This window comes from Rhodospirillales bacterium, assembly GCA_023898765.1.
GTDB lineage: Bacteria > Pseudomonadota > Alphaproteobacteria > Micavibrionales > Micavibrionaceae.
Genome location: CP060238.1, coordinates 1,769,804 through 1,824,708, shown reverse-complemented (window position 1 = coordinate 1,824,708; position 54,905 = coordinate 1,769,804). Strand labels below are relative to the sequence as shown.

The window sequence follows — 54,905 nt, the reverse complement described above, 5'->3', positions numbered from 1 at the left end:
TGCGGCCGGTGGTTTCAAATGTGCCTCTGCGGCTTTGGAAAAATGTTCCATTATTTTGGGCATTCGGGAGGCATCATACCAAGGGGCTTCCTTTACTTCAGGGCTTTCTCCCACTTCTATGACGAGTTTCGCCATGGCGTAAGGATATCCTTTCGCGGCGTCTGCCATGTCATCCCTTATTTCAAGAGGTGTTTTTTTGTCTATTTCTTCTGCATATTTTCGAGAGATGTCCTCTCCAAGAAATTTTTTATAAACGGCTTTGTCGAAATTTTCCTTAAGCGTGAGCGTTTCTTCCGCATGTTCCGGGTGTGCGTGCGGGGTCATTGTGTCCAGACCGGTGGCATGGTCCAAATGTGACGTGGGAAGGACTGTGGCCAAAAGATTCATATCTTTGAAAGCGTCAATGGTCGTTTCGCTGACCCCGGCCTCACGTGCCTGTTCTATCCCTTCCAGATCGGCATTTGATTCGCGTAAATTTTGAACTTTATAGGTGTCGCTATCGCTTGTTTTTTCCGTATCACGATTTTTACAATGTCCGGCAATTTCATGGGCATTGAAAATCGTATTCCATTCCTGGCTTGTCCCGGGAACATTATATAGCGGTTGTCCGTTAATATGTGTTTTTTCCGCAGCTATTTCTTCTGCGGAGAGGTCCAGCCATGGATTGTAAACAATGCAGACCTCCCTGCTTAAAGGCGCATTTCTTTCTATAGGGATATTGTCTTCTTTTTCCAGAACGTCAATCAATCCGGGCGTAATAGCAACGGAATGAGGACCGCCTGTATTGATATGCTGGGTTTGTATCTCGAAGAGGCTTTTGCCATTTACTCCCACATCACCGTAGCTCGGGTGCTGTTTCATCACATTGTTTACAAAAGATTCTTCAGGGGCATTCCTGCCTTCATCGACATCGTCAGGTCCGATGAAAATGACATCCATGCCGGCCCATTTTGAAAGTAAGGTGGCCGTGTGTCCCAATTTGGCGCGCGTCGCCTCGCTCATATAACTCTGATAAGAGGATTGAGCGGCTGTGTCTTGTGCGATATCTGCGGTTATTCCACCTGCCATCCGGCCATTATACGCTTTGTTTGTTAAGAATATCTTAGGAAAGAGGAAAAGAGGGAGAGGGCTTGGTTTTTGTTATGACGGCGGCGTTAAATCAATCCCATCGTCTTGAAGCTTGTGATGCCGGACTTGGCAACGACCAAGTGATCGTGAACGGTGATGTCAAAGGGCGCGGCGGCGGCGAGGATATCGTTCGTCATATCCACATCGGCCTGAGAGGGGGTCGAGTCTCCGCTGGGGTGGTTATGGACGAGGATGAGGGCGGTCGCGCCGAGTTCCAGCGCGCGCTTCATGATTTCCCGCGGATAGGCCTGCGTATGGTCGACCGTGCCGGTCTGCTGGATTTCATCCGCAATGAGTTCGTTTTTCTTGTTCAAAAACAGAAGGCGGAAATGTTCCTTCTTTTCATGCGCCATGGTCGCATGAAGGTAATCCATCAAACGCTGCCATGAATTGAGAACCGGCTGTCCGGTGATGTCCTGCCTGAGCATGCGCCGGCCCGCGGCCTGAACAATGCGCAGGGCGACGGCCGATGTTTCCGACAGGCCCTCCATTTTTTGCAAATCTTCTATCGGGGCGTTTAAAACGCCGTTGAGCGTTTTAAACCGCGCAACAAGGGCTTTGGCGAGCGGCTTGACGTCCCGCCGCGGCACGGCCATGAACAAAATCAGCTCCAGCAATTCATAATCGGGCAAGGCGTCGGGCGATTTCAGAAACCTTTCCCGCAGCCGGTCCCGGTGGCCGGCATAATGGGGCTTTTGCGGCTCTTTTTTCAGCGGCTCAGCCATAGGGCGGCCTTGTGTAGCCTTTGGGGGAGAGGGTGAAGATTTCATAGCCGTCTTCCGTCACGGCCAGAGAATGTTCGAACTGGGCAGAGAGGGAGCGGTCCCGCGTCACGGCGGTCCAGCCGTCTTCCAGCACCTTGGTGGCGTAATTTCCTGCGTTAATCATGGGTTCAATCGTGAAAAACATTCCCGGCTCCAGCGTCATGCCGGTTCCCGGCTCCCCGAAATGCATGACGGAGGGCTGGCAGTGAAAGATTTTTCCCAGCCCGTGGCCGCAAAAATCCGTGACAACGGAAAAACGGTTGCTTTCCGCCACCGTCTGGATCGCATGGCCCACATCGCCCAGCGTCGCGCCGGGTTTGACGGCCTCGATCCCGGCCATCATGCAATCATAAGTGGTTTCCACGAGTTTTCGGGCTTTGACCGGAATTTTATCGCCGACAAAAAACATGCGGCTTGTATCCCCGTGCCAGCCATCCACAATGACCGTGACGTCGATATTGATGATATCGCCTTCCTGCAGCGCCTTTTCGCAGGGAATGCCATGGCATACCACATGGTTGACCGAGGTGCAGATGGATTTCGGAAAGCCCTTGTAATTCAGCGGCGCGGAAATCGCGCCGGCTTTTTCAACAAAATCGGCGCAAAGACGGTCCAGCTCGTTCGTCGTGACGCCTGCAGCGATATGATCCGTAATCATGTCCAGCGTTTGCGCCGCCAGCAACCCGGCCTTGCGCATGCCCTCAAAGTCTTCCGCGCCGTGGAGTTCAACGCCCTGCGCGGTCAGTTTCGGCTGCGCTTCGTTCATGGTAAAATCTTTCATCCCGAGGTCTTATTTTTTGGTGACATATATGGTCTAATGACATATATCCTATAAAACAAAAATTTTGAAGAACGTTTTATGACACCTGATTCTAAAGACATATACAAAGCCGCTCTGGTCGTTATCGGGAATGAAATTTTGTCCGGCCGGACGCAGGACACCAACACGGCATGGATTGCGGAGCAACTCGTCCCGCAAGGTGTGGTCCTGACCGAAGTCCGCATCGTGCAGGATATCGAATCCGACATCGTCGAGGCGGTCAACGCCCTGCGCGCCAAATCGGATTACGTTTTTACAACCGGCGGGATCGGCCCGACGCACGACGATATTACGGCCCAAAGCCTTGCCAAAGCTTTTGGAGTGGATCTGGCGCTGCATGAAAAAGCCTATCAGATCCTGGCGGAATATTATGAAGGCGAAGACAATGTAACCGCTGCGCGCAGGAAGATGGCGATGCTGCCCAAAGGCGCGAAACTGATTCCCAATCCCGTCAGCGGCGCCCCGGGGTTCTGTTTCGAAAACGTCTATGCGATGGCGGGCGTGCCGCGTGTGATGCGCGCCATGTTCGACGATGTCAAAGCCATGATTTCCTGCGGCAAACCAGTCTTGTCACGGACGGTCACCTGTTCGCTGCAGGAAAGCCTCGTGGCAGATGCGCTTTCGCGCCTGCAGGAAAAATATCCGCAAGTTTCCATCGGCAGCTATCCGCATTATCGCGGCGGCGTGCTCGGCCTGAGCGTGGTTTTGCGCTCGACGGAGGTCGAAAGCCTCGACCTGGCGATGGAAGAGGCCGTCGATATCATCAAGGGGCATGGCGGGAAAACCAATGCCATGAGCATTATGTCCGATGAGGACAGGGAAAGCACCGCCACCGAAGAGTAGGCGAAGAGCAGGCTTTGTCATCCTGAGCGCGCAGGCAGAAGGATTTAAGGGCCGGGGATTTCCGGTTGTGTCTGGACCGCCGGCGGAAAATAAACCATATCCCCGTCAGGCCCTTGCCAGATAACGGGGGTTCCCGTTTTTTCCGCTTTCTGTATCGCCTGTAACACATTTTCCGTGAGGCCGTACTGCGTTTCAAGCTCTTCGAGGATAACGTTCTTTAACGCTGAGTTTGTTATGCTCCCCAATTCGTCGATAACCGGCAGATAATTGCCCGCCCCGACATAGTGGTGATATTTGGCCAGGATTAACGCCGCCGTTTCCAGCTTGAACTGTTGTTCCTGCGCTTTTGCACAATCATCACTGAAACCGTTAAACTGCCTGTCCAAAGGTCTTTCCTTTCGGCCGTCCCCGAAGCCGGTGATTTCATACATCGTTGTATAGACGCCGCAATCTCCCGCCAGTTCCTGCCGCGGAACTGTTGTGCAACCTGCGACCGAAAGAAAGACGGGGAGAAGAAAGACCCCTGTTCTTGTTGTGGAGGACATTGCAAAAAATCTCCCGTTTTTGTTTACGCCTGTGTTTAGAAACCGCAGGGACTATGGATGAAAAAATTAATTATGTCAAGTTTTTGTTGTGAGGGGCGTTTTTGGGAGATAAAAAAACAGCCGCTTTTAAGGCGGCTGTTTTATAAAAAAGTTGAAAGATAGAATTTATTTTCCAAAAATCAGATCATGACCGGATTTGGCAGGTTTATTGCAGAATTCTTTATGTTCATCCGTCTTTGCTTCTCCCCATGTTTTTGGATCGCAGTAAGCCTCCATCCCTTTGAACATAACGTCACGAGCGGCACTGAGTTTGAACATTCTCTCTTCGTGGCTTTGGAGATTTTCAAGACAGCTCCAGGCCGCGAATTCCTCTTTGGTGATTTTGCCCTCATCAAGAAAGCCCTGAACTGTTTTCGGAGTCAGAGCGTCGAACTTCTGACCCAGAAGGGCCACCGGGGTACCGACAGGTTTGCCTTCATTGTGCCCGCCGGAAATGCCACCGGCAACAATCGTGAATGCCGCGCTCCAGCCTTCGGTCGGTTTGCACATATGCGCGTTTCCTCCGCCTATAATGCTTGGCGCTGTCGGGGAAGACGCCGCGACTTCATTCGTGTTACGGTAACTCCATTTAGAGCCGACATCACCGATGCCTTGAGTCTGGCCCTGCTGGTTTTTTTGCTTTTGGCTCTGCGTCTGGTCCTGTTTAAAGTTCGGATCGTTTACAAAGCTGGCGTCGTTTGAAAAACTTGCATCATTTTCGAAGCTCGGCTTGTTGATGTTCGTCGGGCTCATGGTCACGTTGCCGTTAATGCCGGTGCCGTTGGCGCTGGCGCGTGCGTCAAGATCCGCATTCAGGCTTGCGCTTGATTTTGAGCCGGAGATTGCTCCTGCATTTGAGCTTGAGCTTGAGCCTGAAATCGCTCCTGCGTTTGCGGCGACAGGTTGGGGTTGTTGAACCGGCTGCGGAGGGTTGTAGTAACCACCTGCTACGGCTCCTTTGGAAACCAGGGTTGCGGCAATAAAGTGTTTGGTAAAATTAGTGAAACGCATCGTTTTAATCCTTTTCTTATCGGTATGATTGATTTTCCCTTTCAAGGGCGCGTCCTATACCATGGTGTGTGTACGGTTGACGGGCACAGCTATTCCATAACCCAAAATTTATGTCAAGCTTTTTGTAATGAGCTGCTTACCACCCGTCAATTTTGTCATCGCGAGCGACCATCGGGAGCGAGGCGATCCAGAAAGCCCGGATTTTCTGGATTGCTTCGTCGCCTGCGGCTCCTCGCAATGACGAAAAACTGACGGGTGGTGAGAATGAGCGGAAACCCCCATTTTTTATTTGCATAACGACAAATTATAATATATGTCCTTTTCCGGATCATAGAAAGCCGATGCCGATAACGGGCTGTGCCCGAAATTTTGCGTACATGTGTACGAAAGAGAGTAAACGCCGATGAGTGCGGCCATAATAACATCTGATGAGCGGCCTGCCGCGCGTTCTTTGTTAAGAACGGCCTGGGACAAGGCCGGACCGGCGACGACGGCTGTCGGTACCGGTATGGCCGTGCGTTGGGGACTGCGAACCTTTTTAAGCATTTTCGGTTTATCAAATGTTTTTCTCTCGGCCGCCGTTGGCGGATTGGCGGGGACGGGGCTGGCAATCCATAAGGATTACAAAAAAGCGCGGGCGGACGGTAAAACGCAGGGGCTTGGCTCTTTCCTTCGGGATCATCGATGGAAATACGCAAAAAAATTCGCCTTTAACTCAACACTGGCCGGACTCGCCGTTTTCGGTGTCGAGGAAGGCTGGTTCGAAACCGCGGCAGAGAAACTGCAAAATTCGGAATCTTTCCAGTATGTCCAGGACGCTGTGCGGTCGGGCGTGGGGAGCCTGACGCAAACCTTTATGGCTTCGGCCCGTGCTGCCGGGGAAGCACTGTTCGGGGCGCATACGCCTCTGGCCGCTTCGGCGCACGCGGCGGTAATGCCGCGTGGTTTTCATCCTCATGACTCTTCATTTGAATCTTCATCGGGCGTTGTGCGTTCATTGCCTGAGCCGCAGGCTCCTTTGACATTGGAAGACGACATGCCGGATTCCGGCGTTTTGCCGCCCGGCGAACGGGCCGCCATGGTACTGGAAGGAATTGACACAAGCCGGTGGGATGCGGACACGCGTTTCCATCTGCGCCGTGCGCTGGGAGAGGATTCCGCACTTGCCGCAAGGGGCGCAAAAGAAATCGCCCACAGGATATTGAACGGCGATCTTTCCGGCATAAAGCCGGAAGACAAAGCTCTTCTGGCCTGGAAGATGGCGGATGTCGGCGCAAGTCAAAACTACACGCCTGCAAAAATATTTAAAACCGATATGCAAAGAATAGGATTTATCCCACCGGACGAAAAGCCGGAGATTCCGCGTGCCGTAGCAGCAGAGCAGAAACCTGCCATATTATCGGAAGAGACGCCGCCGCGCGCCGGGGCAAAAGATGTTCCGCCCGGGGAGGGTGCTTCCCTTAAAGACCTGAACGGGATGTTGGAGGGAGTCGATACGAGCAACTGGAGTCATCGGGCCCGTGATGATTTAAAATTCGCGCAAAAGGGCGCTGAATGGGCACGCCAGAACATCGCTCACTATATGGCGAACGGTCAGGAAGGGATCGAGCGTGATTACGATCGAGCCTATGCCATATCAAGGGATCATGGCTTTAGAGAAGACCTGATAAAATACGGGCTGGTGTCTGAAAGCGTTTTGGAAACCGACAAAGTGGCGTTCCTGGTAAAACAGGGGCTTAACCCGGATAATTACGATTTCGTCAAAGGCGCAGACGGCAGCGTTGTCGCCCGTCCGGTCCCTGCCGATCACACGCAGGCCCTGCGGAGCATAGGCTATAATCCTGATGAGTGTACGCGCGTCAGCAGAGGAAGCCGGGGCAGCGCCATATATAATTGTAAAACACCCGCCTTACTACGGATTGCTGCCGATTCTCCTGCCCTGAATTACTAGGCTCAAGCGTTGGTGCGGGTAGGGGGACTTGAACCCCCACTCCTATACAGGAAACAGATTTTAAGTCTGCAGCGTCTACCGATTCCGCCATACCCGCCCGGCGGCCATCTTTTGCTTTTGAAGGTGTTGCTTCGCCGCTTGCGTATTTGATATACGCGGCGCGCCTTGCGCCTGTTCAAAAGCAAAATCTGTTTGCCGATCATGTGCAGTAATGTGTAATTGGGGATCTGTTTGGATTCAAGGCGTAATTTGCCTTATATAAGGACGGATGACACAGATATCTTTACAGCGCGGGGCGAAACTTATTCGCGGGCAGGCCGGGACGCTGCCCGACAGCCCCGGCGTGTACCGGATGCTGGGCGCAGAAGGCGAGGCGCTCTATGTCGGGAAGGCCAATTCCCTGAAGAAACGGGTTGTCACTTATGCCAATGTGGCCAAACTCCCCCTCCGGCTCCAGCGGATGGTCGCGGAAACGGCCTCGATGGAATTCGTGCGCACCCACACGGAAGTCGAGGCGCTGCTTCTTGAATCCAATCTCATTAAAAAACTCAAACCCCGCTATAACGTCTTGCTGCGGGACGATAAATCTTTCCCCTATATCCTGATTACCGGGGACCACGATTTTCCGCAGGTCAAAAAACATCGGGGAGCCCGCAAACCAAAAGGGGAGTATTTCGGTCCCTTCGCCGGGGCGGGCGCTGTGAACCGGACGATTAACGTGTTGCAGCGGGCCTTTTTGCTCCGCAATTGCAGCGACAGCGTTTTCAAAAACAGGACGCGGCCCTGCCTGCAATATCATATCAGGCGTTGCAGCGCCCCTTGCGTGGGAAAGGCGTCAAAGGAAGCGTATGCGGGGCAGGTGGCACAGGCGCACGATTTTCTCAGCGGTAAAAGCCGCGCCATACAGGCCCGCTTCGCCAAGGAGATGCAAAAAGCGAGCGCCGGGCAGAATTACGAACTGGCGGCCTCCTACCGCGACCGGATCAGGGCGCTGGCATCCATTCACGCGCAGCAGGACATTAATGTCGAAGGAATCGGCAACGCCGACATAATTGCGCTGGCGACGCACCAGGGGAAGGCGTGCATACAGATTTTCTTTTTTCGCGGCGGGCAGAATTTCGGCAATCATGCTTACTTTCCGAAGGCTTCCGCAGAGGACGCGCCTGCGCGCATTTTATCTTCCTTTATGGCACAGTTTTATGACGCCAGGCCCGTGCCGCCGCATATTTATGTGGGAGAGATGCCGGATGACAGGGCCTTGCTGGAAGAGGCTTTCCAAACCCGTATCCATTGTCCTTCGCGGGGAAAGCGTAAGCGGCTGGTCGATTTTGTGCACGGGAACGCTGCAGACGTCCTGAAACGAAGCTTCTTGCAGCAGGCGGGAGAGGAGCGTCTCCTGAAAGAGGTGGCGAAGCTGTTTGGACTGGAGGCTCCGCCAGAGCGGATTGAAATTTACGACAATTCCCACATCTCCGGCACCAACATGGTCGGCGGAATGGTGGTGGCAGGGCCGGAGGGCTTTCGGAAGAAAGCCTACAGGAAATTCAATATCCGAAAGGCGGCCGGGTCCGACGATTACGGCATGATGCGCGAGGTCATGATCCGCCGCTTTACAAGGGCTTTGAAAGAAACGCCGGAGAAAGGCGGGGAAGAATGGCCGGATCTTTTGCTGATTGACGGCGGGAAGGGGCAGCTCGGCGCGGTGAAAGAGGCGCTGGAAGAGGTCGGAGTCTGGGACGATTTGAAGGTGGTGGCCATTGCCAAGGGACCGGACCGGAACGCGGGGCGGGAGCAGTTCTTTATGGAAGGAAAGAGGCCGTTTCAACTGCCCGTCAATGATGCGGCGCTTCACTATTTGCAAAGGCTGCGCGACGAGGCGCATCGTTTTGCCATTGGCGCGCACCGCACCCACCGGAAGGGCGATTTGTCCAAATCACCGCTGGATGATATTCCGGGGGTGGGGGCGGCCCGGAAAAAGGCGCTGCTGCATCATTTCGGATCCGCCAAGGCCGTGTCGCGGGCAGGACTCGAAGATCTCCGGAAAGTGGAAGGGGTCTCGAAAGCGCTCGCAGAGAAAATCTATTCTTTCTTTAACGAGGTGTAGGGAAACCGATCGCGGCTTGTTCCTTTTGCGTTAGCCGGCGGGTTTGCACGGTGAAGTCTTCCAGCGGGCCAAAATTGAGATGATCGCCGGGAACAGGCAGGAGGGCAATGAAATGGCTTTGTCCCGGCAGCTTCGCGGCGGCTGCTTCGGAAAAGGAAACGACAACGTATTCTGTAAGGGGTTTGCCGTTATGACAGACGTATCCTTTCCGGTCGCCGCCGTTTTGTTTACAGAATTTTTCTAAGGCATTAAGGGAAGCCCTGTGACCATTCCCTATTGAAAGTTCAATGACGTAATCTGTTTTCGTATTGCGCATGGGGGACCTCTCTCCTTTGAAAAACACACCCTAATAGGCTAAAAAATTATGTCAACAAAAAAGCGATTCCTGTTATTTTCGATACCAAAAGTTTCGAATTAAAAAACGGCCAAGACGCCCGGTATCGAAAATAGATAACCACACAAAAAACCATTTTATTTCAGCATGTTATAATTTTTTCAGAAAAAACCGGATTAAGCTATTGCGCGTCCAAAGAGGGCATGGTAGCGTCTTTTCCATTCTAGATAACGTTGTTTTTGTAAAGCTGTTGCCCTTGACGGGGACGCACGCTTTGAGGAAATAAAAGACCATGTTTCACAGAGAAAAAATCAAGCCGCAGGCCCCTTCGCCACAAGAGGAAACTGCCCCCGGACAGACTGCAGAAGGCGGGCGGGACTTCCGGCGTTCGAAAGTTCTTGAACAAGGCTCGGCCAGAAATTATACCCATGTCGACCCCAAAGAGAATGCGCCTCTGGCAAATGAAAACATAACAGGACCTGTGTCTTATGACCCGGCGCCGCAACAAAATCATAAACAAGTTCAACCCGTAGAAAAAAAGGAACCTCAAGAAATGAATACTTCCCCTAACCAGCCTCAGGACAACAAACAAAACGACCCGGCGCAGGCCGGACGGACCGATATTCCGGGCGGAAACTTCCAGCCCCATGGGCAGAATCAGTCAGGCGGCGCACGTGGCGGATATCCGGGGGCCTATCCGGGTATGGCTTCGGCGCAATCCGGTCCGCAAGGGGCAAACGATTCCTCCAGCGGCAACCGTCTGGTGATTGGAAAAGGTATCACGATGTCCGGTGAGATCGAGGCTTGCGAGCATCTCGTTGTGGAAGGCACTGTGGAAGCGGCGCTGAAAGGGGCGAGTATTCTGGAGATTGCCGATACCGGCGCTTTTTACGGCACAGTCGAAATCGACGAGGCGACCGTGGCCGGCCGTTTCGAAGGCGACCTGACGGTGAAGGGGCTTTTGACCATTCGCTCCGGCGGCTCCATCACGGGTGCAATTGCCTATAAGGAGCTTGCCGTTGAGGCCGGCGCAACGCTTGATGGACGGGTCAGCCCGCTGGAGTCCAAATCCGACGCTTCCGCGCCCAGAAAAGTGATTTCCAAGGGCAATAAAAAGCAGGAAAGCGGCAATGAGCTTCCTTTTGCCGACAAAGTGGTGGCGGCTGCCGAGTAGAAACAGGAAAAGGATAAGGGAAGCCCGCTTCATGGAAGCGGGTTTCTTACGTTTAAATGGTTGTTATCATCTCCCGGATTAAAGATTTTTTGGCGCAGGCTTTTGCGCGCGGCGCCTGCCGTGAGTGGCTTTTGCGCCGAAAAGGTCAAAATTTCGGGCTTGGAACCGCTCTGGCGCTATCTCTGTTTCTGGTGGGAAGCTGCAATAACGCCAATATCGGGTTGTTCTCTTTTTCCGGGAAGACCGCGGATTTGTCCGCGATGAATAAAGGGCAGATGATGCGCTATGCCCAGGACGTTCAGGCGGCGATTGCCCGGACGCCGGAAAACCTGATGAAGCTGCATGGCGAAGAGGTCCGCCTTATTCTTGCCGGCCCCGATCTGGAACGCAAAGACCTGCCGAGCATTGTCTGGCAGTACAGGAATGCGGAGTGCGTTCTGGATGTTTATTTTACGGCGGCGGGAGACAGTGCCGACGCTGAAAACGTGTCGCATTATGAATTCCGGTACCGGGACACGGCCCGCGCAGGCGAGGCGCCTGTCGCCGGAAGCTGTATGCGGGGCCTGTACGAAGACCGCCGGAACCGGATCGCCGAAAGTTTCAGGCAGATTTTCGCGCTCTATATCCAAAAGGACCCGCAGGCGGGTTAGAGCTGCCATCGTTTCTTTTGGACTGCGTTGCTTCGTCGCTCACGTAGGTTTCTACGCTTCGCTCCTCGCGCCTGATCCAAATTAAACGCTGTTTGCTCTCGGCGTTTTTTCCTTATATTCACAAACGGTTCGAACGGGGCACGCGGCGCAGTCCGGCTTGCGGGCCTTGCAGATATAGCGCCCCAGCAGGATCAGCCAGTGATGGGCATGCAGCCTGAAGTCCGGCGGGATCACTTTTTCAAGTTTTTGTTCAACCTTTTCCGGCGTTTTTCCGGGGGCAAGGCCGGTGCGGTTTCCCACGCGGAAAATATGCGTGTCAACCGCAATGGTTGGTTGCCCGAAAGCAATATTCAAAACGACATTGGCCGTCTTGCGTCCGACGCCGGGAAGCTTCACAAGCTCTTCCCGTGTCTGCGGAACGGCCCCGCCGTATTCTTCCACCAGAATTTGGGACAGCCTGTAAATATTTTTGGCCTTGGTGTTGAACAGGCCGATGGTTTTGACGTGCTCCCGGATTTTTTCTTCCCCCAGCGCCGTCATTTTTTCGGGCGTGTCGGCAGCGGCAAAGAGGGCGGGGGTGGCTTTGTTAACCCCTTTATCTGTGGCCTGGGCGGACAAAACGACCGCCACCAGCAGGGTAAAAGGGTTGGTGTAGTTCAACTCCCCCTTGGGCGCGGGATCTTTTTCCTGTAAAAGCCGGAAGAATTTCTGGATATTTTCCTGTTTCATTTTATTGACATAACCATAAAACTGTTGTAAAAATCTGATCTTAAAGAAGAGGGAGTGTAACTATGGGTGTTAATGAAGAGTTTGGCAAGGAAGCCGGTTCAGGACGAAATTTTAGGGCGAATTGTCCGAAGGAAACACAATGGCCGCGGCCTAGACCGAAAGGCGGGTTGATAACGGAGGCTTCCCCTGACAATTTAGGGAACCTGTATGAAGTGGGAGAGGATCCTGTTACCCGTCGGCGCATTTACAGCCCTCATCCTGCTGCGCCCGAGAACAAATAGCTCTCAGCAATATTTTCTTTTTATCTCATGGGGCGTATACTCAGCCCCATGAAGAAAATTACCTATGGCATTCATGAGAGCCCTTTGGGCAAAATGGTGCTGGGCATGAGCGAAAAGGGCGTGTGCTGGCTCGGTTTCATGGTTTCCAGGAAAGCGGGGGCGTATAAAGGCGATGGCCTGACCCGTATGAAGGCATTCTTTCCCGAAGCCGCTTTTATTGAAGATGAGACCGCGACAAAAGACATGGCGGCGCGCGTTTTGAAGGCGTGGCGGGAGGACCGCCTTGCCGATATCCCGCTTGATTTGCGCGGCACGGATTTTCAAATTTCCGTTTGGCAGGCGCTTCTTAAAATCCCCAAAGGGCAGGTCGTAAGTTACGGCGATGTGGCCAACGATATTGGAAGCCCCAACGCCTCGCGCGCCGTGGGAACGGCGGTTGGTGAAAATCCTGTCTCGCTGGTCGTGCCGTGTCACCGGGTCGTGCAAGCTTCCGGCAAGCTGGGCAATTACGGATGGGGCGTAGGGCTGAAAGAGAAAATTCTAAAGGCCGAAGGTCTATAGATCCAGCACATCCCGCATGGTGTAGAGACCGTTGGGCCGGTCTTTGGTCCATAGCGCGGCGCGCAAGGCCCCCTTTGCAAAGATGCTTCTGTCCGTTGCCTTATGACCGATTTCCACGCGTTCGCCCGCGCCGAAAAAGGTGAGCGTGTGTTCGCCTACAACATCGCTGCCGCGCTGGACGGCAAAGCCGATATCGCCGGCGTTTCTTTTGCCGCTGCGGTCCGTTACAAAATTCCCGCTGCCGCGACCGGCCTGCGCCGCTTTCCCAAGTGCTAGCGCCGTACCGGACGGGGCGTCGATTTTGTGTTTGTGATGGGTCTCCGAAATTTCAATATCCCATTCCGGGCCGAGGCGGGCGGCGGCCTGCTCCACAAGCGCCAGAATCATATTCACGCCGACGCTCATATTTGCCGCATGCACGATAACCGTTTCCTTCGCGGCATCCGCCATTTCTTTTTCGTCTTTTTCGGTGAGGCCCGTGGTGCCGATAATGAGAGGGGTATGGTTTTTCGCCGCCAGCCAGATATGCTTGCGCGTGGCGTCCGGCACGGTGAAGTCAATCACGCAGTCGGCCTCTTCAAAAAGGGCGGCGGGATCGTCGCCTTCTTCCGTGCCGCCGAAATAGGAGAGCCCGTCCTGCGCTTCTATTTCCTGCACCAGCATTTGCCCCATGCGGCCCTTGTAACCTGTAATGCCTGTTTTCATTTTTCGTCCCTTTTTAGCCGTAAATTATTTTAACACGAAGGAAACAGAGTTAAAGAAGACCACGAAGTTTTTATTTCTTTTCTTCGTGTTAAAAAATCTCCCGTGTTGAAAGCAGATTAAATATCCTTAATCGCCAGAGTCAAACGGGAAGTGCAGTTCATTTTTCCTGCATCATTGAAAATATCAATCTGCCAGACATGTATGCTGCGGCCGGTCTGGACAGGTTTGCAAATGCCTGTAACCAGCCCCTCGCTTACGGGACGTAAATGGTTGGCGTTGATCTCGATGCCGACGCCGCGCTGCTTGTCCGGGTCCACGCACATCCAGGCCGCGACGCTGCCGAGCGTTTCCGCCAGCACGCAGGACGCCCCGCCATGCAAAATGCCAAAAGGCTGCACGGTGCGACCGTCAACGGGCATGGTCGCCTTCAGATAATCCTCCCCGATTTCCGTGAAGCGGATGTCCAGATGCCTGTTGATATGATCTTTCCGCAGGCCGCGGGCTTCGTTCAAATCCTCAAGCGTGTATTCTTTAAACCAGATGGACATTTTTACTCCGTTAAATCATCCCAGAGGGCTTTCATTTTTTTGATGAAAGAGCCGGATTCCGGAGAGTGTTTGTCAGGATTGCCGCGCCCTAAATCTTCCGCCAGCTTGCGGAAGAGGTCTTTTTGGCTTTTGTCCAGATTTACCGGCGTTTCCACAAAAATTTCGATATACATGTCGCCGCGCGACGCGCTGCGCATGACGCTCATCCCTTTGCCTTTGAGGCGCAGCCGTGTCCCGGTTTGCGTGCCTGCAGGAATCTTCACCTTGGTACGGCCGCCTTCAATGGTGGGGACTTCGATTTCATCGCCCAGCGTGGCCGTGGTCATCGGGATCGGAACGCGGCAATGCAGGTTGGTCACATCCCGGCGGAAAAATTTATGCGGCTTGATGGCAACAAGAACATAAAGATCGCCGGACGGCCCGCCGCGCATGCCCGCTTCGCCTTCGCCGGTGAGACGGATCCGCCGCCCGCTATCAATCCCTGCCGGGACATTGACTTTAAGGGTTTTTTCACGGCGCACGCGGCCCGTACCGGAACATTTTTTACAAGGATTTCGGATAATCTGGCCGGCCCCGCCGCAAGTGGAGCAGGCACGCTCAATGGTAAAAAATCCCTGCTGCGCGCGCATGCGCCCCGCGCCGTCACAGGTGGGGCAGGTTTCCGCAGAGCTGCCCTTTTCCACGCCGGAGCCGCTGCATTCCCCGCAGGTATCGTTGATAGGAACCTTGATGGTGATTTCTTTGCCCTTAAAGGCATCTTCAAGGGAGATTTCCATCGTATATTGCATGTCCGCGCCGCGCATCGCGCCGCTGCGTCCGCCGCCCATACCGCCGCGCGCGCCCATATTCCCGAACATGTCTTCAAAAATATCGGAAAAGGCGCCGCCAAATCCCTGAAAGTCGGACGGGTTGAATCCGCCCGCGCCGCCGCCGCCCATGGAACCGTCAAAGGCCGCCGCGCCGTATTGATCGTAGGCGGCGCGTTTTTGTTCGTCTTTTAAAACGTCGTAGGCTTCGTTGAGTTCCTTGAATTTGGCTTCGGCTTTTTCATCATCCTTGTTCTGGTCCGGATGATATTTCAGCGCGAGATTGCGGTAGGCTTTTTTAATTTCCGCCGCGTCCGCGTCTTTGGAGACGCCCAATGTTTTGTAAAAATCTTTAGACATTATGGTTCTCTATTTTATATTTTAATAAAACAGAGCCATTCCCTATCTTTTCAAAACTTTCCAAGGACAAGTCGGTTTCACATTTATCCTCTTTTAGAAAGGGAATCCCGCCCCCTAGAAGATAGGGAGAGATGCAAATATTAATTTTGTTTACGCATTTTTCTTTTAAAAACAGAGCGTTAATTTGTGCTCCACCACAAACAAGAATGTTTTTAAGCCCTTCTTTGTTTAGGGCGTAAATAATATTTTCAGGAGACTCCGATGAGAAAAATACGTTTTCTGAGGGGGATGTTAATTGGTCATTCTGCGTAACAACAATGGTGCGGGGCGTTCCTATCTCGTTAAAGTCTCCAGCCTTTATCATTTCATCATAAGTATGGCGCCCTACAATCAAGGCATCGGATTTTTGAGCAGTCCCCACATAAACCTTCCATTCTTCATCAGAGATGAAAGGAACCGAATTATCTTCTTTGGCAATAAAGCCGTCAGCAGACATGTTCATGAAAATAGTAACTGTCATTTTTTCAGGTTCTATATGAAAACGTCATTGCGAGGAGGGCTGAAAGGCTGACGCGGCAATCTATTGTTTTGGATTGCTTCGTCATATTCATTCCTCGCAATGACAGTTGTTAAGTTTAAGCCGATTTTTTGTCGTCTTCGGCGTTTTCATCCACTTCGGTGAAATCCGCATCGACGACATCATCATCGCCGGCGGAAGCGCTTTCACCTTTATTCTCCGGCGCGGCGTTATCGGCCTCTCCGGCGGCATCTTCCTGTGCCTTGCGGTAGGCCATTTCGCCCAGCTTCATGGAGGCCTGCATCAGCGCATCCGTTTTTTCTTTCAAGACATCGACAGAGCTTCCTTCATCTTTCAGCGCAGATTTAAGGTCTTCCATCGCCGCATCGATGGCGGTTTTTTCTTCCGCCGGGACATCGCCGCCCAGATCCTTGATCGTGCTTTCGGTCTGATGGATCAGGCTTTCGGCACCGTTGCGGGCTTCAACGGCGGCGCGGCGCTCTTTGTCTTCATCGGCATGGCTTTCGGCATCTTTGACCATTTGCTCAATATCGGCATCGGATAATCCGCCGCTGGCCTGAATACGGATTTGCTGTTCCTTGCCGGTCGCTTTGTCCTTGGCGGAAACCTGCACAATCCCGTTCGCATCAATGTCGAACGTCACTTCGATTTGCGGCACGCCGCGCGGCGCGCTTGGAATCCCCACAAGATCAAACTGTCCCAGAACCTTGTTGTCGGCGGCCATTTCCCGCTCTCCCTGAAAGACGCGGATGGTCACGGCAGACTGATTGTCTTCCGCCGTCGAAAAGACCTGGGATTTTTTGGTCGGGATGGTCGTGTTCCGGTCGATCAGACGGGTAAATACCCCGCCCAATGTTTCGATTCCCAAAGACAGAGGTGTCACATCCAGAAGCAGGACGTCTTTCACGTCGCCTTGCAGCACGCCGCCCTGAATGGCGGCGCCGTCGGCCACGACCTCATCCGGGTTCACACCCTTATGCGGTTCCTTGCCGAAGAAATCCTTGACGGATTCAATGATTTTGGGCATGCGGGTCATCCCGCCGACCAGCACCACATCGTCGATATCGGACGGTTTCAGCCCCGCATCTTTCAGGGCGGCCTTCACGGGATCTTTGGTGCGTTTGATAAGATCATCGACAAGGCTTTCCAGCTTGGCGCGGGAGAGCTTGATGTTCAGGTGTTTGGGGCCGGAAGCGTCCGCCGTGATAAAGGGCAGGTTGACGTCCGTGCTTTGCGCGGAAGACAGTTCGATCTTCGCTTTTTCCGCCGCTTCTTTCAGGCGCTGCAACGCCAGCTTGTCTTTGCGCAGGTCGATGCCTTGTTCTTTTTTAAATTCATCCGCGAGGTAATCGATAATGCGCAGGTCAAAATCCTCCCCGCCGAGGAAGGTGTCCCCGTTCGTGGACTTGACTTCGAATACGCCATCGCCGATCTCCAGAACGGAGACGTCGAAGGTTCCGCCGCCAAGGTCATAAACGACAATGGTGCCGGAAGCTTTTTTATCCAGCCCGTAAGCCAGCGCCGCGGCAGTCGGCTCGTTGATAATCCTCAGGACTTCCAGACCGGCAATTTTACCGGCGTCTTTCGTGGCCTGACGCTGGGAATCGTTGAAATAGGCCGGTACGGTAATAACCGCCTGATCGACTTTTTCCCCCAGGAAATCTTCCGCCGTTTCCTTCATTTTCTGCAAAATCATGGCCGAAATCTGGGACGGTGCCATTTTTTCGCCGTCCACTTCCACCCACGCATCGCCATTGTCTCCCTTGATGATTTTAAAAGGGGTCTTGCGGGCCATATCCTTGACTTCAGGATCGTCAAACGGCCGGCCGATCAGGCGCTTGATCGCGTAAAGGGTGCTCTCAGGATTGGTGACGGCCTGACGCTTGGCAGGCTGCCCGACAAGGCGCTCGCCATCTTTGGTGAAGGCCACCATCGACGGGGTCGTCCGCGCGCCTTCCGCATTTTCAATAATTCTGGATTCTTTGCCGTCCATGACGGCAACGCAGGAATTCGTGGTTCCGAGGTCAATTCCAATGACTTTAGACATGGTTTTTATCTCCTTATAATAAGCAAGAGTTATAGCCTCTCCGTTGACCGGTTCAACCAGAAAAGCCGTTTTTCACACATAAAAGCCCGTTTTTCACAGCGCTCTTAACGGTTTCTGTTATATCAAAAGGGGCTGGCGGAGTGCAAGTTTTAGCGTTCTTTTTTACCACAGAGACACAGAGGGCTCGGAGAACAAAAGATTTTACAATACGTAAAACGCATGATATTCAAAGCCATTCTAAAAAAATCGAGGGGGGTGTAATGGTCACTGGTTGTAAGAGTTATGGAAGGCTTTGGCATGTAACCGTTAAGGAACAGATGGCAGATAATCGGCTCTTTTTTGATTTGATCGAAAAGGTTGGAAAAAATCTGCAAAGCCTGAAAAAAGCAAGATACCTTTCTTCCAGACGTATTCAGATGAATAGTCCTGAGATTACAGCACGGTTTCGTATTGACTTCGGAGAGGCGCACGATCCAACCCTTTTTATTGATATCTGTTCTGCATCGCTCATAGGTGTGGATGTTTCTCTTCACGAAGGAAGGAAGGAAAAAGGGTATTCAGAGAGGAACCTGACTGAGGAAGAGCGGCTACGGAAGGCAGGATTGATCCCCTTCCAATCATTTTCGAGCAGCGCAAAGTTTATGGAACATTTGGAAATGACACATCCGGAGGTCCAAGCCTTGTCTGCTTCAGAGGCGGATTCTTACCTTGATAGACTGAACAGTTTTATTAAGACCGTTGCGGAAATGCGGCCGTGAGGCGTTAAGCTTCCTGATCGACGTGCCCGCCGGGTTGGCCGGGGCCGTTTGCGCCGGAGTCTCCCTGCGCCACGCCAACCTTCGCGGCGCGGAGCAGACGCCCGCTCAAAACATAGCCCGGTTCAATCACCTGAATGATGGTGCCGCCCGCTTTGCCCGGCATGGGGGCTTCGAACATGACTTCATGGAAATTCGGATCAAAGATTTCATCCAGCGGCTCTATCTTTTGAATGCCGTGCCGGTCAAAGACCTTGAGGATTTCGCGCTCCATCGCGGAAAGACCTTCCATGACGTTGGACAGGCGCGGATCGACGCCTTTTAAGTCTTCGGGAATGGCGCCAAGGGCACGGGAGAAATTGTCCGAAAAATCCAGCAGGTCTTTGGCAAAGGACGAAACGGCATACTTTCCCGCGTCATCGCGTTCTTTCAGGGCGCGTTTTCGCGTGTTTTCCCCCTCCGCCAGCGCCCGCATCAGACGGTCTTTGGTTTGGAGAAGCTCCTCTTCAAGCGCGGCAATGCGCACATCGGAAGCGTTCCCCGGCATTTCTTCCGCGGATGTTTCTTCAGCCTCCGGCTCCCCTTGCGGTTTTTCTTCTGGATGAGTCATATATTTTTATTCTTACAATTTCGTTCCGGGTCTTGTGACATAGACCTGAAGAGGGACCGGCGTCAAGACCCTCCCTTTCGGGCCGTCATAGGGACGCCCTACGGTAATTTTGCCAAGTTCCGCATATCCTTCTTCCCCGATCGTGCCGAGAATATGCCCATCGTCATCGTTAAAATAACCCGTGAAACCGCCGCTTTCGCTGTAGGCCCCTTGCGCGCCTTCAACCGGCGTCAGGGCGCGCATTTGCGCGAATTTTACAAGCTGTTCCTTAATGTTTTCGCCTTTCCGGGCCATCGGGACATGCAGCGCGACTTGACCGCTGTTATTAAATCCAAGGGTCATCCGGTCTTTCTTTGCGCCCGTAAGCTCTTTTGCCTTGAAGACAACCATGCTTTTGGGAATCAGGCTGATGCTTTTGTCCGAGGCCATGATGTCGTAATAGTCGGCAATGGAGCCGTTGGAAAAACGGATTTGACGGATTTCGCGTTTTTGAAGATCTTTTTTACTCAGCACAATCAAGGCGCTCGACATTTTATTGCCGGCAGGACACTCAAACTGCACATCCTGCGTTTCGATTTTTCTGCGCTGGTAATCCTTGACCTTCACATCAAAATAATACGGGTCGATAAAGGTGGCTTCATATTCCAGCGGTGTAATGTCCCAGCATCCGCTGACGACATCCGGCACGGTCATGAGAACGCCGAACTGGTCTTCCGGGTCCATAAAGTCGTAATGGACAAGGGAAAGCTCTACGACGGACGGCTTGATAAAGCCGTTATCCGAAAGACTGCGCCGCTGGAGCGCACGAATGACATCCGCCCCTTCGTTTTTGAAGGTAGAGCCGGGCGCATAGACCTGCGTTTCCTTCTCCTGCGCGAACGCACCGGAAGTCCCTGAAAACATAACCATCAGAATAAGAAGTAAAAGACGCAAAGGTAAACGCTCCCGTAAACGAAATCCTGTAGCAAGAATAGCTTTATTCGGCGTGCCGGGCAAATGCTGCGTCGCTCAATGCACAGATTTTCCGGCGGATAATGTCGGCGGTGACATCGATGCTGGGGATAATCTTGGCATAGTTCAGCCGTGTGGGCCCAATGACGCCCACCGCGCCGATCACGCTATTGCTCGCGTTGGTATAGGGGGTGAGAATCATGGCGTATCCGCTGCTTTCAAAAATCGGGTTTTCAGACCCGATATAGATTTTAACGCCGCCGCCCTGCGCGGCTTCTTCCAGAAGTTTCGACACCGTTTCCTTGGCTTCCAGCTGTTCCATCAGAAGGCGGATGCGCTCGAGGTCATGCAGGGCGGAGGTGCCAAGAAGATTGGCGTGTCCGCGCACGATAAGCTGCCCGTCCCCGGCTTTGATGGCCAGCCCCGCTTCGATCGCGGCGCTGGTGAGGTCCCCGAGTTCGCTCCGGCGGGCGCGGATTTCCGCCAGAAGGTCTTCGCGCATGGCCGCAATGGTTTTGCCGTGGAGGCGCTCCGAAAGAAACGCGCCTGCTTTTTTCAGCATATCGCCGGTCATCCCGCGCGGAATGTCCATGATCCGGTTTTCGACAATGCCGTCCTCCGGCACGATGATGGCGAGCGCCCGCCCGGGCCCCAGCTCAATAAATTCGATATGGCGGATGGATTTGTCGGCTTTGGGGGCAAGGACAAGCCCCGCGCTGGCCGAGAGGCCGGAGAGCATGGCGGACGCTTTTTCAAGCATCCCGTTTATATTGGTGCCGTCGTCCGCGCATTTCTCTTCCAATGCGGCGCGTTCGGCCCGGCTTAGTGTGCCTATCTCCAGAATGCCGTCGATAAAGCACCGCAGGCCGCGGTCTGTGGGCATGCGGCCGGCAGAAACATGCGGGGCGCAAAGCAGGCCGAGATCCTCGAGATCCGACATCACGTTGCGGATCGTGGCGGGAGACACGTCAAAGTTTCTGGAGAGCGTGCGCGAGCCCACGGGATCGCCCGTGCGCATATAGCTGTCCACAATATGACGAAAAACCTCGCGGGCCCGTTCGTCCAGATCCAGTAATGCGTTTTCCTTGTCCATCAGGGGGGAATATAAAGGGCTTTTGCGCATTTGACAATTTATGCGTAGGTCTTACAGTGCCGCGAAACAACAGAAAAATGGAGAATGAAGCTATGCCCCGTCCATCCGGCCGTAAGATTGATGATTTGAGACAAATCGAGCTGATTCCCGGCTTTTCCAAACATGCCGAAGGGTCCTGCCTTGCCAAATTCGGCGATACGCACGTCCTTTGCACCGCGACGGTCGAAGAGCGGGTGCCGGGCTGGATGCGGGGGCTTGGAAAGGGGTGGGTGACGGCGGAATACGGAATGCTGCCGCGCTCCACCAATTACCGGATGGACCGGGAGGCAGCCAAGGGAAAGCAATCGGGCCGTACGCAGGAAATCCAGCGTCTCATCGGGCGGGCTTTGCGCGCCGTGGTGGATATGGAGAAGCTGGGCGAACGGCAGATCAAGGTCGATTGCGACGTGATACAGGCCGACGGCGGCACGCGCACGGCTTCCGTCACGGGCGGGTATGTGGCGCTTCAGGAGGCCGTCGACCATCTGGGCAGGCTGGGCGTTTTGAAAGAATCGCCTTTGACCGATACCGTGTCGGCGATTTCCTGCGGGATTTATGAAGGGCTTTCCATTCTCGACCTGGATTATGCCGAGGACAGCGGGGCGGAAACGGATGCGAATTTCGTGATTACCGGCAAAGGCGGCATTGTCGAAATCCAGGGCACCGCCGAGCAGGACCCGTTCAGCGAAACCCAGTTCATAGAGCTTTTGGAGCTGGCCAAAAAAGGCTGCACGGAACTTTCCGCGTTTCAGAAAGAGGCGCTGGGCGTTTAGGAAATGAACACATTACTTCTGGCGACACATAATCAGGGAAAAATCCGGGAGTTTGAAGGCTTTCTTTCGCCCCTCGGGATTGCGCTGAAATCCGCGGAGGATTTCAAGCTGCCGGAACCGGAGGAAACTGGAAAGACCTTCGCCGAAAACGCGATTTTAAAAGCGCAGGCCGCGTGTGACGCCACAGGTCTGCCCTGCCTGGCGGACGATAGCGGGCTTGTCATTGATGCGCTGGACGGCGCGCCGGGGATTTATTCCGCCCGATGGGCCGGGCCGGAAAAGGATTTTAAAGCGGCGATGCAGCGCGTCCATGATGAGCTTGGAGGCATGGACGGGACACAAACGGCGCGGTTCGTCGCGGTGCTGGCGCTGGTTTTGCCCGACGGCACGCAGGAGGTTTTTGACGGCACGGCAGAAGGCGTTTTGACATGGCCCATGCGCGGCGAAAACGGGTTCGGATATGACCCCTTTTTTGTGCCTGAAGGTTACGAGATCACTTTTGGCGAAATGGAGCCGTCTCAAAAGAAATTATTGAGTCACCGCGCCAAGGCGGTCGAAAAATTTTTGCGCTACCTGAAAAGATGAACGACCTTTTTTCCGTTTATATTCACTGGCCTTTCTGCATTTCCAAATGCCCTTATTGCGATTTCAATTCCCATGTCAGTGAAACGATAGACCACGAAGACTGGGAAAAATCCTATCTTCAGGAACTTGATTTTTATGCGGGTCTGACAGAAGGGCGGCGGGTGAGCTCTGTTTTTTTCGGGGGCGGCACGCCTTCCTTAATGCAGCCCGAAACGGTCGCCGCGATTGTTGATCGCATCCGGAACAACTGGTCGATGGCGGAAGACGCCGAAATAACGCTGGAGGCAAACCCGACCTCCGTCGAAACGGAAAAATTCAACGCGTTTAAACGCGCGGGCGTCAATCGTGTTTCCATCGGGGTGCAGTCTTTTCAGGACAAGGATTTAAAGTTTTTGGGCCGGCAGCATGATTCCAAAATGGCGATAGAGGCCATTGAAACCGCAAAAAGTATTTTCGGGCGCACCAGTTTCGATCTGATCTATGCGCGCCCCGGTCAAACGCTTTGCGCGTGGGAACAGGAACTTCGGACGGCGCTCAAATATGCCGGCGGGCATTTGTCGGCCTATCAACTGACGATCGAGCAGGGTACGCCGTTTTATATGCGCCGGGAGCGCGGGGATTTTTCAATGCCCGGGGAAGACCTTGCGGCGGATTTTTACGAATTGACGCAGGATATTTTATCCGCGCACGGCCTGCCGTCCTATGAGGTGTCCAACCATGCGCGCGCCGGGGAAGAGTCCGTTCATAACCTGACCTATTGGCGCTATGGCGATTATGCGGGGATAGGGCCGGGAGCGCACGGACGCCTTACGCTGGGCGCAGAAAAACAGGCCACGCGCGGACATCGCGCCCCGGATGTCTGGCGGCAAAACGTCAAGGAGAAAGGCCATGGCGGGCATCCTTTCGAGCGGATTTTCGAAAGGGAACGTTTTATCGAGTGTCTGATGATGGGCTTGCGGCTGCATGAGGGCGTTCGTATTTCAAAACTGGAAGAAGAGGGCGGCGATTCTTTTGAAACGTTGCTGGATCGAAAGAAGCTTGAATGCCTGAAAGGGGAAGGGCTGGTCGATTGGGATCAAGAACGATTGTGGGCGCAGCCTAAGGGGCTGGCGTGTTTGAACGGGGTGTTGTCGTATCTTCTGCAGGCGCCCCTATGAGCGGGTTTCCGTTCAATGAAAAACTTCCGTCTTCGTTTAAGGCGATGTCATAGCGTTTTATTTTTTCGCCTTTTGCGTTTTGATCTTCCTGACCGAGGGCGTCGATCAACAGGAGCTTTTGGAAAGTCGTTTGATATTTCTCCTGTTGTTTCAGGGTGGAAAGGAGAGAGTCGAGATTTGTCATTTCCCCTTTTAAATGTCCTTTTGCGCCGATGGCAGAAGAGGCGTCGGCGGTGACGTCCCCTTCAAAAAACGCTTTGTAAACAGAGTTGCCAAAGCCGAGTTTGTTTACAGCCAGTTTCGTTCCGGCCTGCGAGAGCATTTGCGGCAAAAGGATCATGGCCTGAAGGCCTGCGAGCTGTTTTGCGGAGGCGGTCCCTTTCATTGTTTCCTGCAGCGTTGTGCGCCCAAGCCGGGTCAGCTCCGCAACAGGCAGGTTGCTCAGGCCGATATCAATATCCATGTATGCCGGAAAAACCGGATTTTGTCCTTCGGGGGCCGTATTCGTTTTCAGTCCGTCGAAGGAGGCGCGCAGCGCAAAGTCTGCCCCGGCGGGCGAAAGAATATCCAGATCCAGCCGCAGATTGTCAAGCGTGACGGCCGTCTTGTCGCGGGAAGAGATTTTTATGTTTCCATAGGCGGCATGGAGGGTGCTGAAAGTCTCCAGCGCTTCGTCCCAGACGCCGGAGAGTTGTTGCGCCCCCAAATGGACGCGCATGGAAAGGTTGCCTTCCGTATCGAACCACGTCATCGGCGTTGGCAGCGCAATGGAAAGCCGCCATTTTCCTTCCTGTCCGGCCGGCGTGGCGTTCAGGGCAATCATGCCGATTTCCGCGCGCCGCCCTGCCGGATCGACGAGGGTAATGTGCGGCAGCGTAATCGCATAGTAAGTCCGGGCCATTTCAACGGTGAGGACGCCTTTCGTCTCCAGCGCGCCGCCGGAAAGTTCACGCACGGCCTTTTGCCGATCCAGAAGAGTCTGGACGATCGTCCTGATGTTTTCAGCCCCTGCCTCATCGATGGGGACGGCTGCGCGCGCGTTTCCTGAAGCCAGAATGCAAAAGGCGGTTAAAAACAGGAGGGTGCGCAGCATGAATAAAAGGCTCCGGAAAGAATAAAGATAGCACTATTGCGCGCTTTTTTTCTTGTGTCTATAGGCGCAGTTCGGGTAGAGAATGAAACCATGATCCTGAGTTCCAAAGATACGCAGTTTAAACTCGCGGAAGACGGGCAGATTTTCTGGCAAAAAGAGGTCAGCAATCCTTTGCCCGGCGTGAGGATAGGACATGTCACCAAAGGAGATGCTTTGACCCTGCCAAAGGCCGAGATTGACATCTCTGATGAGACAGGCGAGGCGAAAGAAGATGTTCGCGTTTTTGTGCAAGGGTGGCTGGACCGGCATATCAAAACCGTTCTGACGCCTTTGTTTAAGCTGAAAGAGTCTGAAACCGTTCCTGAAAATCCCAAGGCCCTGCTGGAGAAACTTTTCACCGCGCTGGGGATACTGCCCCGCGAAGACCTCCAGTCCCTGATTTCGACTTTCGATGAAGAACAAAGGAAGGCCCTGCGCGGGTTTAAAATACGGATGGGCCCGCTTCTTGTCTTTTTGCCGGAACTCAACAAACCGGCGGCAGTGCGTTTGCGCGCCCTTCTTCTGACGCTCTGGCAGGGCAAAGATTTGCCTGCGCAGGTGCCGACGGACGGCATCGTTTCTTTTTCAATCGAAGATCGGGACATTGATAAAGACTACTACCGCAGTATCGGATATCCGGTTTACGGGCCGCGCGCGATCCGTGTGGATATGCTCGACCGGGTTGTGTGCGCGGTCTATGACGCCGCAAAAGAGGGGCAGTTCCAGGCGCAGCACCAGATGGCCGAATGGCTGGGGAGCAATATTGCCGACCTCTATAAGGTTCTGGAGGCGATGGGGCATGTCAAAACGCACGATCCCCTTGAGGAACAGATTGCGGAAAAATTAAAGGCGGAAGAGGCAAAAGCAGAGGAAGAAAATCCGGCGGAAAACAAGCCGCAGGAAGAAAAAGCGGAGCCTCAGGCGGCGGAAAACAAGCCGCAGGAAAAACCGGAGCTGGCGACATTCCGGCTGAAACGCGGCAAGGCGATCCATACCGAAACCGCGAAGTCCAAGCCGAATTTTAAAACCAAACCGAAAGAGAAACCTGCGGTCAAAAGAGTAAAGCCAAAAGGCAAGCCCGGAGAAGACCGGAATAAAGAGCGCGTTTATAAGGCCGAAGCCAAAATAAACCCTGAAGATTCTCCTTTTGCCGTTTTGCAGCAGTTAAAAGACGCTGCCAAAAAATAACCGGAAAAATCAGATGTTTCGTCTTTTTCTTCTTTTTCTTTGTTTCGCTTTTGTCTTTATCCTGCCCGCACAGGCGCAGCCGGAAGACGGACCGTTTTTTTCCGGCGCCTATCTTCTAGAGCTGTGCAAAAAAGACGGCGGCGGCGGCGAAAAAGTGAAACGGGGCCATACGGCCTGTCAGGCGTATATTGCTGGTGTGATCGACTATCACGATCTGCTGCGCTCTTTGGGAACGTCGCCAAGCGTGGATATGTGTGTCCCCAATACCGCGAAGACGAGCGATCTTCAGAACATTGTGCTGGCCTACCTGGAAAAAAACGCCCAGCACGACCCTTTTAGCGCTGCACCTGCCGTGGCGCTGGCTTTGTTCGAAGTGTATCCCTGCCCGAAAAAGAAAACTTCACAAAAAAAGAAAAAGAAATAACCCGTGGCTATAACCAGTTTATGGTCTATTGTTTTTGACAAACAAGTTTCGGATTTTTAGGCTCTGTTGGCTTGCCGTGCCGTAGCAGCAACATGTCCCTCTTCTTCGCCTTCGCTACGCTACGGCGTGACTGCCCCGGATACTGCCCCAGAGAAAACCGGGAAAGGAGTTAAAAAAGTCTGAAACCCTTGAAAACACTGGTCGGGGTGAGAGGATTCGAACCTCCGGCCTCATCGTCCCGAACGATGCGCGCTACCAGACTGCGCCACACCCCGAACTGTCTTTAATATTCCCGCTCGACGGTGAAGTCAACGAGATCGTCCAGCAGCGCGCGTAATTCGCTATCCGGCGCTTCGGCCAGCGCAAGGCGCGCTTTTGCCGCATAGGCGCGGGCGATCTCCAGCCCGTCTTCAAGGGCGTTATGTTTCGCCAGAATCTCCTGCGCCGTCTTCAGGTCTTCTTCGCTTTGCACTTTATCGGCGAAGGTGCGCCGCCAGAACGCTTTTTCTTCCGCACTGCCTTTCTGACAGGCGAGAATAACGGGCGCGGTCATTTTGCCTTCCCGGAAATCGTCGCCGACGGACTTGCCGAGCTTTTCGCGCGCGGAATTGTAATCCAGAACATCGTCGGAAATCTGGAAGGCAATGCCAAGATTCATGCCGTATTCGCACAAAGCTTGCGCGGCGTTTTTATCCGCTTTTTTTTCTTCACCGGCAATGACGGGGCCGACTTCGCAGGCGGCGGCAAAGAGCGCAGCGGTTTTTCCTTTCACGACGTCCAGATAATTATCCATCGTCGTGTCCAGATTGTTCCGGGTGGAGAGTTGCAGGACCTCTCCTTGCGCGATCACCGCCGAGGCATTGGATAAAATGCGCAGCACATCCAAAGACCCATCCTCCGTCATCAATTGAAAGGCACGGGAAAAAAGGAAGTCCCCGACCAGCACGCTCGCTTCATTGCCGAAAACAATATTGGCGCAGTCCTGCCCCCGCCGCTTGTCGCTTTCGTCCACGACGTCATCATGGAGAAGGGTGGCCGTATGAATAAACTCCACAGCGGTGGCCAGACGCTGCGCACGGGCCATGTCGCCGTCATAGAGAGAGGTGGCCGCCAAGGTCAGAAGAGGGCGGATGCGCTTGCCGCCCGCCGCGATCAGATAGCCAGCAAGTTCCGGAATGAGCGGCACGGGCGAGGCCATGCGCTCGATAATCATTTCGTTGACGCAGGTCATATCCGCTGCCATGACTTCCTGCAGCCGGTCGAGCGGCGTTGCGGTCGGACTTGCGGTTTCGGGCGCTTTGGGGTTTAAAGCTGTCATAGGTTTCTGAATTAAACCACTCAGGCGTGTTCGGCAAGATATTATGGCAGATATGCGTGAAATTTATGTTTTGAATAAAAAGGTCAGGCTCTTGCAGCCGGCGGAAGGATTTCGCACGTCCATGGATTCCGTGATGCTTGCGGCGGCGTGCCCCATAAAGGAAGGCGAGACGTTTCTGGATATGGGGTGCGGTGTGGGCGGCGCCGGATTTTGTGTGCTGTGGCGCGTGGCCGGAACGCAGCTAACGGGCGTGGAGCTTCAGGACAGCCACGTAGCGCTTGCAGAGGAAAATATCGGGTTGAATAAAATGGAAGGCCGCGCCGAGTTTGTTTGTGATGATATTCGCCGGTATCAATCGGCGGCCCCGTTCAATCATGTGATCTGCAATCCCCCTTATCTGGAGGCCGGACATCACAGCCCTTCGCCGCGGCCGGAAAAGGCCGTTGCCATGGGGCATGAAGAGGAAGCGTTGTCGGTGAGCGACTGGATTGACGCGGGATTTCGGAATTTGAAATCCAAAGGGTCCTTGACCATGATCCACCGCGCAGACGCGGCAGACCGGATGATACGGGCCATGGGAAAACGTTTCGGGGACATAGAGATTATTCCCCTTTGGCCCAAAGCGGGCGCGCCCGCCAAACGCATGATTATCCGCGCGCGCAAGGATCGCAAAGGCGGCGCCATTCTTCATCCAGGAGTGATCCTGCATGAAAAAAACGGAAAGGATACGAAGGAAGCGGATCTTGTCTTGCGGGAAGGGAGAGCGCTGTGATTGAAATACGAACGGCGATATTGGCAGATGTTCCCTGCCTGTACGCGATTTATGAGGCGATGGGACGAAAAGACGAGGGGTATTTTGAGCGCTCCCTTGAAGAGGGACGGACCATTTTAATGGCCGATTTCGAAGGAAGGACGGCGGGCTTTGGCATACTGAACTGGCGGCCGAAATATGCCCTGTATAGAAAACTGGGCTTTCCGGAAATCCAGGATTTAAACGTCCTGCCGGACATGCGGCAAAAAGGGGTGGCCACAGCGCTTATCCTGAAATGCGAAGCGCTGGCCCGCGAAAAAAAATGTGAGAGCATTGGCGTGAGCGTGGGCCTTACCAAAAAATATGGTCCTGCGCAGCGGCTTTATACCAAGATGGGCTACAGGCCGGACGGCAACGGCGTGACATATGACCGCGCCTCCGTTTCTCACGGACAGCGACTGCCGGCAGACGATGATTTCTGCCTGATGCTCGTAAAAAACCTAGAGGGTGAAGGTTAAGTTGTTTTGTCGAAACACATCGGCATACCGGACGGAAAAAGTGACAAGCGCCTTGCGGACCAAAGATTTGGCAATTGAATGACCTTCAATGCACGGGCCAAAGGGCGCTTTTGCAAAAAGCTGGAGTTTGCTCAGATGCGTCTGGAGGATGCTTTGGTCGAAATTCGGTGGAAGCCCTTCTTTCAAAGGTTCAAACACCGGAATCAGGGCAAAAACGTTATTTTCAACGGCTATGGTTGCCAGAGTCGCTTCGGCTTTTTCTTCCGCCGTGGCATTCAGCAGGTCTGTTTTCATGTCCCAGAGTTTGAGAAGTTCTTCCTTGGGGCATTTGAATCCTTCCAGTTTGTCCTGACCAGTCATTCTACGCGTTACTTTCCCTTAAAGTTTGTTATTTAGAAGGTTTAACTTTGTAAAATACAAAGATTAATATTGTGTTAAAATTTTCCATAGTTAAAAATTTTCTTGGTTTTTGGGGCGAAAAATAATAGGGTCAGACTCACTTCAGGCAAGCGTTTCAACGGTAAAGGGATGACCAATGACCAAATGGGTGTACAGCTTCGGTAAAGACAAGACCGAAGGCAAATCGGACATGCGCAATCTTTTGGGCGGAAAAGGGGCCAATCTTGCGGAAATGGCGGCGTTAGGGCTTCCTGTCCCCCCCGGATTTACGATTACGACGGAGGTCTGCACGGCCTTTTACGAGAACGATAAAAATTATCCCGATGACCTCAAGGCGCAGGTCGAGGGTGCCCTGGCGGCTGTGGAAGCCCAAATGGGGATGACATTCGGCGGCGCGGAAAATCCTCTCCTCGTTTCAGTCCGGTCCGGCGCGCGGGTGTCCATGCCGGGGATGATGGATACGGTTTTGAATCTGGGCCTGAATGATAAAACGGTTCAGGGCCTGATAAAAAAATCCGGCGATGCGCGGTTTGCGTGGGACAGCTACCGCCGTTTTGTCCAGATGTACGGGGATGTGGTCATGGGGCTGGAACACCACGACTTCGAAGAGATTCTGGAGCAGCACAAGCGCGATGAAGATATCAGCGAAGATACGGACGTCACAGCCGAAGGCTGGGAAAAAATTGTCGGGCTTTACAAGGAAATGGTTAGGAAAGAACTGGGGAAACCCTTTCCGGAAGATCCGTATGAGCAGCTTTGGGGCGCGATCGGCGCCGTATTCGGATCATGGATGGTGCCGCGCGCGGTAACCTACCGGCACATTCATGATATTCCTTCGGACTGGGGCACTGCCGTAAATGTCCAGTCCATGGTCTTTGGCAATATGGGGGACGATTGTGCGACCGGCGTGGCATTTACACGCGACCCTTCCACAGGGGAAAACTATTTCTACGGCGAATATCTCATCAATGCGCAGGGCGAAGACGTGGTGGCCGGCATCCGCACGCCGCAATCCCTGACCCTGAAGGGCAAGGAAAAAGAAGGCAGCGAACTGCCCGCGATGGAAGAAACCATGCCGGACGTTTTTGCGCAGCTTTGCGATGTGCGGGCGCGTCTGGAAAAACATTATCGCGATATGCAGGATGTTGAATTCACCGTGCAAAAAGGAAAGCTTTTCATGCTGCAGACGCGCACGGGAAAACGCACGGCGGCCGCCGCGCTTAAAATCGCCGTCGATATGGTAGGTGAAAAGCTGATAACGGAAGAGGAAGCTCTTTTGAAGCTGGATCCGCAATCTCTGGACCAGCTTCTTCACCCGGCGCTGGACCCTATGGCGCATAAACAGATTGTCGCGAAAGGATTGCCTGCCTCTCCGGGCGCGGCTTCCGGCGAAATCGTCTTTAGCGCAGACGAGGCGGAAAAAAAGGCCGGCGCCGGGCACAAGGTTATTCTTTGCCGCGTGGAAACATCGCCGGAAGATATTCACGGCATGCATGCGGCGGCGGGAATTCTCACGACGCGCGGCGGGATGACGTCCCACGCCGCTGTTGTGGCGCGCGGAATGGGGCGTGCCTGTGTCGCGGGCGCCGGGGCGATTTCGATTGATTATAAATCCGGCGTGATGCGTATCGAGGGCGTGGAAATAAAGGCTGGAGAAACCATCACGATCGACGGCTCTACCGGGGAAGTCATGCTTGGCGAAGTGGCCACGATCGACCCCGAACTCTCCGACGATTTTGCCGCCGTTATGGGCTGGGCCGACAAGGCGCGGCGGATGAAAGTCCGCACCAATGCCGAAACGCCTCTGGATGCCAGAACGGCCGTGGGATTTGGCGCCGAAGGGATCGGGCTGTGCCGGACGGAGCATATGTTCTTCGATCCGGAGCGAATCCAGCATGTGCGTGAAATGATTTTTGCCACCAATGCGCAATACCGCCGGGACGCCGTCGCCAAACTTTTGCCCGCGCAGCGCGGGGATTTTGTAGAGCTTTTTGAAATTATGGGCGCGCGGCCCGTCACCATCCGCCTGCTGGATCCGCCTTTGCATGAATTTATGCCGCATGAAGCGGGCGATATTAAAACCTTCGCCGAAGCGGCGGGCTTTCAGGAAGATCAGGTGCATCGCCGTCTGGGCGAACTGGCCGAAGCCAACCCCATGCTGGGGCACCGGGGTTGCCGTTTGGGGATTACCTATCCCGAAATTTACGAGATGCAGGTGCGCGCCATTTTTGAAGCCGCCATCGAAACCGGCGCCGTGCCGGAAATCATGATCCCGTTGATTGCGTCGCCGAAGGAGCTTGAAATTCTCCGGGCGCTCGTTGAAGAAACGGCCGAGGCCGTCTTTGAAGAACAGGGAAAACGCGTGGAATATCTGGTCGGCACCATGATCGAATTGCCGCGCGCGGCGCTGGTCGCGGAGGATATTGCCGAATATGCGGACTTCTTCAGCTTCGGCACGAACGACCTGACGCAAACGACCTTTGGCGTCAGCCGGGACGATGCCGGAAAATTCCTGCCCGCTTATATCGAACAGGGCATTTTGGACTATGACCCCTTTGTGCGTCTGGACCGGAGCGGCGTCGGCAAGCTTGTCGATATCGCCGCGCAGGGAGGACGGAAAACGAAACCGGGCCTGAAGCTCGGTATTTGCGGGGAACATGGGGGCGACCCCTCCTCTATCGCGTTCGTCGAAGGGGTGGGGCTGGATTATGTGTCCTGTTCGCCTTACCGCGTGCCCATCGCCCGCCTTGCCGCCGCGCAGGAGGCGATCAGGCAAAACGGAAAAAAGCCTGACGCCGCAGAGGTTAAAAAAGCGGCTTAGTCCTGTGCAGATATTAAGGCTCTAGTTTTTTGCACGTAGGCAACCCACGATTGTCCGGGGTTGTGGAGAGGCATGAATGGTAAGTAACTTTTCCGTCAGTCTCGCACGAAACAGTTGAGTATCTGCCGGTTCCATTTGTGTGCATTTGTCCCATTTCCAAACATGCTTTGTCATTAGCGACGGTTCTGGTAAAGGACGTTATACCTCTATTATCAGACATAACGATAGTTGCCGTCGTTTCAGCCAGAGCTGTTGTCGCAACGGAAAAGGGAAGCAACAGGGCCATGGATGTTCCTGCAATTCTACTCATTTTTTGACTCCTTTTTCGTAGTTTTATAGTGCGAGCGATATCTTATGTCAATAAAATATACAGATATTCAAAAAAGCGGTTCAAGGACGATATCGCTATCATCCCCCATAGGGCGGTGGAGAACCTGCATGCCGGCGGCCTTTCCGGCCTGTACGCCCAGAGGGTCGTCCTCAATCACAAGGCAGGCGGCGGGATCGATTTTTTGCCCTGTGATTTCTTCCATCTTGCGCAGGGCGGTGAGGTAAGGGGAGGGGTCGGGTTTTCGGCCTTCGTAATCTTCCTTGCAGAGGATAAATTTCATGCGCGGGGAAATGTCTTTGGCCTCTAACGCCGCCATGACGGAGCGGCGGCGGCCGTTTGAAACGACGGCTTGCGGGATATTCTTCCCTTCAAAATAATCAAGGGCTTCGGCAATGCCGGGGCGTACATTAATCTCACCGATATGATCGATATACCAACCATCTATTTCGTCCAGATAATCTTCGCAGGGTATGCTGAGGCCCAGTTCTTCCGTGAGCCACTCCCAGTTTTGAACGCCGTTATTTTCGTAAATGTGCCGGCGGTATTGGTCGCCTAACGCAATGTCATGTTTTTTGAGCGTTTCAAAATGCTTGCGCCAGTGATGCTCCGCCGTATCGACCAGCGTGTTGTCACTGTCCCAGAAGACATATTGGACTCTAGTCATTTGCATTTACTTTCTGACATCGTTACTGTGCTCCTCAAGTGGGTCATCCACTCGTCGTCGCTTGTGCCTTGTCAGAAAGCAAAGCCAAACGACTATAGTGGGATGAGGTTACCATTTTTATTTTCCTTCATATTTTTAATATGTTCATCTTTTAAAAGCGCCAATCCGATATCGCCGCAGGAAGATCGCATGTTGCCAACTATTTTTCCGCAGATTTCAATATCTGTGAAAGGGGGCTGTGCGGGAGCGTTTAGTTTTACAGGCACAAGATGTTTTTTGCAAAGACCGCGATGATGCGTGCGCGCCGTGAGTTCCTGTCCCATATAACAGCCTTTGTTCCAGTCAATGCCATTGAGCTTGTCAATGCGGCATTCAAGGAGCGTTGAACGTTCGACTTCCATATCGCGGCTTCCGTCCGGAATGCCAAGCGTAATCCGGCGGCGGTCCCATTCCGCGAAAGGCTTTTCTTCCATATCCGGTTTTTCAAAGCTGCGGAAATCCATATCGGGGTGGCGGGGGTCCGGCAGCCCTTCTTTGAAGCCGAAAACCGCGTAAACGGAATTGTCTTCTTCGATTGAAAGCCGGACGTCCGCCCGCAGGCGGTACGTGTTCAGGCGTTGATATAAATCCCGCGCGCGTGCGCCGCCTTCACAATCCAGCAGGAGGAAACCATCGCCTTCCTGTATAAAGAAATCATGCAGGAACTTCCCCTGCGGGGTGAGCAGGCAGGCATAGAGAAGATGTCCGGCAGACAGTTTGTGAATGTCGTTTGAGATTAAACCTTGCAGGAAGTCATGCCGGTCCGTTCCTTCAATATGGATGAGACCTCTGGCTTGTAATTTGGTAAAGAATGGGGTTGAGTGCATATCCATGAAGATTCTTTTTATCACATCTACGCGCCTTGGCGATGCTGTTTTATCGACAGGGCTTTTGAATGACCTGCTGGTGACATATCCGGAAGGAAAGGTGACGGTGGCCTGTGGCCCGTTGCCGGCGAGTCTGTTTGAAGGGTTTCCGAATGTGGAAGCCGTTTTGGCCCTGAAAAAGGAACGGCGCGGCGGCCACTGGATGAAGCTGTGGAAACGGGTGGCCGGCACGCGCTGGGACATGGTGGTGGATTTGCGCAACAGCGCGGTGTCCCGGCTGATCCGCGCAAAGCGGCGCTATATCTTCGGGCGCCATATCGATAAATCCGCGCACAAGGTGGTGCAGGCCGCCGCCGTTATGAAACTGGAGAAAGCGCCGTCTCCGAAGCTCTATTTCACAAAGGCGCAGGAAGCCTTCGCCGAGGCGCTCATTCCGAAGGGCGGCCCCGTTCTGGGCGTCGGGCCGTCGGCGAACTGGATCGGGAAGAGCTGGCCGCCGGAAAACTATATCGAGCTTATTGCCTGGATTACAGGGCCAAAGGGGCCTTTGCCGGGCGCGCGCGTGGCGGTTTTTGCCGCGCCGGGGGAAGAAGATCAGGCAAGGCCGGTCTTGGCCTCTGTGCCGGAAGGGCGCCGGATTGACGGGATTGCGAAGGGAAATCCGGGAGAAGTGGCGGCGGCGCTGGCGCGGTGCAGCCTTTATGTGGGCAACGATTCCGGCCTGATGCATGCGGCGGCGGCGGCAAGCGTGCCGACGGCGGGATTGTTCGGGCCGTCTTATCCGCATCTTTATGCCCCGTGGGGCGCACATACGATTTATGTGAGCACGCCGGAAACCTATGACGAATTGACGGATTTTGAAGGCTATGCGCCGGAAACGACCAGAGACTCCCTGATGAGGAGCCTGACGGTCGCGCGCGTTCAGGAAGACATTTCAACGTTCTGGAACGGCCTGAAAAAAGCGGCCTAAATTATACCGGCATCGCTATATCAATATTTGTCTGGGAGCCGGAAGGGGTATTTTAAAAGGCGCCTGAAAACTTTGAACAGGGGCGTAGCCTTGACGGTTTGCAGGGGCAGAGACATCTATATTGTTCGAGTCTGTGGACGATACGGACAGGGAGAGGGCCATTCCCGCGGCAAAGCCCGTTACGCCGCCGTAAGCGGCAGCCTTGAAGGCTTTGTAACGCTCGTTAACGGCAGAAACGGCCCAGATGTTTGCGAGCGTAAAGCTGACAAGACCAACGCCAGCGGTTACAAGAACGGAAAGCTGAACGGCCCCTGTTGCCATGAAGTTATCAACGAAAGCTTTTGCTATCCTGTCCGCGCCCAAAGGTGCAACGGCGCCAAAAATGCTGCTCAGAATGCCTGAAGCCGCAAACGCTTTTGTGTTGTTTGTCATTTCCATCGTAAAACGCCTCGTACTCAAATCCCGAAAAGAGGCCAAGCCTAACAAATATTTACATATTGTCAAGTTTTTCCTGAGATAAATGCAAGGAGCCTGTAATGGACGGTTACTTAGGGCTTTGAGCCGGAAGGGGGCAGGCTTTTGCGCGAAGCGTCGGAAGCGCTTGCGGGCAAGGACCCTGCGTTTCCATTGTCTGCGGTTCCAACGGCGCGGAGGCATCCATGTCGTCTGGATTTGCGGCGCCGACATTAAAGGCCAGCGCTATTCCGCCGACCCCCGCCAGTGTGCCTCCTGCCATTCCGATCAGAGCCGATTTTGTCGAGCCGTAACAGGTTTTAACGGCAGAAACGGTTAAAAAATCGACCGTCAGAAAAGCCAGAGTCACAATAGCCGCCGGGACAAAAGAACGGGTGGAAAGAGCCGCGAGCGTGCCGCCTACACCAAGGGCGGTCACGGCAGCAGACGCGCCGAACGCCTTCATATTATCTGTTCTTGTACTCATGAGACACATTTCCCTCTATATTCGTTATATATTTGTTTTTTAAATTGAGGCGACGCTAATATAAGCTTTACATATCGTCAAGTCTTTCTTGGCGTAATATAAAGTTTTCCTCTGGATTTTAAGGGGTATTTGAAGGATAGTTTTACGATGAAAAGGAATGCGTTAGTAGAAAAAGCGGAAGAACTGGATGCGGCTTTGTGTAAAATGGGCAGCGCTATGGAGTCGCGGCACGGCGATTTCTCGGAGGCTGCCAGAGCGTTTCATTTTTCACCAGAAGCCGAGGAACTCATTGCAGCGACTATTGCATTCCGTATCTCTACATCCAGAGGAAAGCTTACAAACGGAAATTCGCCGGCCCAGACGGAAAGCAACAACAAAATTCTCCGCGGAATCTTTCCCGCGCTTTAGTCGTTCAGGTTTTTATACGGCGCGGGGTTCTGGGAGGCGGAGTGAATGCTTTCGACATTTTCACGGCTTCCGGCTTTTTTAACCCGGCGCTTGCGAGCGTAGTCGCTGCGGGCTTTGTCGGCCTCGGCATAGGGGAGGTACTCCATCCGCTCCCACCCCTTGCTGTCCATGCAGGTTTCGAAATCGTGATAATCCGAATGTTCCGCGCGCAGATATCCATCGCGCTCCGGCGTTTCCCATCCGGCCATCCGGCCCTCCGGCGTGTCCCGATCCGGCACGCGTCCCTGAAATGTTTCCCCGCGCGTGGCGGCGCGCACGGCACTCAGGCGCTGGAGCTCCGCAATCTCATTGGTGCATGTGGCGATGTCCTGATGGAGGGATTGCTGGGCCTTGGGGCCTTGCAGGTAAAGAGCGGAGGTGGCGCTTTTGCGCTGCCAGTATTGTGCGTCCTCCAAGCGGGGATACATGTTGCAACCCGCAAGAGTCGCAGTAGACAAAGCAAGAATTATAATTTTACCGCGCATAAATCTGGTCATTTCCTTGTGAATCACGCCTGTGAAGGAGAGGATAGCAACCCCCCGTCACCGGCTCAATCCTGTTTCGGGGTTATCCCCCGATCCATCCACCATGTTTCAACAGTTATCCCGTAGAGCGGCGTTTTGTCCGGCCTTTGGACCGGGGGCCAGTAAGCCACGTAATCCTGCGGATTGTAATAGAGGGGGATCATATAGTTTCCGGCCATCAGGGCCGCATCAAGGGCGCGGACGTTTTCCACAAGCTCCGCCCGGGTCCGGGCTGTGGGGATGGTTTTGGCCAGCCTGTCGATTTCGGGATCGCAAATCCCGGCATAATTCCACCGGGAGGGCTGGTTTGCCGATTCGCAGGACCAGTAGAGATATTGCTCTGTTCCCGGAGAAAGGGTGGAAAGCCAGTAATACAGAATCATGTCGAAATTGTATTCGTTCAGGCGCCCGCGAAAGGCCGCGCTGTCCAGCACCCGCACGCGGGGGGATATGCCCATGCGCTCCAGATTGCGGACAAGGGCAAGGGCAAGTTTTTCCTGGGACGGATCGTCCAGCAGGATTTCGAATTCGAAAGATTTTTTGCTTTTTTCATGAATGCGTTTGCCGTTTTCGACAACCCATCCGGCGTCTTTCAATTTCTGGTCTGCCAGACGCATCAGCGTGCGGCGATCCGTTATCTCTTTTTGTTCCTGCGGGGCGGCCGCCAGATCCGTGTTCGGGAAGAAGCTGTCGATGCGTTTATATTCGCCGTGATAAAGGGTCTTGTTGACCCAGTCGAAATCAAAAAGAAGGCCTAGGGCTTCGCGCACGCGGATATCGTCAAAAGGAGGGCGGCGCGTGTTAAAGATAAAGCCGCGCACGCGGTCGGGCCTTCCATGTTTCAGACGTTCCCGCTTTACCTGCTCATTCGTTGCGGCGGGAAAATCGTAGGCGCTGTTCCAGATGCCCGCATCCCATTCGCGCCGGAAATTCAGGTCACCGGTTTTAAAAGATTCAAACGCCACGGAATTATCCCGGTAATATTCGTATTCGATCCGGTCGAAATTATTATGCCCTTTGCGGGGCAGAAGGTCCGCCGCCCAGTAATCCTTTACGCGCTCATATGCAATTTTCCGCCCGGCATCGATGTCGGAAATTTTGTAGGGGCCGCTGCTTAAGGGCGGGTCGAGCATCGTGGCGTCGAACGTTTTGCCCGTCCACCACGTTTTGGACAGCACGGGCATCAGCGCAAAAATCATGACGGTTTCGCGGTCGTAGCCTTTTGAAAAAGAAAATTTTACGGTGCGGTCGTCTATTTTTTGCGCTGATGCCAGAGCGTAAATCCGGCGCATGTTCGGACGGCCTTGTTCGCGGAGGGTTTCAAAGGAAAACAAAACATCGTCGGACGTGATGGCGCTGCCGTCATGGAAGCGCGCCCTGGGATTTAGAAAGAAGGTTATGGAAGAGCGGTCTTCCGGCACCTCGACTTTTTCAGCGATCAACGGATACATCGTGAAGGGTTCGTCCCATACCCGTGCCATCAGGCGGTCCGTGGTAAGTTCCAGCCCATTGGCGGCCTTGCCTTTGATAGAGAAGGGGTTGAGTGTATCGAACGTGCCGATTGCCGCCTCTTTGAGGGTGCCGCCCTTGGGCGCGTCGGGTCTGGCATAATCCAGATGGGTGTCTTCGGGGCCGTATTTCGGCGCCCCGACCATCGCGAGGCCGTAATGCTCGGCGGCAGCGGCAGGCAAAGAGAAGAAAACCAGAGATAAGAGGAAAAAAATCGTTCGCATGGTTTCTCTGTTGTCGCGCCGCTTTTAAGCGGCCTTTTTCGGGAGAAGGTCGGCCAGTGTTTTTTCCGGCCGCGGCCCCATATGCGAGATGACTTCCGCTGCGGCAATGGCGCCGATTTTTCCGCACATATTCAGGTCCAGCGCGTATCCGTTCGTGTAGCCGTATAAAAATCCGGCGGCGTAGGCGTCCCCGGCGCCGGTCGTGTCAACCACCTCTTCCACGGCTTTGGCGGGGATGTCGTATATATCGTCCCCGTTCAGGATGACAGAGCCTTGTTCGCTGCGCGTCAGGCAGGCGATTTCGCATTTTTGATCCAGAATGGCAGGCACCTGATCCCATTCAAACACTTCATAGAGGGATTTGATTTCTTCTTCATTGGCGAAAAGAATATCAACATGTCCGTCCACGAGGTCTTTGAAATCCTCACGGTGGCGGTCCACGCAAAAGGGATCGGATAAGGTCAGGGCAACCTTCCGGCCGGCTTTATGCGCAATTTCCGCAGATTTGATGAAAGCTTCTTTCGCATGCGGCGGATCAAAGAGATACCCTTCCAGATACGTCACGGCCGTATTGGAAATCAGCTCTTCGTCGATGTCGTCCGGATGGAGTTCCACGGCCGCGCCCAGACAGGTGTTCATGGTGCGCTGACCGTCCGGCGTCACGAGAATCATACAGCGTCCGGTCGGGGCTCCGAACGCCAGAGGCACCGTATCGTAGTGAACGCCCATGGCGCGCATGTCATGCGCGAAAACTTCGCCGAGCTGGTCGCCGGCCACTTTGCCGATATAGGCGCCTTTGCCGCCGAGAGACGCGTAACAGGCTATGGTGTTCCCGGCGCTGCCGCCCGATACTTCCACGCCCGCGCCCATTTCGCCGTAAAGCTGCACGGCGCGGTTCTGGTTTATCAGGGTCATCGTGCCTTTTTTCATTCCGTGTTTTTTATCCTGAGCTTTGATAAATTCGTCGCTGGCGTGGGCCAGGACATCGACAAGGGCGTTTCCAATGGCAACAAGACCGTATTTTGTATTGGGCATGAGACTTCCTTTTTGTATAAATTCCGCTATGCTTGATTTTTATCGGAAAGATCAGAGAAAACAAGGGATATGGTTAAAAAGGCCACTACAAAAAAAACCGTAAAGGAGAAAGTGATAAAAGCGGCCTTCGATCTGGCGAAAACGCGCGGATGGGAGCATGTTACGCTTGCGGAGATCGCCGAAGCGGCGGGGTTTGAGCGGCTGGAGATCCATGACGATTTTGCCGACAAGACGGATATTTTAATCGCTTACGGACGCCTTTTGGACCGGAAGGTTCTGGAAGCCGTCGGGGAGAGCGCTTCGGAGGAGAGCCCGCGCGAGCGCCTTTTTGATCTGTTGATGGAGCGTTTCGACCTCCTGAATGAAGACCGGGACGCCATTGTTTCCATCCTGTGCTCTTTTAAACTGGCCCCCAAAGAGGCGGTTATTTCGCTTCCCCATCTTGGGCGGTCCATGAGCTGGATGCTGGAAGCGGCCGGCGTGTCGACAGACGGGATATCCGGCGCCGTCAAGGTGGCGGGCCTCACAGGCCTTTACCTGAACCTTTTGCGCTGCTGGCGCGAGGACAAAAGCCCCGATATGTCGAAAACCATGGCCGCGCTGGACCGCGATCTCGGGCGCGCCGAACGCTTTGCGGCCAGTTTCCTCCGTTAAACCGTTTTTGTGCCCGATTGAGGGGAAGCAGCGCAGCATAAAGTTTTGTTGACGCGATTTTGCGGGAGAGATAGTTTTTTTGCCGAAATCGAAGCAATAGAGATAAAACAATAGAAATTAAAGAAGAGGTGCACGTCCATGATTGAACTTTCCGAAGCGGTTGAATCCATCCCCCTTTCCCCGACGTTGTGGGCAAACGAACTGGTCTGGGCAAAACGGGCAAGCGGCGAAACGGTTTATCATATGGGCTTTGGCGAGTCTCCGTTCCCGGTGCCTGAACGTCTTCAAAAAGCGCTGGGGGCTGCGGCCGGGCGTAAGGAATATATACAATCCGCCGGACTGCCGGAACTCCTGAAAGCAGTGCGTGAATATTACCGCCCCTTTCTGGGCGATTATGTGGATGCGTGCGATGTGATTGTTGCGCCGGGAAGCAAGCTGATCCTTTATGCCCTTCAGGTGGCCATTAAAGGGGATTTGCTGATGCCGGTGCCGAGCTGGGTAAGTTACGAACCGCAGGCGAAACTGATCGGCACGGCCGTCGTCAAAGTGCCGACAACGCTGGACGATGCGGGATATCATCTTTCTCCGGAAGATCTTAAAAACGCGATTCACAAGGCGCGTGAAGAGGGCAAAAACCCCACGAAAATTATCCTGAATTATCCGAACAACCCGACAGGTCTGACCATTCCTGAAGAGGAGCTTCCGGGGATCGCCAAGGTCTGTCAGGACGAAGGCGTTTTGATTATTTCCGATGAAATTTACGGACGTGTTTCCTTTGACCGCGACTATTCGTCCATCGCGCCGCATGCGCCGGAAAACACGGCTGTGACAACGGGACTATCGAAGCATCTCTCTCTGGGCGGCTGGCGTTTGGGGGTCGGGTTTATCCCCAAAGGCGTGGAAGGTCTGCAGGGCGCGCTGTGCCGTTTCATCAGCGAGACATGGTCCTGTGTGCCGGCCCCCGTTCAGGTGGCGGCAATCGAGGCCTATAAAGGATATGAGGATATCGAAAAGCACATCGACGATTGCAGGGATGTGCATGCCGTGATGAATAAATATATATCTCAAGGGTTGAAGGATCTGGGGATTACCTGCAGCGGGGCGCAAGGGGCCTTTTACAATTATCCGGATTTCAGCCTTTTCCGCGAAGAACTGGCTTCTCATGGAATCCGGACTTCCCAGGATTTACATGAACATCTGCTAAGGGAATATGATCTGGCCACGCTGCCGGGGAGCGCTTTTGGGGAGGAACCCGACGTGCTGACCCTGCGTTTGTCCGGCTGTGATTATGACGGAGCGGCAGCGCTGAAAGCCTATCAGGGCGGGGAAGTGCTGGATGACGCTTTTGTCGCCAAATATGCGCCGCACATCGTCAAACAGATTGAAATCTTCGGACGGTTCATGGAAAAAATGAAAAGCAAACGCGCGGCCTGAAACGGTTACGAGCGTCTTTTTTTTGCCATGATTGGACGCAATGCTCCCGTCCATGAGGGGTCTTGCATATAGATTTTTAACCGATGCCCGCCATTTCCAAATGCTGGCGGTGTTCCTTCTGATTTTGATTCTGGCCCTGAACGGGGATTTCGGGCCGGACTGGAAAGTCCTTTTGCTGACGGAAGCTTCTGTCTGCATATTTCAGCTTTTGTTCCTGCGGCATTACAACGTGCCGAAAAAGGATTTGCGCAGCGCCGTCATTGCGGGGCTTTCCATTACCCTTCTTTTGCGCACAAATTTTTTGGGCCTGTATGTCCTGGCCGCTTTTTTGGTTGTGGCGACAAAATTCTGGGTGCGCTTTGACGGAAAACATATTTTTAATCCTTCCAATATCGCGATTGTTTTGTGCCTGTTGTGTTTTTCCGATTATGCGTGGATTTCCCCGGGGCAGTGGGGCAGTTCCGCCCTGTTCGGATTGACGGCCGCTTTCATTGCCTTTGTCGTTTTAACAAAGGCGCGCACCGCGGATATTTCGCTCTTTTTTCTGGGGGGATGGCTTTTGCTTACGTTCGGGCGCGCTTTCTGGCTGGGGGACCCGATGGCGATCCCCCTGCATCAGATGCAAAACGGGGCGTTGCTTGTCTTTGCCTTTTTTATGATTTCGGATCCGATGACGATTCCGGATCACAGGGCAGGCCGCGCCGTTTTTGCGCTGGCCACAGCCGCTATAGGGTTTATATTGCAATATGAATTTCAGGTCCGCGCAGGGGTGTTTTACGCATTGCCGATTGTGTGTATGAGCACGCCTGTTTTGGATATGTTGTTTAAACATCAACGCTACCAGTGGGGGAAAATATGATCCGTCTGTTTTTAGTCCTGAGTGTTTTGCTTTTGCCGTCTGCGGCGCAGGCTTTTTGCGGTTTTTATGTTGCGAAAGCCGATGCCGGCCTGTTTAACGGGGCCTCCAAGGTCGTGATTGCCCGGGAGGAAGACCGCACCGTGATGACCATGGCCAATGATTTCAAGGGCGATGTCAAAGATTTCGCGATTGTGATTCCTGTCCCGAACATTATCAAGAAAAACCAGGTCAATGTCGGCGACAGTAAAATCATCGACCATCTGGATGCTTATACCGCGCCGCGGCTGGTCGAGTATTACGATGACGATCCGTGCCAGCGCGTGTATCTGGAAAGGAGCATGATGGGGGCAGGGGCGCCGATGATGGCCATGGCCGATAACGCCGTTTCTTCGGCGAAAGCGCTGGGGGTTACGATTGAGGAAAGCTACACGGTTGGCGAGTATGACATTTTGATTTTGTCCGCCGAGCAAAGCGACGGGCTTTTCAAGTGGCTGAATCAGGAGGGGTATCAGTTGCCCAAGGGGGCCAGTTCCGTCCTTAAAAGCTATATCAAGCAGGACATGAAATTCTTTGTGGCCAAAGTGAATATCGAGGAACAGGAAAAATCCGGCTATACCTATTTGCGCCCGCTTCAGGTGGCGTATGAGAGCGAAAAATTCATGCTGCCCGTCAGGCTGGGGACGCTGAATGCCAACGGGCCGCAGGACCTTCTTCTTTTTACGCTGACCAAAAAAGGGCGGGTGGAGCCGGCGAATTACCGCACGGTCAAGATTCCAAGCGGCGAGGACGTGCCGCTGTTCGTCGCGGAAGATTTCGGTGATTTTTACAAGGCGATGTTTAAACGCAGCGCCGAGAAGGAAGACCTCAAGGCCGTCTTTTTGGAATATGCGTGGGACATGGCGTGGTGCGATCCTTGCGCCGCCGAACCCCTGCCGAATAAAGACCTGCGGAAATTAGGTGCGTTCTGGCTGGAAAAAACGCGGGAGCCTCCGCCGTTTCGTTCGGGCAGGCCGGCGCCGGGGCAGCCTGTCATGCCGATGATTGCGCCTGCACCAAGCCCTGTAAATGTGTTTGTCACGCGGATGCATATCCGTTACACGGCGGACAGTTTCCCGGAAGATGTGATGCTCAAAATGACGGCGGACCGCGAGAACTTTCAGGGACGCTATGTGATGCACCATCCCTGGACGGAAGAGGCCGAGTGTGGGGAAGCGGAGGAATATTACCGCCAGTTGCCGGAGCGTTTTGAAAAAGAGGCCAGAAATCTGGCCAATCTGACAGGCTGGGACATTGCGGACATCCGGGCCAGGATGAAAAAAGGCGGCCAGCCTTTCGATATCAAGCCGCCTTCCGACGGGCGTCCCTGGTATGAAAAAATGTGGGAGGACGAGTAAAAATAAGCTAGGTTAGACATAGGAGGATGGTTTTATGCGCTTCTTTTTAATCCTGCTTGGCTTGGGTTTAATAGGCTTTTGCGGTCCGGCGCGGGCGCAGCTTACGGTTACGCCAACGCAGGGGATGGATTTTGGCAGTTTTGTCATCCGTGACTTTAACGTTGTCAGTCAATTGGTGGTGCATGAATTGACAGGTGTCGTGACGGCCGATGCAAACACGATTCTTTTGGGCGGCGGACAAAACGGGCAGTTTTCTTTAACCGGAGGGCCGGCAAGCAGCGCCTTTACGGTAACGCTGGATGCGACGGTTCCCCCTGTACGGGGCGGTTCCAGTTTTACGCTGGACCAGTTTCTTGTCGCGCCGGCCGTGCTTCAGACGGACGGGGCGGGCGCGGATACGTTTTCTATCGGGATGCGGGCCTCGAGCGCCGGCGGCGGCACCGTTTATTCAGACGGCCTATACACCGGAAGTTACGATTTCACCGTCCAGTTTTAGGTTCCTCTTTGGTTCCTTCGCATTTGCACAACAATATGCGATTGACGGCCTCTTTATCGTTATATAATTTCGTTATTATACTAAAAAACAAAATGAAATTATATAGAGGGTAAAGATATGAGTGCAGACGTAGCGGCGCAGCAGGCTGGGCTTGTTGATATAGGAAATGCAGTTCCGGCGAATGATCCGGTGCAAAGAGCTAAATTGACGAGCAAGGGGTCTCTTGTTGAACAATTTGAGGAGGTGGCCTCTTTTTTAAGAGAGAATGCGGAAGCCCCCAGAAAAAATCTTAATACATGCGGAATGGAATACGGCGTAGACGGCGTTTATCTCGTAGACCATCCGAATGGAAATCTGTTTTTGGAGACAAGAACGGAAACTGGCGCTCCCGAAAGTTTTCTTGTCCTTTACCGACATGGAGAAAGGAAATGGATCGAAAACAACAGGCCGAATAAAAAGGATTCTATCTATTCGGTCATTCAGAAGATGCGGTTTATGCTGGGGAGCTAGGCCCGCTCGGCGGCATATTGGAAGACATGGTTTTCCTCGTAAAGACGGCGGAGGATATCGACCATATGATCGATATCCTCTTTTTTATGCGCGGCTGTTGCGGTGAGGCGCATGCGCTCCGTTCCTTTGGGAACGGTGGGGTAGTTGATAGGCTGCACATAGATGTCATGTTCGCGCATCAGGGTATCGGTCAGGGCTTTGCAGCAGGCGGCATCCCCGATGATGAGCGGGATGATATGGCTGTCGCCTTTTAAATAGGGCAGGCCGTTTTTCTCCAGCGCATCTTTCATGTAGCGGGTATTGTGCCGCACGCGCTGGCGCTCCATCTCGGATGTTTTGAGATATTCCACACTCGCCAGCGCACCGGCCAGGACGGACGGCGGCAGGGAGGTCGTAAAGATAAAGCCGGAGGCAAAACTGCGCACGGCGTCGACCACGGCGGCGCGTCCGGTAATAAAGCCGCCCATGACGCCGTAAGCCTTGCCGAAGGTGCCTTCGATTATGTCGATCCGGTCCATCAATCCGCGCTGCTCGGCAATGCCGCCGCCGCGCGGCCCGTAAACGCCAACGGCATGCACTTCATCCAGATAGGTCATACAGCCGTACCGATCGGCCAGATCGCAAATTTCCCTGATCGGGGAAATGTCGCCTTCCATGGAATAGACGGATTCGAACGCGATGATTTTGGGCTTGTTCGCCGGCGCGGCTTTTAACAAAGATTCCAGATGCGCCAGATCGTTGTGGGCGTAAATATGTTTTTCGCATTTGCCGGAACGGATGCCGTGAATCATGGAGGCGTGATTCAGTTCGTCTGAAAAGACGATACATTCTCCCAAAAGGCGGATCAGGGTGCTGAGCGTTCCTTCATTGGCGACATAGGCGGAAGAAAAGACCAGCGCGGATTCTTTCCCGTGCAAATCGGCCAGAGAGGATTCCAGATCGACGTGGAGCTTATGCGTGCCGGAGATATTGCGCGTGCCGCCTGCGCCTGCGCCGTACGTATCCAGGGCCTCGTGCATGGCCTTTAAGACGGCGGGGTTTTGCCCCATCCCCAGATAATCGTTGGAGCACCAGACGGTGACCTCCTTCACGCTGCCGTCCGGCCCGTGATAACGTGCCCGTGGAAATTGCCCGCAGAGGCGCTCCAGCGGGGCAAAAACGCGGTAGCGCCCTTCCTGTTTGATAAGATCAATTTTTGATTGGAAAAGGTCGTTATAATTCATAATAAATCCACGGAAAGTTGCCTCTGAAGAACACTACTATTTCAAGATCGTAAAGAGATGTCTATACTGAAATCCTTGATGAAGGTCATAAGCGGGAAAAGTCTCAGGGAGAGTTGAATGATTGTTGTTTTCGGTTCCATCAATATGGACCTCAATATCGGGGTCGGGAAATTCCCGCAGCCGGGCGAGACCGTTTTGTCGCTGGATTACAAAACCACACCCGGCGGAAAAGGTGGAAACCAGGCGCTGGCGGCGGCCCGCACGGGCGAAAAAACGGCGCTGGTCGGACGGGTCGGGGATGACGGGATGGGGCTTCGTATCCTGAATAACCTTCGCCGGAACGAGGTGATGACCTCCGGCGTATCCACGTCCGAGATTTTGCCGACAGGGCTGGCTTTTGTGATGCGGGACCGCAACGGGGAAAACGAGATCGTGGTCGCTTCCGGCGCCAATGCCGAAGTGTCCGCCGAGCAGGTGCCGGACGAAATTTTAAAGGCCGGCAATGTCGTGTTGATGCAGATGGAGATTCCCGTGGCGGAAAACATTGCACTGATGGAACGGGCAAAGGAATTTGGCGCAACGGTTATTTTGAATGTGGCGCCGGCTTTGAAATTACCGAAATCCGCCCTGAGTTATGTGGATTATCTTATCGTAAACCAGATTGAGGCGCGCCAGATGGCGGAAAGCTACGGCTTTAATCTGGATAGCGACAAAGACGCCGACCGCATCGCGGAAACGCTGGCAAAGTTTGGAAAACTTACCTGTATTCTGACCCGCGGTCCCCGCGGCACCATTGTTGTGACTCAGGATGGAAGGGCCTGGCTTGTCCCTGCGCTGGAACTGGAAAAAGTCGTCGATACGACAGGCGCGGGGGATTGTTTCTGCGGGACCCTGGCAGCGATGATTTACAAGGGGACCTCTTTGCTGGAAGGGATTAAACGCGCCAATGTGGCTGCGGGGTTGTCCTGCCTGAAAGTCGGCATTCAGGAAGCCTATCCTTATAGCGCGGAGATAGATGAATATCTTCCTTCCCTGCCGGAAGCAAAATCCATCAAGTTTCCTTCGCCAGGCGCAGGATCCATGAAGCCTTAGAGTGTTTTTCGCGCTGTAGCGGGATTGGGTTTTAAGCTTTGATATTCAGAGTGCTGCCGCGGATAGAGGATGTCGGCACATTTTCAATCGCCTTTTCCAAAAGATCGGCAATCTGCTTTTCAGTATCAGCGCTCCTTTTGAGGGAGGACAGCGCCACGTTCTGGCGGGTCATGGCCGCTTCTGCGGCGATTGCTGGCGGGAGTGTCATAAAAATCCTTTCTCTACGCCGTCCATTCTAACATGGAAAATCTTAATTTTGGCTAAAAAACAGAAAGGTTATCCCTCGCGGCAGCCGGGGGAAGGCACGCGTATCAATAGGCAATGCCGTGTTTTTCGTAGTAGCGTTCGCAGGCTTCCCGCAATCCAATCGTCAGGGCTTGTCCTTCATATCCGCCATTCCCCCTTAACCTGTTGCTCAAAATAACAGAGAGTGCTTTGTTGTGGGCCTCAATAAGGGCGAGGGAATCTTTGTCGAGATGGTTTGCCTTTTCCAGAAATTCGAGTGTCACATCTGCGATCATCGAAACAAGGTTGTAATGGAACATGCCGCCATGGGCTTTAAGATCCATAATTTCCTGAACGATGGAAGACAGCGTTTTTGCTTTTTCACTTTCTTCCGCATTGTTTAAATTTTTCAGGAGATTGTTCAGCCTTTTTAAATTCTTTTTACCGTGCGGCACGAAGTCTTCCGGGTTGTTGTCCATGTGCTTCTGGGCCTGGATAAGGTTTCCCGCAGGGATACCGCCGCTGCCAACCTTTTCCTTCAGTTTGTTCGGCGGCATGATAAAGCGTGCGGGTCTCCCCCATATGTCTTCGTCTGTCTTGTCCATTAGAGTTTTTTAACGCTTTCGTGCAGATCTTTTAGAATAAGATCCATTTCTTCATTTAATTCACTACTGACATCCGTTTCCCTTTTTCCTACACCGGAATAGACGACGTTTTTACGCCGGCGTCTGTCCGGGCCGAAAAAATTGGGGGAATCGACAAACTGTCTCGGTTTCTCAATGACCTGAACAATTCTGCTGTAAAGATCGCGAGCGGAAAAGGGTTTCATCAGAAATTCCGTTACGCCGTGATCGCGCGCCTGTTCAACGCGGGCACGGCTTGTATATCCTGTCATCAGAATAACGGGCACAAAAGGGTTTTCGGATTTGGGAGCTTTTCTGATTTTTTCAATAAGATCCAATCCGGTAAATGGTCCTTTTAACCAATCCGTAATGATAATATCCGGCTTTCCGAACGTAAATTCGTGAAAGGCATCCTCGCCGTTCACAGCGCCAATAACATTCGTAAAGCCAAAAATTTTTAAAATGGATTTTGTCAACGACAGCATGGGCGGCATATCGTCGACGACAAGAACTTTGACATCGTGGAGGCGGTAAGTCATGCGTTCAAAGGTTGCATGATTTTTCTTTCAGAACAACAAAAATCCTCCCTTTTTTCAGGGGAAAAACCCTGCCATACTTGGCCGGTGATGATTAAGGCAAATAGAAAAACGGGCGGGCAGATTTTGGTGAATTCACTGTCGGTCCAGGGTGTTCGCCGTCTTTTTTGTGTTGCGGGAGAAAGTTACCTGCCTGTCCTGGATGCTCTTCTGGAGCACGAAGAGATAGAGGCAATTACCTGCCGTCACGAATCCTGCGCAGGGTTTATGGGAGAGGCTTATGGGAAACTCACCGGGAAGCCGGGGATCGTTTTCGTCACACGCGGCCCCGGCGCCTGTAATGCGTCAATCGCGGTGCATACGGCGCGTCAGGATTCAACGCCGATGATTTTATTCATGGGGCAGGTGCGCCGCGCGGAAAAAGGGCGGGAAGCCTTTCAGGAAATTGACGTTGAAAAAGTTTTCGGCTCGCTTGCGAAATGGGCGGCGGAAATAGAAGACCCGAAGGATATTCCCGCCTGTATTGAGCGCGCTTTTAAAGAAGCGCTTTCGGGGCGTCCGGGGCCTGTCGTTCTGGGCTTGCCCGAAGACATGCTTTCGGAAGAAGCGGAGGCCGCGCCTCCTGCATCTGTTTCGGGCGAAATGCCGGAGATGTCCCCGTCGGATTTCGATAAAATACAGGGACTTTTGGCCGGCGCTGAACGGCCGCTTGCCATCGTCGGCGGAACGGGGTGGAGCGACCGGGCGTGCCGGCGTTTCGAAAGGTTTGCAAAGGAAAACAAGCTGCCTGTTGCAACGTCTTTCCGGCGCCAGGATCTTTTCGATCACCGGCACGATTGTTATATCGGGGAACTGGGGACAAGCCCGAACCCGCGGCTTGTCCAGCGTGTGAAAGACGCAGATGTCCTGCTGGCGGCCGGCGCGCGTTTAAGCGAGATTATGACGCAGGGCTATACGCTTTTTGGGGAGCCGCCTTATCCGGTTCAGAAACTCATCCATATTTATCCGGGAGAGGAAGAGCTTGGAAAGGTTTATACGCCGGCGCTTGCGGTTTTATCCGGCATGGAAAGTTTTTGCGGCGGGCTCGAGCAGTTGAAGTTGAAAGCGGGAGACGGGAAATGGTCCGACTGGTGCGAACAGGCCCGGCGGGATTATCTGGAATGGACCCATATCGATACGAAAGAGCAGGGGGACTGGCACGGCGCGGATATGACGGCCATTTTTGCGCAGCTGCGCGATATCCTGCCTTCAGATTCAATTGTTACGACGGATGCCGGAAATTTCAGCGGCTGGGCCCAGCGTTATTTGAGATATGGCCACCCCAACCGCCTGTTGGCGCCCACCAGCGGCGCGATGGGATATGCGGTGCCTTCCGCGATTTCGGCCTCTCTGGAATGCCCCGACAGACTTGTTCTGGGCCTGTGCGGGGACGGCGGTTTTATGATGAGCGCAAACGATATTGCAACCGCAATACATCACAAGGCAAAACCGATTATCATGGTCTGCAATAACGGAATGTACGGCACAATCCGCATGCATCAGGAACGTCACTATCCGGGGCGGGTGAGTGCCACGGATCTGACCAATCCGGATTTCGTGGCTTATGCGAAGAGTTTTGGCGCATTTTCCGTGCGTGTCGAAAAGGCAGGAGATTTTGAAAAGGCATGGAATGCGGCGCTTTCATCGGAGCGTGCCGCCATCATCGAAATCCGGATGGACCCGCGCCAGATGACAACGAATGCGAAGCCTTGATTTTTTCATTATTGGCAAAAGCCCCTTTTCATCGTAACCTCTAACTTAAATCAGTTGAGTCTTTTTTCTTTGGAGGGGGGAGCGATATGAATCAGCAGCGCGTTGTCATGAACTTTTCGGTGCCGCCCAGTCTGGAGGATATTGAGGCGATCGCCGGCGACATACTGGAGAGCCTGCCGGAAGAAATTTTAGAGTTTTGTGACGGGCTGGCTCTTCAGATTGAGGAGATGCCGGACGAAACGACACAAAAAGATCTGGACCTTGAAGACCCTTACGAGATTGTTGCCCTCTTTCACAGCGGCAAGGAGTTGTCTCCCGGGGTCGAAAGCAAAGTGGCCAATGACGAGGACGTTTTGATCCTTTACCGCCGTCCGCTGCTGGATGTGTGGGGGGAAACGGGCGAGGATCTTGCGCAGGTCGTGCGGGAAGCCATGATCGAAGAGCTTGGCAATAATTTCGATTTTTCCGAAGATGAAATCGAAGAGATGACGCGCCGCCATTATCAGGGAATGCTTTAAAACGGCCGCGCTCCGGTGGTATTGAGAGGCGTCCAGACGCCAGAGCGTTCTGCAATCGGGGTAAGCGCGGCCTGTTTTGTTATCCTGAGTCCCCGTTCTGTCATCCTGAGCCGAGGGCGAAGGATCTCAGCGTTTTCCGGAGATTCTTCGCTGCGCTCGGAAATGACAGTGTTCAACCAGCCTGAACGACGAACGCCCTAGGCCGCCAGACCCTTTTGCACAAAGTCGGCCATGCGGCGGGCAAAGGCGGAGGGGTTGTTTACGGGTTCTCCCTGAATAATCATTGCTTGATCGAGAAGAAGCTGCGCCGCGTCTTTTAACGCCTGAGAGCCTGCATCTTCCTCGGCCATTCCGGACAGGCGTTCAATCAGCGGATGGTCCGGATTTATTTCCAGGACACGTTTGGACTGCGGATCGTATTTTTGACTGAGCTTCAATGTGCGCTCCATATGCATATCCGTGCCGGTGTCGGCCGCCACCAGACAAACGGGGGAGTCTGTCAGGCGGTTTGAAATGCGGACATTGCTGACATGTTCCTTAAGCTGTTCCATTAAAACGACGAGCAAGGCATTGGTCTTGTTTTTCTTTTCTTTTTTCTTCTTGCTTTTTTCTTCTTTGTCTCCTGTATCGTCAAAAGCATCCAGATCAACGACGCCTTTCGTGATAGAGGTGAATTTTTTACCTTCGAAGTCGCTTGCCATCTGGAGCCAGAAGCTGTCGACCGTGTCGGTGAAGAAAAGAACTTCCAGCCCGCGGGCTTTGAACCCTTCAATCTGGGGAGAGTTTTGAAGGGCGTCGAGTTTTTCTCCTGTGATGTAGTAGATGTCTTTTTGCCCCTCTTTCATGCGGGACACGTAGTCTTTCAAGCTGGTGAGCTTGTTGTCCGATTTTGTGGAATAGAACCGGCAGACCTTGAAGATGTCTTCGCGATGTTCGGCGGCGTCATAAAGCCCTTCCTTTAACACGGCGCCGAACTGGAGCCAGAAGGTTTCAAAGGCAATGGGGTTGTTTTGGGAAAGTTTGTCCAGATCCGAAAGGATATGCTTGGTCACGCCGCGACGGATGAGCGTCACGACGGGGTTGTTCTGGAGCATTTCACGGCTGATATTCAGCGGCAGGTCTTCGCTGTCGATGACTCCCCGCAAAAACCGCATCCACGGATAAACAAGGTTGTCGAGATGGTCTGTGATATAGACCCGTTTCACGTACAGGCGCACGGCGTGTTTGCGTTCCGGATCGTAAAGGTCCCACGGGCGCATGGTGGGGGTGTACAAAAGCGCGGTATATTCGATTTTGCCTTCCGCCTTCCAGTGGGCCTGCGTCAGGGGTTCATCAAAGACGTGGCCCATATGCCGGTAGAACTCTTTATACTGTTCTTCGGTGATATCGCTTTTGGAGCGCATCCAGAGCGCCGAGGCCGTGTTGACCGGCTTTTCATCTTCTTCCTTTTCACCCAGATAAACCGGCACGTTGATATGGTCGGAATAGGTCAGGATAATTTGTTTGAGCTTTTCATCCAGAAGGAAATCCGAGGCGTTGTCTTTCACATGCAGGATAATCGTTGTTCCGCGGTTCGAGATAAGGGCTTCGGTTTCGTCTTTGCCGGCTTCGCGCACCGTAAATCCCGTGCGGCCGTCGGACTCCCAGAGCCATGCCTGCTTCTCGCCGGCTTTGCGGCTGATGACTTCTACTTTATTTGCCACCATGAAGGAGGCGTAAAACCCGACGCCGAACTGGCCGATCAGGTTTAAATCACCGGCGTTTTTTTGGTCCTTCAGGGACTCGACAAGGGCCGCCGTGCCGGAATGGGCAATGGTGCCAAGGTTTTTGACGAGATCTTCCCTGTTCATCCCCACGCCGTTATCGGCAATGGTCAGGGTGCGTTCCTTCGCATTTTGCGATATCCGCACACGGAAATCAGAGTCTCCTTCCGTCATGTTCGGGGTCTGGAGGGCGTCATAGCGCAGCCGGTCGCACGCATCGGCGGCGTTGGAAATCAACTCCCGCAGGAACACATCCCGGTTGGAATAAAGCGCGTTGGCGACAATATCCAGCAAGCGGGAGACATCGGTATCGAAATTCTGTTTTTCTTCGGTCATGGCTTCGTTTTTGCTTTTTTATATTTGACGTGGGTCCAGCTAAGGGTAAAGGGTCTGGATATTCCAGCCCGTTCCCGAAGGGGTGTATTCATAGCGGTGGTGAAGGCGAAATTCACCTTCATGCCAGAATTCAATGCGCTCCGGCCGGACACGAAATCCTTTCCAGTAAGGCGGGCGGGGAATGTCTTCTTGCCCGTCATATTTGGTTTCAATCTCTTCAACCCTTTTTCTAAATGTTTCGTAATTATCGACAGGGCGGGATTGCCGGGAGGCCCATGCCCCGATCCGGCTTCCGCGGGGGCGGGAGGCAAAATAATCATCCGATTCTTTTTCGCTGACTTCCTCAATCCGCCCTTCAACGCGCACCTGCCTTTTCAGGGTTTTCCAGTAGAAATTCAGCGCCGCATAGGGGTTTTCAAGAAGCTCCCGTCCTTTCCGGCTTTCGGCATTGGTATAGAAAACAAAGCCGTTTTCATCCCAGCCTTTCAAGAGCATAACGCGGACGCTGGGGCGGCCCTCCTTCGTGGCGGTGGCAAGCCACATGGCGTTGGGATAGTCTTCTTTCAGCTTTTCCGCCTCGCTGAGCCAGCTTCCAAAAAGCGTATAGGGGTTCTCAGGAAAAGAATCTTTCATTTTTGTCATTTTTTGGTCTAAGTTCGGGGCTAGATTAGCGTCTGGGCTAAGAATCGCAAGGAAAAGAAAGGCGGAAAATCATGAAGAATATCATTTTAATGGCAGCCGTTATACTGGGGCTGTCCGTTTCGGGCTGTGAAACCATCCAGAATTCCGGAGACAAGGAAAAAGTAGGGGCCGTGGGCGGCGCAATCCTTGGCGGGCTGGCCGGGTCGCAGGTCGGCAGCGGTTCGGGGCGTCTTTGGGCGACGGGCGTCGGCACGCTTTTGGGCGTTCTGGTCGGAAGCGAAGTCGGACGGTCACTGGATAAAGCGGACATGGCCTATGCGCAAAGAGCCAACTATCAGGCGCATAGCTCTCCTATCGGTGAATCAATCACATGGGACAATCCTGAAAGCGGAAATTCCGGTTCTGTGACCCCTGTGCGGGAAGGCAGTGACACCGCCGGCCGTTATTGCCGCGAATACCAGCAGACCATTTATGTCGGCGGTCAGCAGGAAACCGGATACGGGATCGCATGCCGCCAGGAAGACGGCACATGGGAAATCGTAAGCTAGAGCGTTGATATCAAAAGAAAGAAAAAAGGCTGCCTGTTAAGGGCGGCCTTTTTTAACGCTTGGTCGTGTCGTCCGAATCCTGGTTTTGCTTATCCTTCCGGTTTTTCTGCATTTCCCGGTGCTGGAGCATGCGCTGGCGGATGATATGCGATTTATTGCCGCCAATGCCCGGTGCGTTCGTAAAAACGGCAGGCACCTGCGGGGCCGGTCCTTTCGGCGCGGGGCCTTTTAGCTCAGGACCTTTAGGGGCCGGTCCTTTCGGCGCGGGACCTTTGGGGGCAGGGCCTTTTGGCGCCGGCGCCGCGGGCTGAATTCTCAGATCGTTTGCGGCCTCGAGT

At 53.7% G+C, this 54,905-nt stretch carries 59 protein-coding genes and 2 tRNA genes (2 of these 61 running past the window's edge); 27 read left to right on the top strand and 34 right to left on the bottom strand.

The window, feature by feature from the left end; genetic code table 11:
• The 3 genes from H6853_08995 to map form a co-directional block, all read right to left on the bottom strand.
• Positions 1–1,068: the 5' portion of a hypothetical protein gene (locus tag H6853_08995; protein USO03639.1), read on the bottom strand. 132 nt of this gene lie to the left of the window's left edge; only the first 1,068 of its 1,200 coding nucleotides appear in the window; it begins with the start codon at positions 1,066–1,068; its stop codon lies beyond the left edge, outside the window.
• Positions 1,069–1,154: 86 nt separating this feature from the next.
• The gene (gene radC / locus H6853_08990) at positions 1,155–1,853 is read right to left on the bottom strand and encodes a DNA repair protein RadC (protein ID USO03638.1); all 699 of its coding nucleotides are present in this window, start codon (positions 1,851–1,853) and stop codon (positions 1,155–1,157) included.
• Positions 1,846–2,658 carry a type I methionyl aminopeptidase gene (gene map / locus H6853_08985; GenBank protein ID USO04654.1) on the bottom strand — a complete coding sequence of 271 codons (813 nt, stop codon included), beginning with the start codon at positions 2,656–2,658 and terminating at the stop codon, positions 1,846–1,848. The genes radC and map overlap by 8 nt, the downstream gene beginning before the upstream one ends.
• A gap of 93 nt (positions 2,659–2,751) precedes the next feature.
• Here map and H6853_08980 point away from each other — a divergent pair, with 93 nt between their 5' ends.
• Positions 2,752–3,555, top strand: coding sequence for a competence/damage-inducible protein A (locus H6853_08980; GenBank protein USO03637.1), 804 nt, complete (start codon positions 2,752–2,754; stop codon positions 3,553–3,555).
• A 44-nt stretch (positions 3,556–3,599) separates the two neighbouring features.
• Here the strand turns inward: H6853_08980 and H6853_08975 are convergent, their stop codons facing one another.
• Together H6853_08975 and H6853_08970 are read right to left on the bottom strand one after the other, a co-directional pair.
• The gene (locus tag H6853_08975) at positions 3,600–4,100 is read right to left on the bottom strand and encodes a hypothetical protein (GenBank protein USO03636.1); all 501 of its coding nucleotides are present in this window, start codon (positions 4,098–4,100) and stop codon (positions 3,600–3,602) included.
• 165 nt (positions 4,101–4,265) lie between these two features.
• A complete protein-coding gene (locus tag H6853_08970; protein USO03635.1) occupies positions 4,266–5,150 on the bottom strand; it encodes a hypothetical protein in 885 nt (294 codons plus the stop codon).
• Between the two features lie 403 nt (positions 5,151–5,553).
• On the opposite strand from H6853_08970, the gene H6853_08965 reads away from it, so the two are divergent.
• Positions 5,554–7,101, top strand: coding sequence for a hypothetical protein (locus H6853_08965; GenBank protein ID USO03634.1), 1,548 nt, complete (start codon positions 5,554–5,556; stop codon positions 7,099–7,101).
• Between the two features lie 10 nt (positions 7,102–7,111).
• On the opposite strand, the gene H6853_08960 is transcribed toward H6853_08965, so the two are convergent.
• Positions 7,112–7,198: transfer RNA gene (locus H6853_08960), tRNA-Leu, on the bottom strand.
• 171 nt (positions 7,199–7,369) lie between these two features.
• Between H6853_08960 and uvrC the strand changes: the two genes are divergently transcribed.
• Positions 7,370–9,205, top strand: coding sequence for an excinuclease ABC subunit UvrC (uvrC, locus tag H6853_08955; GenBank protein USO03633.1), 1,836 nt, complete (start codon positions 7,370–7,372; stop codon positions 9,203–9,205).
• Here the strand turns inward: uvrC and H6853_08950 are convergent.
• Complete coding sequence (locus H6853_08950; protein ID USO03632.1) at positions 9,192–9,521, bottom strand: hypothetical protein; 330 nt, start codon at positions 9,519–9,521, stop codon at positions 9,192–9,194. The two genes, uvrC and H6853_08950, sit on opposite strands and share 14 nt — an antisense overlap.
• A gap of 571 nt (positions 9,522–10,092) precedes the next feature.
• Here H6853_08950 and H6853_08945 point away from each other — a divergent pair.
• Positions 10,093–10,713 carry a polymer-forming cytoskeletal protein gene (locus tag H6853_08945; GenBank protein ID USO03631.1) on the top strand — a complete coding sequence of 207 codons (621 nt, stop codon included), beginning with the start codon at positions 10,093–10,095 and terminating at the stop codon, positions 10,711–10,713.
• Positions 10,714–10,769: 56 nt separating this feature from the next.
• Positions 10,770–11,363 (top strand): hypothetical protein, encoded by a 594-nt coding sequence (locus H6853_08940; GenBank protein ID USO03630.1) that lies wholly within the window; start codon positions 10,770–10,772, stop codon positions 11,361–11,363.
• Positions 11,364–11,444: 81 nt separating this feature from the next.
• On the opposite strand, the gene nth is transcribed toward H6853_08940, so the two are convergent.
• Positions 11,445–12,092: an endonuclease III gene (gene nth, locus H6853_08935; GenBank protein ID USO03629.1), complete on the bottom strand. Its 648-nt coding sequence runs from the start codon at positions 12,090–12,092 to the stop codon at positions 11,445–11,447.
• A gap of 329 nt (positions 12,093–12,421) precedes the next feature.
• On the opposite strand from nth, the gene H6853_08930 reads away from it, so the two are divergent.
• The gene (locus H6853_08930) at positions 12,422–12,934 is read left to right on the top strand and encodes a methylated-DNA--[protein]-cysteine S-methyltransferase (GenBank protein USO03628.1); all 513 of its coding nucleotides are present in this window, start codon (positions 12,422–12,424) and stop codon (positions 12,932–12,934) included.
• On the opposite strand, the gene H6853_08925 is transcribed toward H6853_08930, so the two are convergent.
• From H6853_08925 to dnaK, 5 genes are all read right to left on the bottom strand, one after another.
• Positions 12,929–13,639 carry a 4-hydroxy-tetrahydrodipicolinate reductase gene (locus H6853_08925; protein ID USO03627.1) on the bottom strand — a complete coding sequence of 237 codons (711 nt, stop codon included), beginning with the start codon at positions 13,637–13,639 and terminating at the stop codon, positions 12,929–12,931. The genes H6853_08930 and H6853_08925 overlap by 6 nt on opposite strands.
• A 116-nt stretch (positions 13,640–13,755) precedes the next feature.
• A complete protein-coding gene (locus H6853_08920; protein ID USO03626.1) occupies positions 13,756–14,187 on the bottom strand; it encodes a hotdog fold thioesterase in 432 nt (143 codons plus the stop codon).
• A 2-nt stretch (positions 14,188–14,189) separates the two neighbouring features.
• Positions 14,190–15,353: a molecular chaperone DnaJ gene (dnaJ, locus tag H6853_08915; protein ID USO03625.1), complete on the bottom strand. Its 1,164-nt coding sequence runs from the start codon at positions 15,351–15,353 to the stop codon at positions 14,190–14,192.
• Entirely contained in the window at positions 15,346–15,873 is a 528-nt protein-coding gene (locus tag H6853_08910; GenBank protein USO03624.1) for a dihydrofolate reductase family protein, read from the bottom strand. The genes dnaJ and H6853_08910 overlap by 8 nt, the downstream gene beginning before the upstream one ends.
• Positions 15,874–15,988: 115 nt before the next feature.
• Positions 15,989–17,938: a molecular chaperone DnaK gene (gene dnaK / locus H6853_08905; protein ID USO03623.1), complete on the bottom strand. Its 1,950-nt coding sequence runs from the start codon at positions 17,936–17,938 to the stop codon at positions 15,989–15,991.
• A gap of 140 nt (positions 17,939–18,078) precedes the next feature.
• Here dnaK and H6853_08900 point away from each other — a divergent pair, with 140 nt between their 5' ends.
• Entirely contained in the window at positions 18,079–18,696 is a 618-nt protein-coding gene (locus H6853_08900) for a hypothetical protein (protein ID USO03622.1), read from the top strand.
• Positions 18,697–18,700: 4 nt separating this feature from the next.
• Here the strand turns inward: H6853_08900 and grpE are convergent, their stop codons facing one another.
• The 3 genes from grpE to hrcA all read right to left on the bottom strand — a co-directional run bounded on the left by grpE (position 18,701) and on the right by hrcA (position 21,347).
• Positions 18,701–19,303, bottom strand: a complete 603-nt coding sequence (grpE, locus tag H6853_08895; protein ID USO03621.1) for a nucleotide exchange factor GrpE — start codon at positions 19,301–19,303, stop codon at positions 18,701–18,703.
• A 12-nt stretch (positions 19,304–19,315) separates the two neighbouring features.
• Complete coding sequence (locus H6853_08890) at positions 19,316–20,206, bottom strand: hypothetical protein (protein ID USO03620.1); 891 nt, start codon at positions 20,204–20,206, stop codon at positions 19,316–19,318.
• A 73-nt stretch (positions 20,207–20,279) separates the two neighbouring features.
• Positions 20,280–21,347: a heat-inducible transcriptional repressor HrcA gene (hrcA, locus tag H6853_08885; GenBank protein USO04653.1), complete on the bottom strand. Its 1,068-nt coding sequence runs from the start codon at positions 21,345–21,347 to the stop codon at positions 20,280–20,282.
• A gap of 92 nt (positions 21,348–21,439) precedes the next feature.
• On the opposite strand from hrcA, the gene rph reads away from it, so the two are divergent.
• Genes rph through H6853_08870 form a run of 3 tightly spaced genes read left to right on the top strand, consistent with a single transcriptional unit; the run spans position 21,440 to position 23,901 of the window.
• On the top strand, positions 21,440–22,159 hold the full coding sequence (gene rph, locus H6853_08880) for a ribonuclease PH (protein ID USO03619.1): 720 nt from the start codon (positions 21,440–21,442) through the stop codon (positions 22,157–22,159).
• Between the two features lie 3 nt (positions 22,160–22,162).
• On the top strand, positions 22,163–22,744 hold the full coding sequence (rdgB, locus tag H6853_08875; GenBank protein ID USO03618.1) for an RdgB/HAM1 family non-canonical purine NTP pyrophosphatase: 582 nt from the start codon (positions 22,163–22,165) through the stop codon (positions 22,742–22,744).
• On the top strand, positions 22,741–23,901 hold the full coding sequence (locus tag H6853_08870; protein USO03617.1) for a coproporphyrinogen III oxidase: 1,161 nt from the start codon (positions 22,741–22,743) through the stop codon (positions 23,899–23,901). The genes rdgB and H6853_08870 overlap by 4 nt, the downstream gene beginning before the upstream one ends.
• Here H6853_08870 and H6853_08865 read toward each other — a convergent pair.
• Positions 23,843–24,994 carry a hypothetical protein gene (locus H6853_08865; protein USO03616.1) on the bottom strand — a complete coding sequence of 384 codons (1,152 nt, stop codon included), beginning with the start codon at positions 24,992–24,994 and terminating at the stop codon, positions 23,843–23,845. The genes H6853_08870 and H6853_08865 overlap by 59 nt on opposite strands.
• 90 nt (positions 24,995–25,084) lie before the next feature.
• On the opposite strand from H6853_08865, the gene H6853_08860 reads away from it, so the two are divergent.
• Together H6853_08860 and H6853_08855 are read left to right on the top strand one after the other, a co-directional pair.
• On the top strand, positions 25,085–26,221 hold the full coding sequence (locus tag H6853_08860) for a hypothetical protein (GenBank protein USO03615.1): 1,137 nt from the start codon (positions 25,085–25,087) through the stop codon (positions 26,219–26,221).
• 13 nt (positions 26,222–26,234) lie between these two features.
• Positions 26,235–26,645: a hypothetical protein gene (locus tag H6853_08855; GenBank protein ID USO03614.1), complete on the top strand. Its 411-nt coding sequence runs from the start codon at positions 26,235–26,237 to the stop codon at positions 26,643–26,645.
• Between the two features lie 198 nt (positions 26,646–26,843).
• Here H6853_08855 and H6853_08850 read toward each other — a convergent pair.
• A tRNA-Pro gene (locus tag H6853_08850) sits at positions 26,844–26,920 on the bottom strand.
• Between the two features lie 8 nt (positions 26,921–26,928).
• Positions 26,929–27,963 (bottom strand): polyprenyl synthetase family protein, encoded by a 1,035-nt coding sequence (locus H6853_08845; protein ID USO03613.1) that lies wholly within the window; start codon positions 27,961–27,963, stop codon positions 26,929–26,931.
• A gap of 43 nt (positions 27,964–28,006) precedes the next feature.
• On the opposite strand from H6853_08845, the gene H6853_08840 reads away from it, so the two are divergent.
• Together H6853_08840 and H6853_08835 are read left to right on the top strand one after the other, a co-directional pair.
• Positions 28,007–28,735: a methyltransferase gene (locus tag H6853_08840; protein ID USO03612.1), complete on the top strand. Its 729-nt coding sequence runs from the start codon at positions 28,007–28,009 to the stop codon at positions 28,733–28,735.
• Positions 28,732–29,232, top strand: a complete 501-nt coding sequence (locus H6853_08835; protein USO03611.1) for a GNAT family N-acetyltransferase — start codon at positions 28,732–28,734, stop codon at positions 29,230–29,232. Before H6853_08840 ends, H6853_08835 begins: the two co-directional genes overlap by 4 nt.
• On the opposite strand, the gene H6853_08830 is transcribed toward H6853_08835, so the two are convergent.
• Positions 29,215–29,592, bottom strand: coding sequence for a hypothetical protein (locus H6853_08830; GenBank protein ID USO03610.1), 378 nt, complete (start codon positions 29,590–29,592; stop codon positions 29,215–29,217). The two genes, H6853_08835 and H6853_08830, sit on opposite strands and share 18 nt — an antisense overlap.
• 175 nt (positions 29,593–29,767) lie before the next feature.
• Here H6853_08830 and H6853_08825 point away from each other — a divergent pair, with 175 nt between their 5' ends.
• Entirely contained in the window at positions 29,768–32,452 is a 2,685-nt protein-coding gene (locus H6853_08825) for a pyruvate, phosphate dikinase (GenBank protein USO03609.1), read from the top strand.
• Between the two features lie 377 nt (positions 32,453–32,829).
• Here H6853_08825 and H6853_08820 read toward each other — a convergent pair whose 3' ends face one another.
• Entirely contained in the window at positions 32,830–33,447 is a 618-nt protein-coding gene (locus tag H6853_08820) for an HAD family phosphatase (protein USO03608.1), read from the bottom strand.
• Positions 33,448–33,539: 92 nt separating this feature from the next.
• On the bottom strand, positions 33,540–34,313 hold the full coding sequence (locus tag H6853_08815) for a folate-binding protein YgfZ (GenBank protein USO03607.1): 774 nt from the start codon (positions 34,311–34,313) through the stop codon (positions 33,540–33,542).
• Between the two features lie 4 nt (positions 34,314–34,317).
• Here H6853_08815 and H6853_08810 point away from each other — a divergent pair, with 4 nt between their 5' ends.
• Complete coding sequence (locus tag H6853_08810) at positions 34,318–35,283, top strand: glycosyltransferase family 9 protein (protein USO03606.1); 966 nt, start codon at positions 34,318–34,320, stop codon at positions 35,281–35,283.
• A gap of 15 nt (positions 35,284–35,298) precedes the next feature.
• On the opposite strand, the gene H6853_08805 is transcribed toward H6853_08810, so the two are convergent.
• Complete coding sequence (locus H6853_08805) at positions 35,299–35,715, bottom strand: hypothetical protein (protein ID USO03605.1); 417 nt, start codon at positions 35,713–35,715, stop codon at positions 35,299–35,301.
• A 112-nt stretch (positions 35,716–35,827) separates the two neighbouring features.
• Entirely contained in the window at positions 35,828–36,223 is a 396-nt protein-coding gene (locus tag H6853_08800; protein ID USO03604.1) for a hypothetical protein, read from the bottom strand.
• A gap of 147 nt (positions 36,224–36,370) precedes the next feature.
• Here H6853_08800 and H6853_08795 point away from each other — a divergent pair, with 147 nt between their 5' ends.
• Positions 36,371–36,631, top strand: coding sequence for a hypothetical protein (locus H6853_08795; protein ID USO03603.1), 261 nt, complete (start codon positions 36,371–36,373; stop codon positions 36,629–36,631).
• On the opposite strand, the gene H6853_08790 is transcribed toward H6853_08795, so the two are convergent.
• From H6853_08790 to H6853_08780, 3 genes are all read right to left on the bottom strand, one after another.
• Entirely contained in the window at positions 36,628–37,098 is a 471-nt protein-coding gene (locus tag H6853_08790; protein USO03602.1) for a hypothetical protein, read from the bottom strand. The genes H6853_08795 and H6853_08790 overlap by 4 nt on opposite strands.
• Positions 37,099–37,220: 122 nt before the next feature.
• Positions 37,221–38,927 (bottom strand): ABC transporter substrate-binding protein, encoded by a 1,707-nt coding sequence (locus H6853_08785; protein USO03601.1) that lies wholly within the window; start codon positions 38,925–38,927, stop codon positions 37,221–37,223.
• Positions 38,928–38,951: 24 nt separating this feature from the next.
• A complete protein-coding gene (locus tag H6853_08780; GenBank protein ID USO03600.1) occupies positions 38,952–39,962 on the bottom strand; it encodes an adenosine kinase in 1,011 nt (336 codons plus the stop codon).
• Positions 39,963–40,031: 69 nt separating this feature from the next.
• Here H6853_08780 and H6853_08775 point away from each other — a divergent pair, with 69 nt between their 5' ends.
• From H6853_08775 to H6853_08750, 6 genes are all read left to right on the top strand, one after another.
• Positions 40,032–40,616, top strand: a complete 585-nt coding sequence (locus H6853_08775) for a TetR family transcriptional regulator (protein USO03599.1) — start codon at positions 40,032–40,034, stop codon at positions 40,614–40,616.
• 138 nt (positions 40,617–40,754) lie between these two features.
• Entirely contained in the window at positions 40,755–42,050 is a 1,296-nt protein-coding gene (locus H6853_08770) for an aminotransferase class I/II-fold pyridoxal phosphate-dependent enzyme (protein USO03598.1), read from the top strand.
• A gap of 52 nt (positions 42,051–42,102) precedes the next feature.
• Positions 42,103–42,909, top strand: coding sequence for an RnfABCDGE type electron transport complex subunit D (locus H6853_08765; protein ID USO03597.1), 807 nt, complete (start codon positions 42,103–42,105; stop codon positions 42,907–42,909).
• Positions 42,906–44,303 (top strand): DUF2330 domain-containing protein, encoded by a 1,398-nt coding sequence (locus H6853_08760; protein USO03596.1) that lies wholly within the window; start codon positions 42,906–42,908, stop codon positions 44,301–44,303. Before H6853_08765 ends, H6853_08760 begins: the two co-directional genes overlap by 4 nt.
• A gap of 34 nt (positions 44,304–44,337) precedes the next feature.
• Positions 44,338–44,799: a DUF4402 domain-containing protein gene (locus H6853_08755; protein ID USO03595.1), complete on the top strand. Its 462-nt coding sequence runs from the start codon at positions 44,338–44,340 to the stop codon at positions 44,797–44,799.
• A gap of 117 nt (positions 44,800–44,916) precedes the next feature.
• Positions 44,917–45,309 (top strand): hypothetical protein, encoded by a 393-nt coding sequence (locus H6853_08750; protein ID USO03594.1) that lies wholly within the window; start codon positions 44,917–44,919, stop codon positions 45,307–45,309.
• Here the strand turns inward: H6853_08750 and hemA are convergent.
• Positions 45,306–46,532 carry a 5-aminolevulinate synthase gene (gene hemA / locus H6853_08745; GenBank protein USO03593.1) on the bottom strand — a complete coding sequence of 409 codons (1,227 nt, stop codon included), beginning with the start codon at positions 46,530–46,532 and terminating at the stop codon, positions 45,306–45,308. The two genes, H6853_08750 and hemA, sit on opposite strands and share 4 nt — an antisense overlap.
• 117 nt (positions 46,533–46,649) lie before the next feature.
• Between hemA and H6853_08740 the strand changes: the two genes are divergently transcribed.
• Positions 46,650–47,624, top strand: a complete 975-nt coding sequence (locus tag H6853_08740; protein ID USO03592.1) for a ribokinase — start codon at positions 46,650–46,652, stop codon at positions 47,622–47,624.
• Between the two features lie 31 nt (positions 47,625–47,655).
• Here H6853_08740 and H6853_08735 read toward each other — a convergent pair whose 3' ends face one another.
• The 3 genes from H6853_08735 to H6853_08725 form a co-directional block, all read right to left on the bottom strand.
• Positions 47,656–47,832: a hypothetical protein gene (locus H6853_08735; protein ID USO03591.1), complete on the bottom strand. Its 177-nt coding sequence runs from the start codon at positions 47,830–47,832 to the stop codon at positions 47,656–47,658.
• Between the two features lie 103 nt (positions 47,833–47,935).
• Positions 47,936–48,454 (bottom strand): hypothetical protein, encoded by a 519-nt coding sequence (locus H6853_08730; protein USO03590.1) that lies wholly within the window; start codon positions 48,452–48,454, stop codon positions 47,936–47,938.
• Entirely contained in the window at positions 48,454–49,011 is a 558-nt protein-coding gene (locus tag H6853_08725) for a response regulator (GenBank protein USO03589.1), read from the bottom strand. The genes H6853_08730 and H6853_08725 overlap by 1 nt, the downstream gene beginning before the upstream one ends.
• 87 nt (positions 49,012–49,098) lie before the next feature.
• Between H6853_08725 and H6853_08720 the strand changes: the two genes are divergently transcribed.
• The gene (locus tag H6853_08720) at positions 49,099–50,760 is read left to right on the top strand and encodes a thiamine pyrophosphate-binding protein (protein USO03588.1); all 1,662 of its coding nucleotides are present in this window, start codon (positions 49,099–49,101) and stop codon (positions 50,758–50,760) included.
• Positions 50,761–50,846: 86 nt separating this feature from the next.
• The gene (locus H6853_08715) at positions 50,847–51,278 is read left to right on the top strand and encodes a metallopeptidase family protein (GenBank protein ID USO03587.1); all 432 of its coding nucleotides are present in this window, start codon (positions 50,847–50,849) and stop codon (positions 51,276–51,278) included.
• A gap of 197 nt (positions 51,279–51,475) precedes the next feature.
• Here the strand turns inward: H6853_08715 and htpG are convergent, their stop codons facing one another.
• Together htpG and pdxH are read right to left on the bottom strand one after the other, a co-directional pair.
• The gene (gene htpG, locus H6853_08710; protein USO03586.1) at positions 51,476–53,377 is read right to left on the bottom strand and encodes a molecular chaperone HtpG; all 1,902 of its coding nucleotides are present in this window, start codon (positions 53,375–53,377) and stop codon (positions 51,476–51,478) included.
• Between the two features lie 39 nt (positions 53,378–53,416).
• The gene (pdxH, locus tag H6853_08705) at positions 53,417–54,010 is read right to left on the bottom strand and encodes a pyridoxamine 5'-phosphate oxidase (protein ID USO03585.1); all 594 of its coding nucleotides are present in this window, start codon (positions 54,008–54,010) and stop codon (positions 53,417–53,419) included.
• 80 nt (positions 54,011–54,090) lie between these two features.
• Between pdxH and H6853_08700 the strand changes: the two genes are divergently transcribed.
• Positions 54,091–54,567 (top strand): glycine zipper 2TM domain-containing protein, encoded by a 477-nt coding sequence (locus H6853_08700; GenBank protein USO03584.1) that lies wholly within the window; start codon positions 54,091–54,093, stop codon positions 54,565–54,567.
• A gap of 52 nt (positions 54,568–54,619) precedes the next feature.
• Here H6853_08700 and H6853_08695 read toward each other — a convergent pair whose 3' ends face one another.
• Positions 54,620–54,905 carry the end of a hypothetical protein gene (locus tag H6853_08695; protein ID USO03583.1) on the bottom strand. 1,361 nt of this gene lie beyond the right edge of the window, so the window shows 286 of its 1,647 coding nt (coding positions 1,362–1,647); its start codon lies beyond the right edge, outside the window — the gene reads right to left on this strand; its stop codon occupies positions 54,620–54,622.

What these genes read in the sequence shown, in the direction of transcription:
- H6853_08805 (USO03605.1), bottom strand. Translation starts at nt 35,715, where the DNA reads ATGACAAACAACACAAAAGCGTTTGCGGCTTCAGGCATTCTGAGCAGC.
- uvrC (USO03633.1), top strand. Translation starts at nt 7,370, where the DNA reads ATGACACAGATATCTTTACAGCGCGGGGCGAAACTTATTCGCGGGCAG.
- H6853_08975 (USO03636.1), bottom strand. Translation starts at nt 4,100, where the DNA reads ATGTCCTCCACAACAAGAACAGGGGTCTTTCTTCTCCCCGTCTTTCTT.
- H6853_08950 (USO03632.1), bottom strand. Translation starts at nt 9,521, where the DNA reads ATGCGCAATACGAAAACAGATTACGTCATTGAACTTTCAATAGGGAAT.
- H6853_08740 (USO03592.1), top strand. Translation starts at nt 46,650, where the DNA reads ATGATTGTTGTTTTCGGTTCCATCAATATGGACCTCAATATCGGGGTC.
- H6853_08790 (USO03602.1), bottom strand. Translation starts at nt 37,098, where the DNA reads ATGTATCCCCGCTTGGAGGACGCACAATACTGGCAGCGCAAAAGCGCC.
- H6853_08765 (USO03597.1), top strand. Translation starts at nt 42,103, where the DNA reads ATGAGGGGTCTTGCATATAGATTTTTAACCGATGCCCGCCATTTCCAA.
- H6853_08810 (USO03606.1), top strand. Translation starts at nt 34,318, where the DNA reads ATGAAGATTCTTTTTATCACATCTACGCGCCTTGGCGATGCTGTTTTA.
- nth (USO03629.1), bottom strand. Translation starts at nt 12,092, where the DNA reads ATGAAACAGGAAAATATCCAGAAATTCTTCCGGCTTTTACAGGAAAAA.
- radC (USO03638.1), bottom strand. Translation starts at nt 1,853, where the DNA reads ATGGCTGAGCCGCTGAAAAAAGAGCCGCAAAAGCCCCATTATGCCGGC.
- H6853_08780 (USO03600.1), bottom strand. Translation starts at nt 39,962, where the DNA reads ATGCCCAATACAAAATACGGTCTTGTTGCCATTGGAAACGCCCTTGTC.
- rph (USO03619.1), top strand. Translation starts at nt 21,440, where the DNA reads ATGCCCCGTCCATCCGGCCGTAAGATTGATGATTTGAGACAAATCGAG.
- H6853_08910 (USO03624.1), bottom strand. Translation starts at nt 15,873, where the DNA reads ATGACAGTTACTATTTTCATGAACATGTCTGCTGACGGCTTTATTGCC.
- dnaJ (USO03625.1), bottom strand. Translation starts at nt 15,353, where the DNA reads ATGTCTAAAGATTTTTACAAAACATTGGGCGTCTCCAAAGACGCGGAC.
- H6853_08735 (USO03591.1), bottom strand. Translation starts at nt 47,832, where the DNA reads ATGACACTCCCGCCAGCAATCGCCGCAGAAGCGGCCATGACCCGCCAG.
- H6853_08860 (USO03615.1), top strand. Translation starts at nt 25,085, where the DNA reads ATGATCCTGAGTTCCAAAGATACGCAGTTTAAACTCGCGGAAGACGGG.
- H6853_08815 (USO03607.1), bottom strand. Translation starts at nt 34,313, where the DNA reads ATGCACTCAACCCCATTCTTTACCAAATTACAAGCCAGAGGTCTCATC.
- H6853_08785 (USO03601.1), bottom strand. Translation starts at nt 38,927, where the DNA reads ATGCGAACGATTTTTTTCCTCTTATCTCTGGTTTTCTTCTCTTTGCCT.
- H6853_08820 (USO03608.1), bottom strand. Translation starts at nt 33,447, where the DNA reads ATGACTAGAGTCCAATATGTCTTCTGGGACAGTGACAACACGCTGGTC.
- H6853_08865 (USO03616.1), bottom strand. Translation starts at nt 24,994, where the DNA reads ATGCTGCGCACCCTCCTGTTTTTAACCGCCTTTTGCATTCTGGCTTCA.
- H6853_08725 (USO03589.1), bottom strand. Translation starts at nt 49,011, where the DNA reads ATGACTTACCGCCTCCACGATGTCAAAGTTCTTGTCGTCGACGATATG.
- H6853_08715 (USO03587.1), top strand. Translation starts at nt 50,847, where the DNA reads ATGAATCAGCAGCGCGTTGTCATGAACTTTTCGGTGCCGCCCAGTCTG.
- H6853_08840 (USO03612.1), top strand. Translation starts at nt 28,007, where the DNA reads ATGGCAGATATGCGTGAAATTTATGTTTTGAATAAAAAGGTCAGGCTC.
- H6853_08755 (USO03595.1), top strand. Translation starts at nt 44,338, where the DNA reads ATGCGCTTCTTTTTAATCCTGCTTGGCTTGGGTTTAATAGGCTTTTGC.
- H6853_08870 (USO03617.1), top strand. Translation starts at nt 22,741, where the DNA reads ATGAACGACCTTTTTTCCGTTTATATTCACTGGCCTTTCTGCATTTCC.
- H6853_08770 (USO03598.1), top strand. Translation starts at nt 40,755, where the DNA reads ATGATTGAACTTTCCGAAGCGGTTGAATCCATCCCCCTTTCCCCGACG.
- H6853_08940 (USO03630.1), top strand. Translation starts at nt 10,770, where the DNA reads ATGGTTGTTATCATCTCCCGGATTAAAGATTTTTTGGCGCAGGCTTTT.
- htpG (USO03586.1), bottom strand. Translation starts at nt 53,377, where the DNA reads ATGACCGAAGAAAAACAGAATTTCGATACCGATGTCTCCCGCTTGCTG.
- rdgB (USO03618.1), top strand. Translation starts at nt 22,163, where the DNA reads ATGAACACATTACTTCTGGCGACACATAATCAGGGAAAAATCCGGGAG.
- H6853_08760 (USO03596.1), top strand. Translation starts at nt 42,906, where the DNA reads ATGATCCGTCTGTTTTTAGTCCTGAGTGTTTTGCTTTTGCCGTCTGCG.
- dnaK (USO03623.1), bottom strand. Translation starts at nt 17,938, where the DNA reads ATGTCTAAAGTCATTGGAATTGACCTCGGAACCACGAATTCCTGCGTT.
- H6853_08970 (USO03635.1), bottom strand. Translation starts at nt 5,150, where the DNA reads ATGCGTTTCACTAATTTTACCAAACACTTTATTGCCGCAACCCTGGTT.
- H6853_08795 (USO03603.1), top strand. Translation starts at nt 36,371, where the DNA reads ATGAAAAGGAATGCGTTAGTAGAAAAAGCGGAAGAACTGGATGCGGCT.
- H6853_08965 (USO03634.1), top strand. Translation starts at nt 5,554, where the DNA reads ATGAGTGCGGCCATAATAACATCTGATGAGCGGCCTGCCGCGCGTTCT.
- H6853_08775 (USO03599.1), top strand. Translation starts at nt 40,032, where the DNA reads ATGGTTAAAAAGGCCACTACAAAAAAAACCGTAAAGGAGAAAGTGATA.
- H6853_08720 (USO03588.1), top strand. Translation starts at nt 49,099, where the DNA reads ATGATTAAGGCAAATAGAAAAACGGGCGGGCAGATTTTGGTGAATTCA.
- pdxH (USO03585.1), bottom strand. Translation starts at nt 54,010, where the DNA reads ATGAAAGATTCTTTTCCTGAGAACCCCTATACGCTTTTTGGAAGCTGG.
- H6853_08980 (USO03637.1), top strand. Translation starts at nt 2,752, where the DNA reads ATGACACCTGATTCTAAAGACATATACAAAGCCGCTCTGGTCGTTATC.
- H6853_08930 (USO03628.1), top strand. Translation starts at nt 12,422, where the DNA reads ATGAAGAAAATTACCTATGGCATTCATGAGAGCCCTTTGGGCAAAATG.
- H6853_08920 (USO03626.1), bottom strand. Translation starts at nt 14,187, where the DNA reads ATGTCCATCTGGTTTAAAGAATACACGCTTGAGGATTTGAACGAAGCC.
- H6853_08890 (USO03620.1), bottom strand. Translation starts at nt 20,206, where the DNA reads ATGTTTTCAGGGACTTCCGGTGCGTTCGCGCAGGAGAAGGAAACGCAG.
- H6853_08700 (USO03584.1), top strand. Translation starts at nt 54,091, where the DNA reads ATGAAGAATATCATTTTAATGGCAGCCGTTATACTGGGGCTGTCCGTT.
- H6853_08825 (USO03609.1), top strand. Translation starts at nt 29,768, where the DNA reads ATGACCAAATGGGTGTACAGCTTCGGTAAAGACAAGACCGAAGGCAAA.
- H6853_08750 (USO03594.1), top strand. Translation starts at nt 44,917, where the DNA reads ATGAGTGCAGACGTAGCGGCGCAGCAGGCTGGGCTTGTTGATATAGGA.
- H6853_08845 (USO03613.1), bottom strand. Translation starts at nt 27,963, where the DNA reads ATGACAGCTTTAAACCCCAAAGCGCCCGAAACCGCAAGTCCGACCGCA.
- H6853_08945 (USO03631.1), top strand. Translation starts at nt 10,093, where the DNA reads ATGAATACTTCCCCTAACCAGCCTCAGGACAACAAACAAAACGACCCG.
- H6853_08730 (USO03590.1), bottom strand. Translation starts at nt 48,454, where the DNA reads ATGGACAAGACAGACGAAGACATATGGGGGAGACCCGCACGCTTTATC.
- H6853_08925 (USO03627.1), bottom strand. Translation starts at nt 13,639, where the DNA reads ATGAAAACAGGCATTACAGGTTACAAGGGCCGCATGGGGCAAATGCTG.
- H6853_08800 (USO03604.1), bottom strand. Translation starts at nt 36,223, where the DNA reads ATGAGTACAAGAACAGATAATATGAAGGCGTTCGGCGCGTCTGCTGCC.
- H6853_08830 (USO03610.1), bottom strand. Translation starts at nt 29,592, where the DNA reads ATGACTGGTCAGGACAAACTGGAAGGATTCAAATGCCCCAAGGAAGAA.
- H6853_08855 (USO03614.1), top strand. Translation starts at nt 26,235, where the DNA reads ATGTTTCGTCTTTTTCTTCTTTTTCTTTGTTTCGCTTTTGTCTTTATC.
- map (USO04654.1), bottom strand. Translation starts at nt 2,658, where the DNA reads ATGAACGAAGCGCAGCCGAAACTGACCGCGCAGGGCGTTGAACTCCAC.
- hemA (USO03593.1), bottom strand. Translation starts at nt 46,532, where the DNA reads ATGAATTATAACGACCTTTTCCAATCAAAAATTGATCTTATCAAACAG.
- grpE (USO03621.1), bottom strand. Translation starts at nt 19,303, where the DNA reads ATGACTCATCCAGAAGAAAAACCGCAAGGGGAGCCGGAGGCTGAAGAA.
- hrcA (USO04653.1), bottom strand. Translation starts at nt 21,347, where the DNA reads ATGGACAAGGAAAACGCATTACTGGATCTGGACGAACGGGCCCGCGAG.